General features: G+C 41.4%; 43 protein-coding genes. 27 read left to right on the top strand and 16 right to left on the bottom strand.

Translation table 11 applies throughout. The annotated features are described in order from the left end of the window. Positions 1-88 precede the first annotated feature (88 nt). The 11 genes from cysT (at position 89) to KXV15_RS12690 (ending at position 16,695) form a co-directional block, all read left to right on the top strand. Positions 89-955, top strand: a complete 867-nt coding sequence (cysT, locus tag KXV15_RS12740) for a sulfate ABC transporter permease subunit CysT (protein ID WP_338050456.1) — start codon at positions 89-91, stop codon at positions 953-955. Then, positions 955-1,800, top strand: a complete 846-nt coding sequence (gene cysW, locus KXV15_RS12735) for a sulfate ABC transporter permease subunit CysW (protein ID WP_240008594.1) — start codon at positions 955-957, stop codon at positions 1,798-1,800. Before cysT ends, cysW begins: the two co-directional genes overlap by 1 nt. 22 nt (positions 1,801-1,822) lie before the next feature. Further along, positions 1,823-2,854, top strand: a complete 1,032-nt coding sequence (locus tag KXV15_RS12730; protein WP_240008593.1) for a sulfate/molybdate ABC transporter ATP-binding protein — start codon at positions 1,823-1,825, stop codon at positions 2,852-2,854. Between the two features lie 101 nt (positions 2,855-2,955). After that, a complete protein-coding gene (locus KXV15_RS12725) occupies positions 2,956-5,154 on the top strand; it encodes an alpha-N-acetylglucosaminidase (protein WP_240008592.1) in 2,199 nt (732 codons plus the stop codon). A gap of 10 nt (positions 5,155-5,164) precedes the next feature. Continuing rightward, entirely contained in the window at positions 5,165-6,280 is a 1,116-nt protein-coding gene (locus KXV15_RS12720; RefSeq protein ID WP_240008591.1) for an acyltransferase family protein, read from the top strand. A 105-nt stretch (positions 6,281-6,385) separates the two neighbouring features. Next, positions 6,386-7,456, top strand: coding sequence for a LacI family DNA-binding transcriptional regulator (locus KXV15_RS12715; protein WP_240008590.1), 1,071 nt, complete (start codon positions 6,386-6,388; stop codon positions 7,454-7,456). Between the two features lie 113 nt (positions 7,457-7,569). Continuing rightward, positions 7,570-10,446 (top strand): TonB-dependent receptor, encoded by a 2,877-nt coding sequence (locus KXV15_RS12710; RefSeq protein WP_240008589.1) that lies wholly within the window; start codon positions 7,570-7,572, stop codon positions 10,444-10,446. A 206-nt stretch (positions 10,447-10,652) separates the two neighbouring features. Beyond that, positions 10,653-12,656, top strand: a complete 2,004-nt coding sequence (locus KXV15_RS12705) for a glycoside hydrolase family 3 protein (RefSeq protein ID WP_240008588.1) — start codon at positions 10,653-10,655, stop codon at positions 12,654-12,656. Between the two features lie 35 nt (positions 12,657-12,691). Beyond that, the gene (locus KXV15_RS12700; RefSeq protein ID WP_240008587.1) at positions 12,692-14,080 is read left to right on the top strand and encodes a glycoside hydrolase family 30 protein; all 1,389 of its coding nucleotides are present in this window, start codon (positions 12,692-12,694) and stop codon (positions 14,078-14,080) included. Positions 14,081-14,093: 13 nt separating this feature from the next. Beyond that, positions 14,094-15,452: a sugar MFS transporter gene (locus KXV15_RS12695; protein WP_240008586.1), complete on the top strand. Its 1,359-nt coding sequence runs from the start codon at positions 14,094-14,096 to the stop codon at positions 15,450-15,452. 16 nt (positions 15,453-15,468) lie between these two features. Next, a complete protein-coding gene (locus tag KXV15_RS12690) occupies positions 15,469-16,695 on the top strand; it encodes an MFS transporter (RefSeq protein ID WP_240008585.1) in 1,227 nt (408 codons plus the stop codon). On the opposite strand, the gene KXV15_RS12685 is transcribed toward KXV15_RS12690, so the two are convergent. After that, positions 16,681-17,559: an ROK family protein gene (locus KXV15_RS12685; RefSeq protein WP_240008584.1), complete on the bottom strand. Its 879-nt coding sequence runs from the start codon at positions 17,557-17,559 to the stop codon at positions 16,681-16,683. The genes KXV15_RS12690 and KXV15_RS12685 overlap by 15 nt on opposite strands. Further along, the gene (locus KXV15_RS12680; RefSeq protein WP_240008583.1) at positions 17,556-19,334 is read right to left on the bottom strand and encodes an alpha-amylase family glycosyl hydrolase; all 1,779 of its coding nucleotides are present in this window, start codon (positions 19,332-19,334) and stop codon (positions 17,556-17,558) included. Before KXV15_RS12680 ends, KXV15_RS12685 begins: the two co-directional genes overlap by 4 nt. Positions 19,335-19,661: 327 nt before the next feature. Between KXV15_RS12680 and KXV15_RS12675 the strand changes: the two genes are divergently transcribed. Continuing rightward, positions 19,662-22,082 (top strand): TonB-dependent siderophore receptor, encoded by a 2,421-nt coding sequence (locus KXV15_RS12675; RefSeq protein WP_240008582.1) that lies wholly within the window; start codon positions 19,662-19,664, stop codon positions 22,080-22,082. A 102-nt stretch (positions 22,083-22,184) separates the two neighbouring features. After that, positions 22,185-23,462, top strand: coding sequence for an MFS transporter (locus KXV15_RS12670; RefSeq protein ID WP_240008581.1), 1,278 nt, complete (start codon positions 22,185-22,187; stop codon positions 23,460-23,462). Between the two features lie 47 nt (positions 23,463-23,509). On the opposite strand, the gene KXV15_RS12665 is transcribed toward KXV15_RS12670, so the two are convergent. From KXV15_RS12665 to KXV15_RS12650, 4 genes are all read right to left on the bottom strand, one after another. Further along, the gene (locus KXV15_RS12665; protein ID WP_240008580.1) at positions 23,510-24,511 is read right to left on the bottom strand and encodes a LacI family DNA-binding transcriptional regulator; all 1,002 of its coding nucleotides are present in this window, start codon (positions 24,509-24,511) and stop codon (positions 23,510-23,512) included. 146 nt (positions 24,512-24,657) lie between these two features. Beyond that, entirely contained in the window at positions 24,658-25,242 is a 585-nt protein-coding gene (locus KXV15_RS12660) for a response regulator transcription factor (RefSeq protein WP_240008579.1), read from the bottom strand. A gap of 24 nt (positions 25,243-25,266) precedes the next feature. Then, the gene (locus KXV15_RS12655; protein ID WP_240008578.1) at positions 25,267-26,673 is read right to left on the bottom strand and encodes a coniferyl aldehyde dehydrogenase; all 1,407 of its coding nucleotides are present in this window, start codon (positions 26,671-26,673) and stop codon (positions 25,267-25,269) included. Further along, complete coding sequence (locus KXV15_RS12650) at positions 26,673-28,265, bottom strand: GMC family oxidoreductase (protein WP_240008577.1); 1,593 nt, start codon at positions 28,263-28,265, stop codon at positions 26,673-26,675. Before KXV15_RS12650 ends, KXV15_RS12655 begins: the two co-directional genes overlap by 1 nt. Positions 28,266-28,536: 271 nt before the next feature. Between KXV15_RS12650 and KXV15_RS12645 the strand changes: the two genes are divergently transcribed. Then, entirely contained in the window at positions 28,537-29,928 is a 1,392-nt protein-coding gene (locus tag KXV15_RS12645) for an NAD-dependent succinate-semialdehyde dehydrogenase (RefSeq protein ID WP_240008576.1), read from the top strand. 76 nt (positions 29,929-30,004) lie between these two features. On the opposite strand, the gene KXV15_RS12640 is transcribed toward KXV15_RS12645, so the two are convergent. Both KXV15_RS12640 and KXV15_RS12635 read right to left on the bottom strand, forming a co-directional pair. Beyond that, positions 30,005-31,366: an OmpP1/FadL family transporter gene (locus KXV15_RS12640; protein ID WP_240008575.1), complete on the bottom strand. Its 1,362-nt coding sequence runs from the start codon at positions 31,364-31,366 to the stop codon at positions 30,005-30,007. A 48-nt stretch (positions 31,367-31,414) separates the two neighbouring features. Then, positions 31,415-31,819 (bottom strand): DUF2147 domain-containing protein, encoded by a 405-nt coding sequence (locus KXV15_RS12635; protein ID WP_240008574.1) that lies wholly within the window; start codon positions 31,817-31,819, stop codon positions 31,415-31,417. A 364-nt stretch (positions 31,820-32,183) separates the two neighbouring features. On the opposite strand from KXV15_RS12635, the gene KXV15_RS12630 reads away from it, so the two are divergent. The 7 genes from KXV15_RS12630 (at position 32,184) to KXV15_RS12600 (ending at position 42,357) form a co-directional block, all read left to right on the top strand. Beyond that, on the top strand, positions 32,184-32,972 hold the full coding sequence (locus tag KXV15_RS12630) for a TetR/AcrR family transcriptional regulator (RefSeq protein WP_240008573.1): 789 nt from the start codon (positions 32,184-32,186) through the stop codon (positions 32,970-32,972). 44 nt (positions 32,973-33,016) lie between these two features. Beyond that, positions 33,017-34,306, top strand: a complete 1,290-nt coding sequence (locus tag KXV15_RS12625; RefSeq protein ID WP_240008572.1) for an acetyl-CoA C-acetyltransferase — start codon at positions 33,017-33,019, stop codon at positions 34,304-34,306. Positions 34,307-34,317: 11 nt separating this feature from the next. Beyond that, the gene (locus KXV15_RS12620) at positions 34,318-36,228 is read left to right on the top strand and encodes a 3-hydroxyacyl-CoA dehydrogenase NAD-binding domain-containing protein (protein WP_240008571.1); all 1,911 of its coding nucleotides are present in this window, start codon (positions 34,318-34,320) and stop codon (positions 36,226-36,228) included. Between the two features lie 194 nt (positions 36,229-36,422). Continuing rightward, positions 36,423-38,819: a 3-hydroxyacyl-CoA dehydrogenase/enoyl-CoA hydratase family protein gene (locus tag KXV15_RS12615; RefSeq protein WP_240008570.1), complete on the top strand. Its 2,397-nt coding sequence runs from the start codon at positions 36,423-36,425 to the stop codon at positions 38,817-38,819. Positions 38,820-38,834: 15 nt separating this feature from the next. Beyond that, complete coding sequence (locus KXV15_RS12610) at positions 38,835-40,034, top strand: acetyl-CoA C-acyltransferase (RefSeq protein WP_240008569.1); 1,200 nt, start codon at positions 38,835-38,837, stop codon at positions 40,032-40,034. Beyond that, positions 40,021-40,596: a DUF4442 domain-containing protein gene (locus tag KXV15_RS12605; protein ID WP_240008568.1), complete on the top strand. Its 576-nt coding sequence runs from the start codon at positions 40,021-40,023 to the stop codon at positions 40,594-40,596. Before KXV15_RS12610 ends, KXV15_RS12605 begins: the two co-directional genes overlap by 14 nt. Before the next feature lie 105 nt (positions 40,597-40,701). After that, on the top strand, positions 40,702-42,357 hold the full coding sequence (locus tag KXV15_RS12600; protein ID WP_240008567.1) for a long-chain-fatty-acid--CoA ligase: 1,656 nt from the start codon (positions 40,702-40,704) through the stop codon (positions 42,355-42,357). Positions 42,358-42,364: 7 nt separating this feature from the next. Here the strand turns inward: KXV15_RS12600 and KXV15_RS12595 are convergent, their stop codons facing one another. From KXV15_RS12595 to KXV15_RS12560, 8 genes are all read right to left on the bottom strand, one after another. Next, the gene (locus tag KXV15_RS12595; RefSeq protein ID WP_240008566.1) at positions 42,365-42,574 is read right to left on the bottom strand and encodes a hypothetical protein; all 210 of its coding nucleotides are present in this window, start codon (positions 42,572-42,574) and stop codon (positions 42,365-42,367) included. Positions 42,575-43,018: 444 nt separating this feature from the next. Further along, positions 43,019-44,227 (bottom strand): MFS transporter, encoded by a 1,209-nt coding sequence (locus KXV15_RS12590; protein WP_240008565.1) that lies wholly within the window; start codon positions 44,225-44,227, stop codon positions 43,019-43,021. Between the two features lie 64 nt (positions 44,228-44,291). After that, positions 44,292-45,305: an enoyl-CoA hydratase/isomerase family protein gene (locus KXV15_RS12585; protein WP_240008564.1), complete on the bottom strand. Its 1,014-nt coding sequence runs from the start codon at positions 45,303-45,305 to the stop codon at positions 44,292-44,294. Between the two features lie 8 nt (positions 45,306-45,313). Beyond that, positions 45,314-46,813, bottom strand: coding sequence for a CoA-acylating methylmalonate-semialdehyde dehydrogenase (locus tag KXV15_RS12580; protein WP_240008563.1), 1,500 nt, complete (start codon positions 46,811-46,813; stop codon positions 45,314-45,316). A 62-nt stretch (positions 46,814-46,875) separates the two neighbouring features. Next, entirely contained in the window at positions 46,876-48,294 is a 1,419-nt protein-coding gene (locus KXV15_RS12575) for an efflux transporter outer membrane subunit (protein WP_240008562.1), read from the bottom strand. After that, positions 48,291-51,437 (bottom strand): efflux RND transporter permease subunit, encoded by a 3,147-nt coding sequence (locus KXV15_RS12570; protein ID WP_240008561.1) that lies wholly within the window; start codon positions 51,435-51,437, stop codon positions 48,291-48,293. The genes KXV15_RS12575 and KXV15_RS12570 overlap by 4 nt, the downstream gene beginning before the upstream one ends. Before the next feature lie 2 nt (positions 51,438-51,439). After that, the gene (locus KXV15_RS12565) at positions 51,440-52,606 is read right to left on the bottom strand and encodes an efflux RND transporter periplasmic adaptor subunit (protein WP_240008560.1); all 1,167 of its coding nucleotides are present in this window, start codon (positions 52,604-52,606) and stop codon (positions 51,440-51,442) included. A gap of 155 nt (positions 52,607-52,761) precedes the next feature. Beyond that, complete coding sequence (locus tag KXV15_RS12560; RefSeq protein WP_240008559.1) at positions 52,762-53,475, bottom strand: FCD domain-containing protein; 714 nt, start codon at positions 53,473-53,475, stop codon at positions 52,762-52,764. A gap of 265 nt (positions 53,476-53,740) precedes the next feature. On the opposite strand from KXV15_RS12560, the gene KXV15_RS12555 reads away from it, so the two are divergent. The 6 genes from KXV15_RS12555 to KXV15_RS12530 all read left to right on the top strand — a co-directional run. After that, on the top strand, positions 53,741-54,037 hold the full coding sequence (locus KXV15_RS12555) for a phenol hydroxylase subunit (RefSeq protein WP_240008558.1): 297 nt from the start codon (positions 53,741-53,743) through the stop codon (positions 54,035-54,037). A gap of 38 nt (positions 54,038-54,075) precedes the next feature. Next, entirely contained in the window at positions 54,076-55,050 is a 975-nt protein-coding gene (locus tag KXV15_RS12550) for a ferritin family protein (protein ID WP_240008557.1), read from the top strand. Between the two features lie 4 nt (positions 55,051-55,054). Beyond that, positions 55,055-55,327 carry an MmoB/DmpM family protein gene (locus tag KXV15_RS12545; RefSeq protein WP_240008556.1) on the top strand — a complete coding sequence of 91 codons (273 nt, stop codon included), beginning with the start codon at positions 55,055-55,057 and terminating at the stop codon, positions 55,325-55,327. Between the two features lie 24 nt (positions 55,328-55,351). Beyond that, the gene (locus KXV15_RS12540; RefSeq protein WP_240008555.1) at positions 55,352-56,869 is read left to right on the top strand and encodes an aromatic/alkene/methane monooxygenase hydroxylase/oxygenase subunit alpha; all 1,518 of its coding nucleotides are present in this window, start codon (positions 55,352-55,354) and stop codon (positions 56,867-56,869) included. Positions 56,870-56,941: 72 nt separating this feature from the next. Continuing rightward, positions 56,942-57,310 carry a phenol hydroxylase subunit P4 gene (locus KXV15_RS12535; protein WP_240008554.1) on the top strand — a complete coding sequence of 123 codons (369 nt, stop codon included), beginning with the start codon at positions 56,942-56,944 and terminating at the stop codon, positions 57,308-57,310. A 9-nt stretch (positions 57,311-57,319) separates the two neighbouring features. Then, the coding region (locus KXV15_RS12530) for a 2Fe-2S iron-sulfur cluster-binding protein (protein WP_240008553.1) at positions 57,320-57,671 on the top strand (352 nt) is incomplete at its 3' end.

The raw sequence follows: 57,671 nt of genomic DNA, 5'->3' as shown, positions 1-57,671 counted from the left end.
TTGTATAAAGCAACGGCATGTGTCAAACTGTTGCGAATCTTCTAATTGCCGCCTTTGTGTACGGCAATGGATTAAAGGGATATTTTTGGTGCCAGCTGAGATTAGCAGTCAAGATGGTTTTATTGCCCCAAAGGCGTTTCGTAGAACGCGGGTTATACCCGGTTTTACAATGAGCCTTGGCATTACAATATTCTTCGTTTCTGTGATTGTAATTATACCATTATTAGCGCTTTTGATGCGGCCATGGGAAAATGGATTTTCAGGCTTTATTGATACACTTTTTGATAAACGCGTTTTTGCTGCCCTTAAAATAAGTTTTTTATGTTCGCTATTGGCGGCATTGGTCAATTTATTTGTCGGCGTTTTGATTGCTTGGGTTTTGGTGCGCTATGACTTTCCAGGCAAAAAGTTGGTTGATGCCTTTATTGACATGCCTTTTGCTTTACCGACGGCGGTATCTGGCATTGCTCTTTCAGCAATTTATGCCCCAAATGGTTGGATAGGTGGGTTTTTTGATGATTTTGGAATCAAGATTGCTTATTCACCTATTGGTATTTTCATTGCGCTTGTTTTTATTGGCTTGCCATTCATTGTTCGTTCCGTGCAACCAGTGCTTTCAGAGTTAGAGGCCGAAGTTGAAGAAGCGGCAGAGACCTTGGGTGCAAGCCCACTCCAAACTTTTAATCATGTGATTTTACCTGCAATAATGCCGGCACTTCTTAGCGGTTTTTCATTGGCATTTGCGCGCGGTATGGGTGAATATGGTAGTGTTATTTTCATTGCCGGCAACATTCCATATGTTTCAGAGATTGCGCCTTTGCTTATTGTCGTAAAACTTGAAGAATATGATTATGCTGGTGCGGCAAGCGTTGGGATTGGAATGTTGATGATTTCTTTTGCCATTCTTTTTGCACTTAATCTTACACAACGCTATTTTGCGAAAAAGGGGCTGTGATGCGTAGAAAATCTGCAAAAAGCCCGCAAAATATTGCCGATTATACGCTTATATTGTTTGCGTTTTTTTGGATGGCGTTGATAATTTTCTTACCTCTTGCCAGTGTGTTATTTAATGCATTCAAGGGTGGTGTTTCAAAATATCTTGAAACCTTTGCGGATCCAGATGCAATGGATGCTCTTAAACTAACCTTATTGGTTACGGCGATTGTTTTACCTTTGAATATTGTTTTTGGTATTGCGTCTGCATGGGCGATTACGCGGTTTGAATTTGTCGGTAAAACCATACTTTTAAGCATAATTGATTTACCATTTTCATTATCACCAGTAATTTCTGGTCTGGTTTGGGTTTTGATGTTTGGCGCACAAGGATGGTTTGGTGAATTCTTGCAGGCGCATGACATCGACGTTATTTATGCTTTACCCGGAATTGTTTTGGCAACGCTTTTGGTAACATTGCCGTTTGTTGCGCGCGAATTAATTCCGCTTATGGATGATAATGGCACCGATGAAGAGGTTGCTGCGGTAACGCTTGGTGCTTCTGGTTGGGATGTTTTCTTTCGCATCACATTACCAAACATAAAATGGGCGCTTTTGTATGGTGTATTGCTTTGTATGGCACGTGCAATGGGCGAGTTTGGCGCGGTCTCTGTGGTTTCTGGGCATATTCGCGGCCTTACCAACACTTTGCCGCTTCATATCGAAGTTGCATATAATGAATATAATACAATTGGTGCCTTTGGCGCGGCAACGATTTTGGTTGGTCTTGCCTTTGTGACATTGGCGATTAAAACAATTCTTGAATGGCGTTATGCGGACGAATTATCGGCACAACATAGGCATTAAAAGGCAAATATCAGAGAGAAATATGGCTTTAACAATCAATAATCTTAGCAAACAATTTGCCGGTTTTGCCGCCCTTAATGATATTAGCTTTTCTGTAAAAGAGGGTGAGTTTATCGCACTTTTGGGGCCGTCTGGTTCGGGTAAAACCACGCTTTTGCGAATGTTAGCGGGTCTTGATTACCCTGATAAAGGCACAATTGATTTCAAGGGGCAAAATTATTTATCGCTGCCGGTAAAAGAACGTAAAATCGGGATGGTTTTTCAATCATACGCCTTGTTTAGGCATATGACAGTGGCCAAGAATATTGCCTTTGGTCTTGAGATGCGGGGTAAAAATAAACCCAAACGTGAAGAGATAAATGAAACCATCACACGCCTTTTGAAATTGGTACAGCTTGAAGGTTTTGAAAAACGCTATCCCGCACAACTTTCCGGCGGGCAAAGGCAGCGTGTAGCATTGGCGCGCGCGCTTGCCATTAACCCAAGTTTGTTATTGCTTGATGAGCCATTTGGTGCACTAGATGCCATGGTACGGAAAGAGTTACGTCGCTGGCTGCGCCATATTCATGATGAAACAGGTTTAACAACAATTTTTGTAACCCATGACCAAGAAGAGGCATTGGATCTTGCTGATAGGATTGTTTTATTAGAAGGCGGAAAAATAGCACAATATGATACCGCTGATAAAATTATAAACCATCCAAAAAGCGAATTTGTTTTTGACTTTGTTGGCTCGGGTAATGCGGCAGATGCCGACATAAAAGGCGAAATAGCAAGCATAAATGGTTGCGAATTTCCCGTGGTTAATTTGACGAATTTTTCGGGGCGTCAAAAGGTTAAATTCCGTAATTATGATGCACTTATATCGAATGAAGAAAAGGGCATAAAGGCGCAATTAACAGGGATTTTTGCAAGCACTGGATTCTTGCGTTTTGAAGCAATTGATAATGGTGGGCATCATCTTGAAATCATTATACCTGAGCGTAATTTTGATCATTCTTTAAAGGTTGGTGACCGCGTGGGAATTTTGCCGCAAAAGGCATATTTATTTTAAAGCATGACCTTTCAAACTGGTATGTAAAAAATAAAAAGCTGTAAAACCATTTGACTTAAAAGAAAAAATATAAGTTATTTTGTGCAAAAACGGAGTGGGACATGCACAAAATTACGCGGCGAAGCCTTATCAAAACCTCGGCTGCTTTTGCAGGTGGTGCATTATATTCTCCCGCTTTTGCGGCATCTTTAATGCCTGCGCAAGATTTTTTGAGCCGGCAGATTGGCAATCTGGCAAAATCATTTTCATTTAAAATAAAATCATCAAGCCAACCTTTTTATGAAGTTAGTGTTAGCGGCGGCAATGCAAATATTGTTGCCAGTGATAATGTGGCCCTTTGTAAAGGTGCTTATAAATATTTATCGGATAATGGCATTTTACATACAAGTTGGGAAGGGGATAATAAAAACCTACCCGTAAATTTACCCGATTATCAAAGCGGAAAAGTGCCAACTCCATTTATAAATCGTGCCTATCTGAATGTTTGTGCTTATGGCTATACAATGCCTTATTGGGATTGGGCACGTTGGGAAAAAGAAATCGATTATATGGCGTCGCGTGGAATTAATATGCCGCTTGCGATGGAAGGGCAGGAATATGTTTGGCGCCTACTTTGGCGAGAAGAAGGGCTAAGCGATAACGAGCTTGATTCATATTTTTGTGGCCCGCCATTTTTGCCTTGGGCGCGGATGGGGAATATCGAAAGTTATTATGGGAAAGCCCCGCGTTCTTATCAAATAAAAAAGCGTGATATTCAAAAGAAAATTCTAAAACGTATGCGTGATTTGGGGATGTCGCCAATTTTGCCTGCATTTGCGGGCTATGTTCCAAAAGCTTGGGCGCAAAAATATAAATCTGCGGATGCGATGCAAATGGTGCCGTGGGGAGGCTTTCATGAAACTTGGTGGCTTAACCCCAATGATGAAAATTTTGCCAGACTTTCAAAAAGATTTATTGAACTTTATACAAAAACCTTTGGGGACGGTGAATATTATCTTGCAGATTCATTCAATGAAATGCGCCCGCCTGTGAAAGCGGGCGAGGATAAGAATACGGTTCTTAAGGCCTATGGTAAAAAACTATATGATGCCATTAGCAATGCAAAGCCAAATGCAACCTGGGTTATGCAGGGGTGGCTATTCGAGTTTGAGCCTGACTATTGGACGCCTGATTCTGTTCGCGCATATTTGGAAGCGGTTCCAGATAACAAGGTTATGGTTCTTGATATTGGCAATGACTATACGCGCGATACGTGGCGCAATGACAAAGCCTTTTACGGTAAAAAGTGGATATTTGGTTATATCCATAATTTTGGCGGCAATAATGCATTATTTGGCGATTTTGATCTTTATGAAAAAGATTTAGGTGGCCTTGAAAATGATCCGACCAAAGGAAATCTTGCGGGTTTTGGCGTTTTTCCTGAGGGGCTAAATACCAATTCAATCGCATATGATTATATGTTTGAAATGGCTTGGAAACAGCCATCTGAAACACGTGATAGTTTTTTATCAAAACATTTCCGTGCCCGCTATTCAAAGACGGATGATGCCCTTGAGGCGGCATGGAAAACTTTGATTGGTGCATGCTACCAAACACGGAATTGGAAACGTGCATGGTGGCGCGGTGGTTTTGGTACCTATTTATTCATGAAAAAGCCGCGTGCCGATTTGTGGGATTATGATGGGCCGCAATATGATGTTAATAAAATTAAATATGCGCTAGAAGCTTTTCTGAATGTGTTTGAAAAATACAAACATTCAAAATTATTCATAAATGATGTCGTGAATAGTGTTCGTCATTGGGGGCTTTTGAATATTGATTATGAATTAATCAAAGCGACCAAAGCCGGCAAAGATAAAAATATTACGCAAATTGATACTTCGCTTTTGAAAATAAATGAAATGGCAATTCGCCTTGACGATATTTCCGCCTATGTCGGGCAAAGCCTTGATAATTGGCGTAAAGAGGCGCGCGACTTTGGTGATACAAAATCTGAAAAAGATTATTATGAAAAAAGCGCAATTACCCAGGTTACAGTTTGGGGCGGTGATAATGTGCTTGATGATTATGCTTCAAAAGCATGGCGCGGGTTAATCAAGGATTATTACTTGCCAAGGTGGCAAAAACTATTTGCCCAATTAAAGCAAGATATTGAAACAGGTTCAGAGTTTGACCAGGAAAAATTCAAGGCCGCAATCAATAAGTGGGATCATGAATGGATTGATAACCCGCCAATGATTCAAATGCAAAAATCAGGTCTGGATATTGCTGAATTAAAACAAATTTTGACAATTTTTTAGAGGGCGGTAAATGCGTCTTAAATCGCTTGATGTTTTTCGTGGAATGACAATATTTCTAATGATTATTGTCAATAATATAAATGATTTAGGTGCATCGGCAAAAGCCTTTAGTATCTTTGATCATGCGCCTTGGTTTGGTTTTACTTTTGCCGATATCGTTTTCCCTTCATTCTTGTTTGCGATGGGAACATCTTTTGCGCTTACTAATGCCAATAAATTGAATGATGGGCAATATTTTACCAAACTTATCAAACGCACGCTGGTTTTATATATAATTGGCGTTTTGTTATTCTTGTTTCCATTCTATCATTATGATGAAAATGGTGTTTTGAAAATTTTTGATTTAAGTCATGCAAGGGTTTTGGGCGTTTTACAGCGAATTGCACTTTGTTATTTGCTTGCCGGTATTTTAATTCGATATTTTGATAAAGCCAAGATTTTGATTATTTCCGCAATCATATTGGTTGGCTATTGGTTGATTTTATATTTCGGCGCGCCAAATGGATTGCAATATGATAAATTCCACAATTTTGGTTCAATGGTGGATAATCTTATAATACCTAAAAACCACCTTTATGAATGGGACGAGGGGTTTGAGCCAGAAGGTATTTTAGGAACATTTCCTGCGGTTGTTAATGTGCTTGCTGGTTTTTTATTGGGTGCAACGCTTAAGGAAGCAAATGATTTAAAACCGCTTGTTAAAAAAATTGCGATTATCGGCATTGCTTTGATATTATTTGGAAACCTATGGGGCGTTGTTTTTCCAATTGCCAAAAAACTATGGACATCTAGTTTTGCCATTCTTTGCATCGGCATTGATTTATTGGTCATGTCCGCCTTGGTTTGGCTGATAGAGATAAAAAAGCAAAATCATGGCGGTATATTTTTTGAAATCATTGGGATTAATCCGCTTATGATTTATATATTTTCCGAATTAATGCCCATGGTTCTGAGTAATATAAAACCAAGCAAAGACATAAGCGTTTTTAAATATATAACCGACTTTTTTGTAAATATAGGTTTTATTGGCGGGGTTGGAAGTATTGGCTTTGCGATTATATTTGCATTGTTTTGCTGGGGTTTTGGATATTTATTATACAAAAACAAGATTATTGTTAAAATATAGGCATTGCAAATAAACACGATATGGCGAAAATATATTTGTAAATGAAACTATGCTTGTAATTTTGATAAATTTCGCCCAATAATAGCAAATCGACGGGTGGCAAGTTTGGGAAAAAGTATAGGCAACGGGGCAAATAAAAATCCGACCATTGATGATGTCGCGGCTTTATCAAAAGTTGGGCGAACAACGGTTTCACGTGTCTTAAACAATGGGCCAAATGTTCGTGATGCCGTTCGCAAACGCGTTATGGATGCTGTCAAGCAGCTTAATTATCGTGTAAATGTTCAGGCGCGTTCTTTGGCAAGTGGTAAAAGTCGGCAGATTGCTTTGTTTAATGCGTCTGACTTTGATTCAGAGCCAAACTCATACTATACTTCGGCAATTGAAATTGGGGCGTTGCGAAAATGTGCGGAGCTTGGTTTTCAAGCGTTCTCACACATAGTCAATCAAAACTCACCCTCATATCGCAACCGTATTATTGAGCTTTGCGAAATAAATAATTATCATGGAATAATTCTTACTCCGCCATTTTCCGATGATATTTCCTTGATAAATATCTTACGTGAAAAGAATATTCACGCGGTGGGTATTTCATCTGGAAATAAGGCAAGGAACTTTATTGATTCGGTTGGTATGGACGATGAATTGGCTGGTTATCGTCTCACTGAGTTACTAATCAAAAATGGTCACAAGGGGTTTGCCTTTATCAAAGGTTTGGAGAACCATATGTCTGCCGAACTGCGCTATGAGGGGTTTAAAAAAGCCCTAGCAGATAATGATATAAAACTTGATGAAAACTTTGTGTTTCGTGGTAATTTTACATTCAAGTCTGGTATTGAAAACTCACTAAAAATATTTGAAAACCCGCACCGTCCGAGTGCTTTAATTTGTGCGAATGATGATACTGCGGCCGGTGCTTTATTCAGCGCACATCGCTTGAACATCAGGGTTCCCGAAGAAATTGTAATAGCTGGATTTGATGATACACCAGTGTCGGAAATTGTATGGCCGCCATTAACGACTGTGCATCAACCGCTAAAGAAAATTGCCGCTCGTGCAGTAGAGCGATTAGTATCGATTTTGCAAAATGGAAACTCCGATTCTACACCAAAAAATATGATAATAGATTTCGACATTATGGTGAGACAATCTACCGCAAGTGTTATAGAAGTTTGATAATTGTGTTGACAAACTGAAAAAATTAAATAAAATTTACTGGAAGCGCTTCCAATTGAGGGGGAGGTGCTAAGCATTTTTAGCTAACCGCAAACGGTTATAGGGGGGAAGATATGTTACTTAGTCGCAAGACAAGCATTAGTGCATCTAAAATTTCAAAAAAACGCTTCGGGTTGGAAGCGATTTCAATCGCAGCCTTGATGGTTGCTGCGCCTTGTGTGGCTTTTGCACAAGAGGCTGCAAAACCAGATACGAGTGAGGTTGTTGTTGTAAAAGGTCTTCGCGGATCTTTGCAAAAATCAATCAAGATTAAACGTGCTTCAACTTCGATTGTTGAAGTCGTTTCTGCAGAAGAAATTGGTAAATTGCCTGATTCTTCAATTGCGGAATCATTGTCACGCCTGCCTGGTGTTGCTGGTCAGCGCGTTAATGGCGATGTTCAGGTTCTTAACATTCGTGGTACTTCACCTGATTTCACAGTTACTACACTTAATGGCCGTATGCAGGGTTCTCTTGGCGATGCACGCGGTGTAGAAGTTGACCAATATCCATCGGAATTGATTGAATCTGCAGTTGTGTATAAAACCCCTGATGCTGCAATCATGGGGATGGGGCTTTCTGGTACTGTTGATTTGCGCACACGTCGCCCACTTTCACTTGATAAGAGAGTAATTGCAGTTAACCTTCGTGGCGAAACTTCAACTGGCAAACAGCTAAACCCTGATTTTGGTAAAGAAGGCTGGCGCGGCTCGGTTTCGTATATTGACCAATTTATGGATGGCAAGCTTGGCGTAGCCTTGGGCTATGCTCACATGGACACTACGTCACAAGTTCAACACCAAAAAATCTGGGGTTGGATGACCAATAATACTCCATGGAATATTTATGATGGTGCTTATCAAGCTTATTTACCTGGTGCAACTGGTGCAATGGCTGATGCAAACTATCTATCAGGTTTTGAGCTTCGTGCCGGAAGCGTGAATAAGGTTCGTGATGGTGCGGTTGCGGTTTTTGAATTTAAACCAACCGATAATTGGCACACAACTCTTGATCTTTATTATTCGAAAATGGACCAAAAAGAGGTCATTCGCGACATCGAAACCAACACATTCTGGACCAACGATGTCGGTTATGCAGGGCTTCCAATGGCTGGTGCAGTGCTTGGTGAATTTAATGGAATTCCAACTATCGTTGCAGGCACTTATACTGGAATGACACCAATACAAAATAACCAACTTAACACACGTAAAGATGACGTGCTTTCAGTTGGTTTAAATCACGAAATGCGTGCTGGTATTTGGGATTTAACCTTTGATGCGTCTTATTCAAAATCAGAAGGCAAGCAATCTCAGACTGAAATATTTGCTGGTTATGGTACTGGCGCACGTACATTTGACACAATTAATTTCAGTATCCCTTCAGAAGGATTTATGACAATCACTCCTGGGTTGGATTATTCAAATGCTACCCAAATGAACCTTGGTGATTCAGCGCCTGGCGGCGGATGGGGTGCCGATGGTCATATACGGTTCCCTCATGTTAAAGATTCTTATGCAACATTTAATGTAAGTGGAAAAACCGACCTTAAAGATACTTTTGTTGGAAATGTTTTTGATAGCCTGCAAGTTGGTCTTGGTGGTTGGAGCCATTCTAAGGACAAATCCATTGATGAAAATGATTTATTCTTAAAAGTTCGTCCAGAAAATAAGACAACATTTGATAACCGCCCGGCTGCGCCTGAAACACCTTATGGTGTTGGTCTTACAGACTTAACATGGGCAGGTTGGGGTTATTTATATGCATTTGACATCCCTTCAGCTGTTGCTGGTTCGTACAGAGTTGTACCATATGTAGATGACAACCATTATGCGAAGAACTGGTCGTTAAGTGAAGATGTGTTTAATATTTTCACCAAATTAAACATTGATACAGAGGTATTAAGTCGCCCTCTAAAAGGTAATTTGGGTGTTCAGTATGTAATGACGAATACCGAATCTACTGGTAATTATATCGTAACTGGTGAAAGCACTAGAGCGCCAACTCTTATGACCGTAGAGAATAAATATTCTGATGTTCTTCCTAGTTTGAATCTTAATTATCAATTAACACCAAAACAATATTTACGTGTTGGTATTGCTAAACAAATGGCGCGACCAAGAACGGATGATATGCGTGCGAATGTTGGTGCTTACTTCTCACAAGTTCAAGTATTCCCATCAGGCGTTACACCTCCTGATCCGACAAAAATTTATTACATGCCAGGCGGTAGTGGCGGTAACCCGAAACTGAAGCCGTGGCGTGCAAATGCATATGATATTTCATATGAGAATTACTTTGGTCGCAAATCAATGTTTGCAATTGCCGGATATTATAAGGATGTGAAAACTTATATCTATTCCGATGATATAGACTTTGACTTTACCGGTTTGGCAAACCCAATGAACTATAATGTTATCAGCTGGGTTGGTAACTTAAATACACCGGTTAACGGCAACGGCGGTTATATCAAAGGCATCGAATTACAGGCCAACCTTGATTTCGGTGATTACATAAGCATGCTAGATGGTTTCGGCATAAATGGTAACTACACCAAAAATTGGACTGATATTAAGTCTAATAAAGGTGGCGATACTACAATTCCTGGTTTCTCTGGCGTAACTTATAACTTTGCTGCATATTATGAAAAACATGGCTGGCAGGCACGCGTATCATATTCTTATCGTGACCCTGCGTATTCAGATGTCGCAGGTAACTTTGGAACCCGTGCATATACCACAATTCTTGACAACACACATGTCGATGCACAAATCGGCTATGAGTTCCAAGACGGTCCTTTCAAAAATATGACTGTAACTTTACAGGGTTATAACATTACCGATGAACCATATGTAACTTCTGGCGGCAACCTATTGCAGAAGACAACCTTGCTTCCAGAAACCTATGAAACCTATGGCGCAAAATATTTGCTAGGTGTTTCATATAAATTCTAATGTGGTTTATGCGCCGAATATTCCGGTATGCGGCGCATAGAGCATTCCTCCCGTTGCCTCTTGGGGGATATCCCCAGTGCTTCAAAAAGACATTCAACGAGGTATGTTTTTTTGTGCGATTTCCCAAGAGGCAACACTCCCGGGGCTTTGTTGCCCCTCGATGAAATGGGCTTGCCCAAAATTTCCCCTATAGTCAGGATTATTTTATGTATTCAGGATTAAAAAAACTAAGACAATCTGCACGTCGCAAAAACTATGTTTATGGGATTTGCCTTGGGATTTTTAGTGCTGCAATTGGCGCGCCCGCTTTTGCACAAGATGTTAATAAAGATTGGGAGCATGTAACAAGCTCAATTAAACAAGATGCTGTAACAGAAGCAAAAATAAAAGAAATTCTTGGCTCTATGACTTTGCGTCAAAAAGTTGGGCAAATGACGCAAGCTGAAATTAAAAGCGCCAAACCAGAAGATGTGACTAAATATTATCTTGGTTCCGTACTAAATGGCGGCGGCTCTTGGCCACAAATGAACCAAAAAGCCGCTCTAGCGGATTGGGTGAAACTGTCTGATGACTATTTTAAAGCATCACTTGCAACTGATTTAAAAACACCAATTCCATTAATTTGGGGTATTGATGCGGTTCACGGAAATAATAATATTCATGGTGCAACCCTTTATCCGCATAATATCGGTTTGGGTGCCGCACGCGACCCTGAATTGGTAAAAGAAATTGCTGCGGCAACTGCAAAGGCGGTTCGTGCTGGTGGCATTAATTGGGCATTCGCACCAACCGTTGCGGTTGTACAGAATCCGCGTTGGGGACGCACCTATGAATCCTATTCTTCAAACCCGCAATTAGTTCGCATTTATGCAAAAGCATATACCGAAGGACTTCAGGGTGATTTGAAAGACCCTGCAAATGTAGTTGGTTCGGTGAAACACTTCCTTGGCGATGGCGGCACTTTTAATGGTGTCGATCAGGGTAAGAATTATTCATCTGAGCAAGAGCTTATCAATACATTTGCTCAAGGTTATTATGGCGCGCTATCTGCTGGTATGCAGACCGTTATGATTACTTATAGCGAATGGAATAATGACGATGCCTTAAAGCATCAAAATAGCCCAAAAGGAAAAATCCACGGAAACCAATATCTTATTACCGATGTTCTAAAAGGTAAATTGGGATTTGATGGTTTGGTGGTGTCTGATTATGATGCAATTGGCCAAATACCAGGTTGCACAAAAGATCATTGTGCGCAGGCTGTTAATGCGGGTACAGATTTATTTATGGTGCCAAATGATTGGAAAGCCTTTATCGACAATACAGTAAATGATGTCGAAGAAGGGCGCATTCCTATGTCGCGCATTGATGACGCAGTAGCCCGTATTTTGCGTGTTAAAATGCGCTCTGGTTTATTTAACGAAAATCCTGCGCATAATAAATATGCTGGCGATGTTGATGCCATTTCAAACAAGGCATTAGCGCGCCGTGCAGTAAGCGAATCCTTGGTTTTGCTAAAAAACAATAAACAAACACTACCGCTTGCAACTGATAAAAAAGTATTGGTGGTAGGTAAAAGTGCGGATTCTATGCCTAACCAATCTGGCGGCTGGTCAAAAACTTGGCAGGGTGATGAAGTTGATAATTCTGACTTCCCGAATGGTGAAACCTTACTTGCATCTTTGAAATCACAATATGGCGATAAATTAGTTTATTCTGCCGATGGTAAAGGTGTTAATCCAAAGGATTTTGCGGCAATTATCGCGGTGGTCGGTGAAACTCCATATGCGGAAATGAAAGGCGATATTCTTTTACCGCAACCACTTACAAGTGATGATCGCATGAAAGCAGACAAAGATGCTTTAAAGGCTGTTGCCGGTAAAGGCGTTCCGGTCGTTACAATTCTATATAGCGGTCGCCCACTTTATATAAATGATGTTCTAAACTTTTCAGATTCGGTAGTATCAGCGTGGTTACCGGGTACTGAAGCGGGGGGTATAAGTGATGTCATATTGCGTAATAAGAATGCGCAAAAAGACTTTCGGGGAAGGCTTTCATTTGCATGGCCGTCCGACCCCTGCCCCCCATCGCAAAATGTAGAGCAGGGAAATTATAAGCCTTTATTTAAATATGGCTATGGTTTAAGCTACGGGGACAAAAAAACTGTTGGGCGTCTTGTCGTTAAAACTGGAAATTGCCCAGTTAAATAGTGCAAAATAATATTTGCAAGGAAACAAGGGTCCAGATGAATAATAAATTCTTTTTTGGAATTGCTGGTTATGCTTTGTTGCTGTGCGTAAACGGTTGCGCTACTTCTGTTCAAATAAACCAACCTGCGGATAATTATATCACGACTGGCAATAAGCAGTTTTTACTTGCAAAGCAGGCGCCAATAAGTGCTGAAACTTCCGCACGTGGGGCTGTTATAAAAATCGATAAACGTGTTCGCTATCAAAAGTTTATTGGTGCGGGTGCGGCAATTACCGATGCCACAGCGATAAATTTAAATCGGCTTGACGCCCCAAGCAAAGAAAGAGTTCTAAACGAACTATTCTCACGCGGCGGTTTGGGTTTTTCATTTACCCGTCTTACAATTGGCGGCTCGGATTTTTCGGATAGGCATTATAGCTTCTCTGATAAAAAAGGTGAGTTTTCGCTTTCTACAATAAAGGATACAATTATCCCAATTGCCAAAGAGGCAAAGAGGATAAATCCCGCTTTAACGATAATGGCGACACCATGGAGTGCACCATCATGGATGAAAACTACTGATTCCATGATTGGCGGAACGTTGCGTCGTGAAAATTATGATGATTTTGCGGATTATCTTTTGCGTTATACCGATGAAATGGGCAAGGCGGGCGTTAAAGTTTCAATGCTTACTATTCAAAATGAGCCTGATTTTAGCCCACCTGATTATCCGGGTATGAAGCTTTCACCCCAAGACCGTGCTGACTTTCTTAAAAACCATCTTGGGCCCAAAATGGGAACGCGAAAAGATACCCCAAAAATTCTTGAATGGGATCATAATTGGGATAAGCCAGAACAACCTCTTGCCGTCTTAAATGATGATGGTGCGCGTAAATATCTTACCGGTGTAGCGTGGCATTGCTATGCAGGTAATGTTGCCACGCAAAATGAAATCCACAATGCCCATCCTGAAATGGAAACTTATTTCACCGAATGTTCGGGCGGAGAATGGAATAAGAGCTTTTCCGATAGTTTTGTCTGGCAAATGGATAATTTAATTATCGGTTCAACCAACGCCTGGGCCAAAGGTGTTCTTATGTGGAATTTGGCCTTGGATGAAAATTATGGCCCACATCTAGGTGGCTGTGGTAATTGTTTTGGTGTCATAAGTATCAATAGCAAGACCAAAGAAATTACTCGCGATTCCGAATATTATTCATTCGGCCATTTATCGAAATTTGTTATGCCTGGTGCAGTTAGAATTGGTTCAACACAGGATATTGCAGGGCTAAAAAATGTGGCCTTTCAAAACCCTGATGGTTCGATTGCCTTGTTGGTTCTTAATAAGACTGATTCAAAGCAAGCGTTTTCAGCGCAAATTGCTAGTAAATACTACAATGCTGAATTATTACCGTTTTCTGCAATAACAATCATATTTAAATAATTGGGAGGCGCATTTGACTGATGCCGTTAAAAATACAAAATCTGGTTCCTCAAGTCTGGGGCTAGCGATTACTTATGTAACAATATTGTTCTTTATTTGGGCGCTTATTACCAATCTACTTGACCCATTGTTAAAGGCAATGAAGACGATTTTTACCCTGAATGCAGTCGAAGCGAATTTGACTGGCTTTGCGTTTTTTATTGCTTATGGCGTTATGTCGATGCCGGCAGCTAGCTTTTTGTCAAAAAATGGCTATGTTAAATCGGTAATTGTCGGGCTTGGCGGTATTGTTTTAGGCTGTTTGATTGCGCTTGGCGCGACTATGGTTCATATTTATCCGGTCTTCTTGGTGGCATTGTTCACTATGGCATCTGGTATTACTTTGTTGCAGGTTGCAGCAAACCCGTTAATTGCGGCAATGGGCGACCCAAAAGATTCTGCATTCCGTCTAAATTTATCACAAGCTTTTAACTCTTTGGGGGCGGCATGCGGCGTTTATTTTGGCTCATCTTTCCTTCTAAAAGGTGAAGCATTTAAACCGGACGCGGTTTTGACTGATGCTCTTAAAGCACAAGCATTTGGTGAAGTTGGTGCAGTATATTTAAAAATCGGCATTGCTTTGGCGATATTTATCGGTTTGATTTTTATGGTGCGTAAAATTATTGCTGATAATGCGCCAGAAACTACCGGCGCAGTATCACCGTTAACTGCGCTTCAAGCAAAGTGGGCAAATCTTGGTGCTTTGGCAATTTTCTTTTACGTTGGTGCCGAAGTAGCAATTGGCGCGAATTTAATTTTGTTTATTGAGCAAAAACAAATTCTTGGAATTAACGCTCAATCAGCAGGGCAATTGGCAACTTATTACATGATTTTTGCCATGATTGGCCGTTTTGGTGGTAGTGCGCTCTTGAAATTCGTGAAAGGCTACACTTTGCTAACGGTTGCGACTGTGGGTACGGTTTTATTATGTGCCTTTATTGTGCTTAATAATGGTGTTACCCCATCGGTTGCGACATCGTCATTTGTAATGCCAATTGTTAATGTTGAGGTTCCGGTTGTAAACGGCACAAAATTGGCAATGGCGGCGATTTTTGTTGGCTTGTTCAACTCTATCATGTTCCCAACTATTTTCACCACTACATTAGAACGTTCATCGGCGCCTGCGTCGGCAACATCTGGTCTTTTGTGTGTGGCAATTGTTGGTGGTGCGTTTATTCCGCTATTGTTTGCAAGCGTTCGTGATATGACTGGTTCTTATTCATTGGCGTTTATCATCCCAATGATTTGCTATCTTTATATTATGTGGTTCTCACTTGCGGCACGTAATGCGCCAGTTCATAAAATTGAGGAAGATGTAGCCGGATCACATTAACAGGTTTAAACTTGGCATGAATTCTAAACCCCAGCCAGATAATCAAAGTAAAATTGCCTTTATTGTGCTTATACTTTTGTTTTTTGGCTGGGGTTTTGTCAATTCCAATAATGACCCACTTTTAACAACCCTAAAGGCCGCCTTTCACCTTAGCTGGAGTGCGGCAATCGCCACCCAAATTACAAGCTTTATCGCATGTGGCGTGATTTCAATCCCAGCAGCAATTTTCGTAAGTAAATATGGTTCGGGGCGGGTAATTTTCTTAGCTTTATTGACAATGATTGCCGCGTGTTTTGTCATGCAATTGCTTAGGGTCTGGCAGAATTATTTTATAGTTTTATTTGCGGTATTTATTATGTCGTCTGGGGTGAATAGTCTTCAGGTAGCAGCAAGTCCATTGGTTGCCGGAATGGGCACACCAGACAAAAGCCATTTTCGCCTTACCTTGGCGCAAACCTTGAACTCTCTCGGTGTGGTTATTGGCGTTCATTTTGGCTCAGAGATGTTGTTATCACGGCGTGATATAGCATCGTTACCAGCTTTACAAACTGTTGAATTGGTTGGGCAAGCCTATATTTATATTGCCCTAATAATTGTGGTTTTATTGTTGGCGGTTTTGGCATTTTTAAAGCCATTTGCGAAACATATTACAAGTCAAAATCATAATGCTGAAATTGCAGGGGCATTTAAATCCCGCTGGGCGCTCTTTGGTGCGACGGCACTTGCACTTTATGTTGGTTCAGAGGTTGCCATCGGATCTTTGATGATAAATTTCCTTCATAATGAAAGGGTTCTTGGTCTTGATTTAAAAACCGCAGGCTTCCTGCTTGGTAATTTTTATTGGGGTGGGGCGCTTTTGGGACGATTTATTGGTACTTATGCCTTGCGATTTATCAAGGCGTATAATTTATTGGTAATTGCCGCAATTTGTGCCGCTGCGCTTTGTTTGCTTGTCGTTTTGGGGAGTGGGGCAATAATTGGCTATGCCGCACTTTTGGTTGGCTTTTTCAATTCAATACAATTTCCAACTATTTTCACCCTTACATTAGAGCGTAGCAAGGCAAGCCATGCGGCTACTTCTGGGCTTTTAGTTCTGGCGATTTCATTTGGCGCTGCATTACCGTTAATGGTGGGGCTTATTGCAGATAATTTTGTCCTTAATAGTGCGTTTATAGTGCCATTATTGGCATATGGATTTATTGCTTTTTTTGCATTAAAGGCCCGTCAATCAGTCGTTGAATAGCGCGATTGCCCCCAATACCCCCGCCTTGTCACCGAGTGCTGGATTGCTGATTAAATCGCGAATACCGTCTATATTGCGATAATGTGGCAAATAATTTGCCAATAAATCATGGCAATGTTCGTGCACTTTGGGCAAAAGATTTGGGTTAAGGCCAACCCCGCCGCCAATTATAATTTTTTCAACGGCATTGGTAAGGATTAATGTATTGCATAATTGCCCAATATAATAACCAACAAAATCCCAAATCTCATGATCTTGGTCAAAATTACTGGCTGACTTACCATAACGCGCCATGATTGATGGCCCACATGCCAAACCTTCAAGGCAATCGCCGTGAAAAACACAAAACCCTTTATAATCATCATTGGGATGACGACGAACGATTATATGGCCGGCTTCTGGGTGCATTGTCCCGTGAACGCAGGCATCATTAACGATTAAGCCAACACCAATTCCAGTTCCAATCGTAATGTAGGCAATATTACCATTACCAATACCATTGCCCCAATATTTTTCAGATAGTGCGGCCGCGTTAACATCGCTATCAATTCGTATTGGTAAATCTGGGAAGTTCGCCATCAAATCATTGATAAGCGAAGTGTTTGACCATCCAGGTTTTGGCGTATCAAGTATTTTTCCATAATTTATGGATTTTGGGTTTAGTTCAACCGGACCAAAGCTTGCGATACCAATTCCTTGTATATTCGGGTGTTTTGCAACGAGTTGCTTAACGGCAACATTGATGTTTTCCATTGTTTCAAGTGGGGTGGTGGTTTCAATACGAATAGTTTCACCAAGGTTTTCAGGATTGTTGCCACATGCAATGTTTATTTTTGTACCACCAAGTTCAATGCCAATAATCATGCAATTGTCCCCCGATATAAATTAACCCCATAGGCCGATAATTTTTCTTTATCACCATAAAGCTGGGTCAGGTTTGTAGTTTGTGGCAAATTGATTTCTTCGCAAGTGAAATTTGCAATTAATACAATTTCACCCTTGCCAAAGCCTTGTGTGATTTTTAACGCCTTGCCGTCTTCAATGGTTTCGGCTTTTATATAATCGGCATTATGGGATGGAATATTTTCTTTTACTAATTTCCCAAATTGTTGGAAAAAAACAATAATTTTATTATGATCCGCCGCAAGGTCCCAATCCATTTTAGGGCGATGAAGCCAGCGTATTTCTGCCTTGGTTTCATCATTTTCCAAGAAGCTATAATCATTACCAAGGCCAATTTCATCGCCCATATAAATCATAGGAACGCCTTCGGTCACATATATGATTGCATTTAGCAATTTTAAACGTTCAAGGCCATAATCATCTTTACCAATGCCGCATAATCCCGATGCCATTCCGCAGCTTGACTTTGGCATGTTTTCAGGGGCTTGAAATGCCATTGCGGTCGCGAAGCCTTGGGAATTATTGTAAAAATCTGCCCATCTTTGCATGTCTTCATTTGTTGCAATATCTTTTAGGGCGATCCAGATAATATCATCATGACAACGTATATAATTAAGCCACTTGGCATTGGCTGGCTTTAAACTAGCTTTTGATAATGCTTTTTCGACAATTTGTCCGTTTCCATCGGCAATACCAGCCCACAGTGCGGTCATAAGAACATTATTATAGGCAAGGTCACATTCAGGGGCATCTTTTGAACCAAAAAATGGGATAACTTCGGAAATGCTTTCAATGGCTTCAGCCAGTAGAAAACTCGAAGGCGATAATATTTTCAATAAATTTCGCCAAGCTATAATTATTTTGTGGGTGTTTTTATGATTACGACAGAGAGTGCCCTTGGTTTTCCAAAGAAAAGGTGCTGAATCTAACCTGAAACCGTCCACACCTTTGTTGGTCAGGAATAACAATGCCTCGAGCATTTTTATAAAAACTTTGGGGTTTTTATAGTTTAAGTCCCATTGGAATGGATAGAATGTCGTCCAAATATATTTTCCAATTTCTTCATTATAGCTAAAGCTACCTGGGGCGGTGTCTGGGAATACATCTATTAATCCAGCTTCGTATGCGTCGACCTCAGATTTATCAAAAGCGTAGTAAAAGTCTGCAAATTCAGGATCCCCCTTTAACCATCTTTGTGCCCATTCATTTTCCATTGCAGTATGGTTGCAAACAATATCAATTATAAGGCCAATATCACGCTTATGAAGTTCATTGGCAAGGTTCTCAAACTTTATAATATTGCCAAGCTTGGGGTCTGTATCAAAGAAGTCGGCAATGGCAAAGCCGCCATCACTATCGCCTTCGCGTGGCTTCAAAAGTGGAAGTGTGTGCAATAAACCAACGTTCAAATTTTCTAGGTAATCAAGATGTTGTAATGCTCCATCAAAATCTTGGCCGAATTTATCAATATAACAGCAATAAGCGGGGCGCCCTTTTTGCGCATACCATAATGGAGTTTGTGAACGCTTTTCATCGAGCAATTTTAGTTCGATTTTACGCGATAAAATGTTTTTAGCCAAAATTTTAGAAATTTGTGGCGCAAGCCATTCAATATCATCTTTGCCATATAATTCTTCAAGTGCCGTCATGGCATCTCGCCAATACTTGCTTTGGGTATGCGTTTTTGAGGCAGCGAGAGAATCAATAACGCTGTTAGGCGCATCTTGTAAGGTCAAATCGAATTCCCCTGTAAATATTATTATTGTCTTTATGAGTGCTTTGGCGGCCTCATATTTTATTAATTCTCCAATACAGCACAATGCAAACGATTGCAAGATATAATTGCGAAATTAAAAACATGCTTGCCGTGCGATAATTGTGCTATGTTGCAAAAGCCTTATTTTGCAGGGCTTCAATAGTATTAGTTGATTGGTGCGATTAATAAAAATAACAAATATGTAAAAAAAGACTTGCAAACGATTGCATATTATATTAATAAAAAAACACACGCGCCATAAAGACGCGGAAAAATATTTGGCTTAAACAAGAGCCGGGAGGAAAATATGAAGAATTACGTAAAAGCCACTGCATGGCTTATGGCCGGATGCTCACTATTCGCGATTTCTACTGTGGCGAATGCACAAGATGCCAATAAATCAGACAATGCTAAAGAAGAGGTCGTAGTTGTTACAGGTGTTGCCAAGGGGCAAAATCGTCTTGATACTTCTATTTCAATTTCTTCTCTTGGTAATGCAGAAATTGCCAAGGCGGCACCGCGTTCTGCGGCGGAGATTTTCCGAAATATTCCTGGTTTCCGTTCTGAATCAACTGGCGGAGAGGGTAATGCCAATATTGCTGTACGTGGTTTGCCGGTTGCTGCTGGTGGCGCAAAATTCTTACAGATCCAAGAAGATGGCCTTCCAATTCTTGAATTTGGTGACATTGCATTTGGTAATGCCGATATTTTCCTTCGTACAGATTTAAGTGTTGGTCGTATCGAGGCTGTGCGTGGTGGTACGGCTTCAACATTGGCGTCTAACTCTCCGGGTGGGATTTTAAACATTATTTCAAAAGATGGTTCTGCTGAAGGTGGTGCGGTTCAGATTACTCAAGGTCTCGATTTTGACCAAAGCCGTGTTGAGTTTGATTATGGCGGTGCTTTTTCTGATAATACAAATTTCCATATTGGTGGTTTTTATCGCAAAGGTGAAGGCCCTAGAAAAGCCGGATATGATGCAAATAATGGCGGACAATTTGAAGGTAATTTAACTCGTCACTTTGACAATGGCTTTGTTCGTGTCGGCTTTAAATATCTTAATGACCGCACGATTGGCTATCTGCCGATGCCAATGGCGGTTTCCGGTACAAATGCTGATCCTAAATGGGGTTCAGTACCTGGGCTTGATGCGCAATCAGATACAATCCATTCGGCATATTTCCTTTCAGATGCAGGTCTTGGCTCTAATAATCAAAACCATGTTTCGGATGTGCGTGATGGTATGCACCCTGTTGTAAAAGCGTTCAATGCAGAAGCAAAATTTGACGTTGGTGGCGGTTGGAATCTTGATAACAAATTCCGTTATGCTCAAAATAGTGGTGATTTTGTTTCACTTTTCCCAGAGAGCGTAGGGACAGCGTCTGAAATTGCGGCAAAGCTTGGCGGTACAAGCCTGACAATCGCTAATGGCCCAGGTGCTGGTAGTGCCTATGCCGGTCTTGCGATGCGTGTTCATACCTTCAATGTTTTGCTAAATAATCTTGATAATATGGCAAATGATTTAAAATTATCAAAAACCTTCAATCTTGATAATTCAAAACTTGATGTCACTTTTGGTCTTTATAACTCCCATCAAAATATCAATATGGACTGGGTTTGGAACAGCTATTTGATGGAAGTAAAAGGCGATAATGCCCGTTTGCTAAATGCGTATAATGGCACAACTCTTTTAACTCAAAATGGATTGGCTGCTTATGGTGTTCCGGCATGGGGTAATTGCTGTACCCGTCATTATGATACCCAATATGATATTGTTGCCCCATATTTGGTTGCGACTTATAGCATTGATAAATTATCATTAGAGGCGTCAATTCGCCATGATGGCGGTAAAGCACGTGGGAATTATGCCGGTTCTGTGCAAAAGCCAAACTTTGACGTTAATGGTGATGGAATTATCCAGCCAACAGAAGTTAGTGTATCCGTAATTGATTATGCAAACCCACAATTAGTGAATTATGATTGGAATTATACGTCATATTCATTGGGCGCAAACTACCGTTTGTCTGATAATGTTTCACTTTTTGCACGTACTTCAAAAGGTGGCCGCGCCAACGCCGATCGTTTGTTATTCGGAAAGGTTAAGGCAGATGGTTCAGTTGCAAAACAAGATGCCGTTGATTTTGTTAAACAACATGAAGCTGGTGTGAAATACTCTCAAGGCGGCGTTAAATTATATGCAACTGCATTCTTTGCCACCACAGAAGAGCAAAACTATGAAGCAACTACACAGCGTTTTATAGATCGTGTTTATGAAGCAAAAGGCGTTGAATTTGAAGGTGCTTACCGTGTTGGTAACTTCAAAATTAATGGCGGGGCAACTTATACCAATGCTGAAATTACCAAAGATGCATTAAACCCAACACAAGTAGGCAACACACCACGTCGCCAAGCGAAATGGGTGTTCCAAATGACGCCATCATATAAAATGGATAAATTTGAATTTGGTGCAAACTTTATTGGCACTACAAAATCTTATACTAGTGATGATAATCTTTTGGTTATGCCTGGCTATATTCAAACTAACCTTTTCGCAAACTATCAGTTTACAGAAAAATTATTGGTATCTTTGAATGTAAACAATGCGTTTGATACATTTGGCGTTACAGAAGCCGAAGAAGGTTCAATCACTGCAAATGCAACAAATTATGTTCGCGCCCGTGCCATTAATGGACGCACAACCACACTTTCTCTGAAATACAGCTTCTGATGCCCTCGTAAAGATTCAGAAGTTTTACTTGGCATCGGCTTTTTACCTGTTAATAGCCCTATTTCTCCCCAGTTATGGGCTATATAATAGTGTAACAAGCCGATGCCACACCTTTTTAAAGAGGAAATGGGAATGCCAAATCAAGGGATGAAAAGCGAAAATAAACATAATATGGGTCTTGTATTATTTTTGACCTATTTAATGTTTTTAATGTTTGCCATGACTACGGATGCGGTGGGTGTTATCATCCCAAAAATCATTGAAGAGTTTAAGCTTTCAATGGCCCAAGCTGGTGCATTTCATTATTCGACAATGTCTGGAATTGCACTTTCTGGTTTATTTCTTGGTTCCTTGGCAGATAAATTAGGACGTAAATGGTCAATCGTTGTTGGGCTTATAGCATATGCGGTTGCATGTCTTGCCTTTGCGATTGTTAATCACTTTGTCTTTTTTCTGATTTTATTGTTCATATCTGGTGCTGCAATTGGGGTTTTTAAAACCGCAGCAATTGCACTTATTGGCGACCTTACAAATTCGAGCCAACAACACACCAAAATCATGAATATGGTTGAAGGTTTTTTTGCAATAGGTGCAATTATTGGCCCGTGGCTTGTAACACAATTATTGCTAAATGGCGCGTCATGGAAGTGGCTATATATGTTTGCCGCCTTTATTTGTGTGATTTTGGTTCTTGCGGCATCTCGTGTGGCATATCCAAAATCTATCAAGGCAGATAGCGTCGAAAAAATAAATTTTACCGATGTGATTCCATTATTAAAAGATAAGCACCTCCTGAGTTTTAGTGCATTGATTATGCTTTATGTCGGTGCAGAAAATGCGATTTTCGTTTGGATGCCAAGCTTTTTGAAAACTTATAAAGGTGACTTACAGTTTTTTGCAATTTATGCTTTGCCGATATTTTTTGTTTTGCGAGCTGCTGGGCGCTTCTTAGGATCATGGCTTATGTCACATTTGAAATGGACAGTCGTGCTTAGCCTTTGTTCGGCGTTAATTGCATTGTGCTTTATTGGGGCGGTAATTGGTGGGCAAGGGGTTGCCGTTTTATTATTACCGTTATCGGGCCTGTTTATGTCAGTTATATATCCAACCCTAAATTCAAAAGGTATAAGTGGGTTTCAAAAATCGCAACACGGTACAATTGGCGGAATAATTCTATTCTTTACTTGCCTTAGTGCGGTCATCGCTCCACTTTTGATGGGCATAGTTTCCGATCATTTTGGTGATGCCAAGTTTGGATTTTATGTTGCAACAGTTTTTGCCATTATTTTGTTTGTAGCCTTGTTGTTGAACCATTTGTTCAACGCATCCGACAACCGTTTAAGCGAGGTTGACAACGAATTGGGGCAGGTTCAGGGCTAATTAACGGCGCGGAAACCGGGGCCTGCCTCATAACTTATAAATTAACTTTATGTGCTTTGCCGCGTAATTAATCGTGCTGGCATAATCGCCGATGAAGTTTGATCGCCATTAAGCCGTTGGAAAAGCAAATCCACCATAAATTTTGCGCCCAGTGATAAATCCTGATGTATCGTGGTAAGAGGCGGATTAAGGCTTTTGGCAATTGAAACATCATCATAACCGCAAACCGCAACTTTATCAGGTATTGCAATGTTATCTTCAGTTAAAACCGACATGGCGCCTTGGGCAATAACGTCTGAAGCGCAGAAAATTGCATCGAATTTTTGTTTTGACTTTATAAGGTTTTGTACGGCTTCACGCGCATCATTAAACCCAAAATGTGAATCAATACGCATTGGTTTCTTGCCCGCTTTTTTCATCGCAGATGAATAGCCATTATAACGACTTTCAGCCTCCGGAACATTAGGGGGGCCAAGGAATAATATTTTGCTTCGGCCACGTGATAATAAATGCTCGGTTGCTAATTGACCGCCAATGAAATTATCAACGCCAACCGTGCAATAATGTTGCCCTTTCATATTTTCACCCCAAACCACCATTGGGGCATATGAGGTTGCAATCTGGTTTAGTGCATCGTGTTGATCAGATTGACCGATGACTAGAAGCCCGTCAAACCTTTGCGAAGCAATTAGCCGTTTTAACCAACCTTCTTTTGGGTGTGGGTTTTTTGATAGAAGTAGGTCATACCCTTTGTTAAAGACTTCATCGGCAAGGCAACCAATCATCTCAAGTAAGAAAGGGTCGGTGATTTTTTGGTTTTCTTCGTGGCCTAATGGCAAAACTAGGCCAATTGTTTTTGTGGTTTGCAGGCGTAAATTACGGGCAGCAGCATTGACGACGTAGCCATTTTCTTCTGCAATTTCACGAATTTTTTGCTTTAGTTGTTCTGGTATCAATGAAGAATCTGAAAGGGCACGCGAAACTGTTGAAACCGAAACGCCTGAAAGACGTGCGACATCAGACATCTTTATTCTTGAAGTCTTGTTCATTGATAAACCCTAAGCAAAAGATTTTTTTCTATTGGTTAGCAAAAAAATTAAAATAAATAAAGACTTATCTATACTTTAGTTAGGGGGAGATATATTTTGTATAAATGTTTATAATTCTTTGCACAAAATTATACAAGATATTTCATTCAAGAAGTCTGTTTTCGTCCACGATTTAGGATGCGGGCAAGTGTTCGCCTGTGCATTCCCAATTGGCGTGCGGTTTCAGAAATGTTGAAATCATTTTGTGAAAGGGCACTATTTATCAATTCCCATTTGTCAATTTTTAATTTTGCATTTTGCTTGTCGCCAATATCAACTTCAAAATTTCCCTTGGTACGGTCAAATGCGGTTATAATATCAATAGTGCCAGACGGTTTTAATAAATAATGGCATGCGCCGAGACGAATTGCAGAAACTGCTGTCGATATAGAGCCGTAACCAGTTAAAACAACAATTCTTATGTCGTTATTTATCTCTTTAAGTTTTTCAACAATTTTAAGGCCGTTTGAATGCCATAGCTTTAAATCAACAACCGCCAATTCAGGCATTTCTTTTTGCGCAAGTTGAATAGCATTATCTTCACTGTTTGACATAAATGATAAAAACCCACGTTTGCGGAATGAATTGGCAAGCGTAGTTGCAAACGGCGTGTCGTCATCAACAATCAGAATTTTTTGTGGTTGTTCGGCATCTCTCATGCGGCAAATATAAACGCCTTGGGTGACTTTCATCACTTAGACAAATTGCCCAAGTTTTTATTTTATCCCTGCAAACAATTTTCCTGCAAGTTTGCTTAAGGCGCCCCACGGAGGACCAAGCATTTCAAACGCATTAATAAAACCAATTTTATGGATTGAACGTGCATGACTAAAACGCTTAAAACCTTCGAAGCCATGATATGCACCGGTTCCACTCGGGCCAATGCCACCAAAAGGTAAGGCGCTTTGGGCAACATGCATTAATGTGCCGTTGATTGTAACACCGCCAGAAATTGCGCCTTTCAAAATTGTCTCCTGAAAATCATTACTATTTGAGAATATATAAAGCGCCAGTGGGCGAGGGCGTTCACGAACGAATGCCAATGCATCCTCGATAATTGTATAGGGAACAACGGGCAAAATTGGCCCAAAAATTTCTTCACGCATAATTAGGCAATTATTAGGCGCACCAAGGATTACGGTTGGGGTTATTTTTGCGCCCTCTGTGGTTTCTGCTTTGTGGTTGTAAACTTTTGCCCCTGCTGCCCGTGCTTCTTCGATGGCGCCCCAAAGGCGGGTACGGTGTCTTTCGCCGCATATTGCAGAATATTGTTCATTGCTTGTGGGTTTTTTATATGACTGATTGGCGCGTTTTATAACTTTTTTGCAAAATTCTTCTGCCTTAGCAGCGGGGACAAGAACATAGTCGGGTGCAATACATGTTTGACCAGCATTTAGGAACTTGCCAAAGGCGACAGAATTTGCTGCCTTTTCAATTTCGTAATCATCATCAATAATAACCGGTGATTTTCCACCTAGCTCAAGAGTAACTGGCGTAAGGTTATTTGCCGCCGCCTTCATAACTTCTCTTCCAACATTGGTTGAGCCGGTAAATATTATATGATCAAACGGTAATTCTGAGAATGCGCGTGCTACATCGACACCACCATTAATTACGGATACTTCAAGCGGGTCAAACGTCTTATCAATTAATTTTGCAAAAAGTTCAGAAAATACTGGGGTTTGTTCCGAAGGTTTTATCATGGCACGATTTCCCGCAGCCAAAGCATCGGTTAATGGGCCAACTAAAAGAAATAACGGATAATTCCACGGTGAAATAATGCCGATTACGCCCAATGGTTCGTAACGAATTTGCGATGACGCCGGCTGAAACATTAAATCAACTGCACGCCTTTGTGGCTTCATCCAGTTTTTTAGTTTGCCCATTGTGTATTTGATGCCATGAATAGATGGCAGAATTTCTAATAATTCGGTTTCAGCACGTGCGCGCCCACCAAAGTCATCGGAAATTGCCTTTGCAATTGCCTCGGCATTATCCAAAACCATATTTTTAAGTTTTTCAAGTAAGCTAAGCCTAGTTGCTAAATCTGGTGCGACCTGATTACGCGATGCCAAAAATTGCGCTTCAAATATGTTTTGCATTATGTCATCTGAATTTGTCATCATAAATCCTCTAAAATAAGGTCGGATGCTTTTTCGCCAATCATTGCCGAGGGGGCTTGTGTATTGCCACTTATGAGGGTCGGCATAATAGAAGCGTCAGCAACTCTTAGGCCATCAATACCGCGAACCCGTAATTGTGGATCAACTACTGAAGCGTCATCTGAACCCATACGGCATGTCCCGACAGGGTGATATATGGTATCGGCGTGGGCGGCAATTAATTGTTTTAATTCATCATCGCTTGCATCAATGCTACCATAAATCATCTTGCCATCATAGCGTTTGAACGCTGGGGCGGATAAGATTTTATGAACAATTCTTGCCCCCTTCAGAAGGGTTTGTTTGTCATAGTCAGATTTCAAATAATTAGGGTCGATAATTGGCGCATTAAGTGGGTTATTAGAAGCCAGTTTTAATTCGCCACGACTTTGCGGCCTTAAAACGCATACATGCAAAGCAATGCCAGGCAAAAAGTGCATTTTGCGGGCATGATCGTCGACATTAGAAACACAGAAGTGCAATTGTAAATCTGGTCGTTCAACTTCCGGTGAAGATTTTATAAAACCACCAGCTTCGGCGGCATTGGTGGTAAGTGGGCCTTTGCCTTTGGTGAGAAATGGAATTATCCCTTTCATTGCTGCTTTCAGGCCGCCAAGACCAAAATCAATTAACCCATCCGCTTTAACGCGCATATTGGCGGTATAATCGAGGTGATCTTGTAAATTTTGCCCAACTTGTTTTGCATCATGAACAACTTCAATGCCCATTTCGTTTAGATGCACTGCTGGGCCTATTCCAGAAAGCATAAGTAATTGCGGGGTATTGATCGCCCCCGCAGAAATCACAATTTCTTTATTTGCAAATAGCGTGGTTTCGCTTGCTTTGGTTTTTATAATAACGCCAGTTGCTTTTTTATTTTCAATCAAAATTTTTGTGGCTGTGGCATTGGAAATTATTTTTAAATTGGGATGGTTTTTAAGATTACCAAGATATGCTGTTCCGGCATCATAGCGGCGACCTTCGTGTTGAAAAACTTGATAAAGTCCAACACCTTCTTGTGAAATGCCGTTAAAGTCTTGATTTATTGGATATTGGCATTCGTTTGCGGCTTTTATAAAATCGTAACTAGCAGGATTTGGACTTGCAAGATTAGAGACTTTTAATGGGCCATCATTGCCATGAATGTTGTCGTGAAATACAGCATTGTTTTCAGAACGTTTGAATAATGGTAGAACTTCATCCCAACCCCAACCGGTGCATCCCGTACTTTTCCATTCGTCATAGTCTTCTCTTTGTCCACGAATGTAAATCATCGCATTAATCAAGCTTGAACCACCAACGCCGCGGCCACGTGGCACAAAGCCAATGCGGTTATTAAGTTCCACTTGGGGTGTGGTTTGAAATCCGTAATTATAAGCCCCTTTGGCGCGTACCAATAGTGCAAGGCCGGCAGGCATAATATTTAAGATTGATGGTTTCGGGCGGCCAGCTTCTATTAAAATTACTTTCGGCGATTTTGATGAATTAACAAGCCGCGATGCCAGCGCGCAGCCAGCAGGACCCGCGCCAATAATTATATAATCGGCAGTCATTATTTCCTCTCTTTATTGTTTTGTTTTATTGATTGGATGATACTCATGGTTTACGTTAACGTCAAATAAATAATAAAATTGCTATTAACATATCTGCATAATTTTCTCTTCTTAAATGTCTCAATGTTAGGAATTATGGTCAAATGTTAATGTTTGAATACTTGAGAATAAGCCTTTCAAATCTTATATTACAAATTATAAATCAATACGATATCATATATTATAATGCATTGTTTATATTGATTTATTTTTATCGAAAGGAGCCCGAGAGATGGCTTATGCAACTACTAACCCCTTCACAAATGAAACAATAAAAACCTTCCCAAATGCAACAAATGAAGAGGTTAAGGCGGCGCTTGATACTGCTAATGATGCATTTCTTGCATGGCGTGAAACAAATTTTGAAGTTCGAGGTAAAATTCTTCAAAAGGCGGCTGATTTATTGCGCAAGAATTCTGATGAATATGCAAAATTACTTACCCTTGAAATGGGAAAATTATTTACTGAAGCAAAGGCCGAGGTAGAGCTTTCCGCGAAAATTCTTGAATATTATGTCCGTAATGCCGAAGAATTGTTAAAACCTGAGAAGCTTCCGGTTTTGGATCCTGCTGAAGGTAACGCAATTTTGGTTTGTGAACCATTAGGAATTATTTTGGCGATTGAACCTTGGAACTTTCCTTATTATCAAATTGCACGGATTTTGGCGCCGCAATTATCTGCGGGTAATGTTTTGATTTTGAAACATGCATCTAATGTTCCGCAATCTGCCGCTGCGTTTGAGAAACTTATGCTTGATGCGGGCTTACCAAAAGGCTGCTTCACCAATCTTTATGCGACCCGTGAACAGGTGGAAATGATTATTAACGACCAGCGTGTTCATGGGGTGGCGTTAACAGGTTCTGAGGCTGCTGGTGCAATTGTTGCGGCACAGGCAGGAAGCGCATTGAAAAAGTCAACTATGGAATTGGGCGGTGCGGATGCCTTTGTCGTTCTAAAAGATGCTGATTTGGAGAAAACAGTAAAATGGGCAGTTTTTGGACGGCATTGGAATGGTGGACAAGTTTGTGTTTCATCCAAACGAATGATTATTGTTGATGAAGTTTATGATAAATTTCTTGAATTATATCGTAAAGGCGTAGCCGAACTTGTTGCAGGTGATCCATTTGATGTCAAAACAACACTTGCGCCATTATCGTCACAATCTGCTGCAGCCGATATTAAAGCAAATATTGCTAAAGCCATTGAACATGGTGCAAAAGCTGAAGAAGTTGGGCCACCTGTCCCAACTAAAGGTGCATTTGTGCAGCCAACAATTTTAACCGAAGTTGGTGAGGATAATCCTGCGCGTTATTGGGAGTTTTTTGGACCTGTTTCAATGCTCTTCCGTGCCAAAGATGAGGAAGATGCAATCCGCATTGCGAATGATTCACCATTTGGTTTGGGTGGTTCAGTCTTTACACAAGACACTAAACACGGTGCAGAAGTTGCCGCCAAAATTTCAACTGGCATGGTCTTTGTAAATCATCCAACTAAGGTTGAGGCTGATTTGCCGTTTGGCGGCGTACGTCGTTCAGGTTACGGACGTGAACTTTTGGGTCTTGGTCTAAAAGAATTTGTGAACCATAAACTTATTGACGTGGTTGATATAGACGCACATTTCTAAGAAAATGTTGCATTATAAATAAAAATGGCGGTGGATATTACCACCGCCATTAATTTGTTATATGATATTCAAATTATTAAAATGTCATACGTGCGCTTACGCCAAAGGTTACTGCTTTTGCATTGTCCAATACGCCACTAGTAGTAATAACTGTTTGTAGTGGTGTACCCGCATAAGCGGCAGTCTTCTTATCAATATTAACTTTGTCAAAGCTAGTTAAAGAAAGCGCAGTATTGATAGAAAGATTGTCTTTAAGTTGATATGTTGCACCAGCAGCAACAGTTATACGGTCGCTGTCAGGAACGCGTGGGTCACGGTGACCATCTGCAATTGGGCTGCTGTCTGATTGCAAGCCACCACGTAATGTAAGCTTGTCGTTGAATTTATAATCAAGACCAACACCAACAGCAGTTGAATCTTTGTAACCAAATGGAAGGCTCTGGTTGCCTGTTGATCCCATATTAGTTAATTCGATTGTGTCAAACTCACTCCAGCCAAAGCGTGTGTATTGCAAATTAACGGTCAATTTATCGGTTGCATGATAACGACCGCCAACATTGATTTGCCATGGTGTTGAGAATGTTGCTTTTGCACCATCAACTGTTTTGTTAAGGCCGTATGCTACTGCGATAGGATCGGTTAGGCCTGCGATTGTAACACTACCGTCTAATTTATGCTTGACCGCAGATTTGTAGCTTAGGCCAAGGTCAAATTTTTCATTGTGGTATTGTGCGCCCAATGAATAACCAACATTCCAGCCATCTCCACGAAGCTCTTGGTGACCATCAGTACCAGTTGGAAGCGCAGAAGGAATATAGTTGCTTAAAGTTGCTTCAACATATTCAACGTTTAAACCTAAACCAAGGCTAAGATTTGCAACTGGATTTAAGGCAACCATTGGCTGGATGTCAAAGGTGCGAAGATAAGTTTCGTCTGCACTATAACGTGTCCAGCTGGTTGGATCGTAATCGCTGGTCATGCTGAAAGGTGATGACAAAAGTAGACCAATAGCAACTTTATCATTCAATTTTTTTGCAATACCACCAGTTGGAAGTACGCCCTGTTCTACTGGGTTATTATGACTTTGAACGCCGCCAACTGGTAAGTTAGTAGTTGGAATAACTGTAGTGCCAACAAGTAGGGTAGGGCGAATAATACGAGTGTTAATATTGTTAACTTTTGCAGTTGGTGCAATCAAAGTAGCGCCCATGAATGCTTCTGTACCAGAGATACCACCGATAGAAGCAGGGTTCCACCATGCTTGTTCGATACCAGCCTCTGAAACTTCACCAGACCACGCGCGACCGTTTGCTTTTACTGATTGTTCTTGAAGATAAAATGCGCCTGCATTGGCTTCAGCAGCAAAAAACAGACCAGCTGTAACTGCAAGAATGCTTGTTGTAACAAGACGTTTCGTTTTGTTTGAATTAAATTTCATTTGTGTTCCCCTCTAAAAAACTATTTAATATGGAAATTGACCAAGGCGTTATTTTACGCGGGTCCATGTTTGAGTTTTGCACAAAGGTGCAACAACGCACCCTGTTAGTTTGATATGATCTTTATCAACGATTGTTATTGAACCTGAATATGTATTGCCTTCGTCGGCCTTATATACCCAACCATCAACCCATTGATTGCCTTTTTGCTTAAAACCCCAAATCATTGTAATGCCTTTTAGTGGGCGGTTTCGTAATTCAGGCTTTTTGTTTTTTTCATCTTTTTTGCCAGGGTCTTTGGCGATGTCATCAGATGATAATAATGTGCCGCATAATGAATTGCCACAAGCGGAAATTCGCACAATTGCGTTTTTAGTCGGTGAACGCCATTCGCCAATTGCTGTATCAGCGGTAAAAGCGCCAGCCATTGCGGTGGCGGCAAGAAATGCCAACATATATTCACTCCCTCAAAAGTAAAATAATTGTATTTAAAATACTGATATTGTTGCTATCAGTGTTTGTTTATATAAATTGGATATTGCACAGGTTTACGCGTTCGTCAATGAAATGATGACGTTACCTGTCTGTTGTATAGTGCGACAGATTATTACTTTATCTGTCTATTTGCTTCCTCCCTTTTCTAGACCGTTTCCTCTTTTGTCGATTAATCGACATATTTTTATTTATTGTCCGAATTAAAACTTACTTATCTTGTTATAGTCGGATATATTGTTTGCGGCTGCGATTTATATTTTGCCATTTAGCTATTGTTTGATATGTTTAAAACGAACGTATGAATTGTCAAGAGGAAAAATAATAATGTCTGACATCGGGGTGAGTGAAACAAATTTTGAGGTCAAATCAAATGATGCAAAATCAGTTGATGGCAAGGCAAATGAATCCCGTGCTAACGAAACCCGCGAGAAAATTTTAAACGCGGCAGAACGTTTGTTCATGGAGTTCGGTTATGATGCCACCTCTATGCGCCATATTACTAGTGAGGCAGAGGTTAATCTTGCCGCAGTTAATTATCATTTCGGTTCGAAAGAGGCGCTTATTCAAGAAGTATTTCGTCGTCGCTTGGATTGGTTGAATGATGAACGTTTGCGGGTGCTTGATGAAATGGAGGCCGAGGTAAATGGTGGTCCATTAAAACCTTCGCAAATTGTTGACGCAATGTTTGGCACGCTTTTGCGAATGGCAAATGATGAAAGCGTCGGTGGAAGCACTTTTGTAAGGCTTTTGGGGCGTACATTGACCGACCCTTCAAAATTCATCAATACTTTCTTGGCACGTGAGCATGCTTATGTGATGGATAGGTTTAAAAATGCCTTGTTCAAGGCGCTGCCTGATGTGCCAAAGTCTGAAATTATTTGGCGTTTTCATTTTATGCTGGGCGCAACATCTTACGCGATTACTGGCGCTGACGCTCTTACTGGTGTCACGGATTGGCAGCTTTCACCATCTGATAAAGATGAGCGCCCAGATTTATTATTGCCACGTCTAATGTCGTTTTTATTGGGCGGTCTTCGTGCGCCGCTTCCACAATTGCCGATATTCCCGCAATCGGGAAATGCGTCACAAGGCGCACACGATAGTATCTACTAAAATTACTCAACAGATTAAGGTTACCCAAATAGATTGAGGTTACAATGGGATTTGACAAGAAAATATATATTGTTGATGGTGCTCGTTCACCATTTTTAAAGGCGCAAAAAGGCCCAGGGCCATTTTCTGCGTCCGATATGGCAACCCAAGCGGGTCGTGCCTTATTGCTCCGCCAAAAGTTTGCACCAACAGATTTAGATGAAGTTATTCTTGGATGTGCGGGTGCATCAGCTGATGAAACCAATATTGGGCGTATGGTTGCATTACGCATGGGGTGTGGCGAAAAAGTTCCAGGTTGGACCGTGATGCGCAATTGTGCATCGGGTATGCAGGCGCTTGATTCTGCAATCGCTAATATTCTTACTGGTCGTTCGGATTTGGTTATGGCGGGTGGGGTTGATGCTTTGTCGCGCGCACCACTTATGTATAACGACAAGATGGTTGGTTGGTTTGCATCTCTTATGGGCGCAAAAACCCCAATGGAAAAGGCAGCGGTCTTCGCAAAATTAAAGGTTCCAGAGGTTTTGAATCCTGTGATTGGCCTTATGAAGGGTTTAACTGATCCTGTGGTTGGTTTATTGATGGGGCAAACCGCAGAAAATCTGGCTTGGAAATTTAATATTAGCCGCAAAGAAATGGATGAATATTCGGTGCGTAGCCACCAAAGGGTTTTGGCGGCACAGCAAAGCGGGCATTTCGAGGAAATAGTTCCAATCATTGATGGCGATGGTAAGGTTTATGCCGCTGACGATGGGGTCAGGCCTGATGCCTCAATGGCGGGCATGGCAAAATTAAAACCATTCTTTGACAAAAAATACGGCAATATTACCGCCGCCAATTCATCACAAATTACTGATGGTGCGGCATGGCTTATATTGGCATCAGAAGAAGCGGTTAAAAAACATAAATTAAAGCCAATTGGCGTAATTTCAGATAGTGAATGGGCTGGGCTTGATCCTGCTATTATGGGTCTTGGGCCAGTTCATGCCACAACACCATTGATGCAGCGCAATAATCTTAAGATTGAAGATATTGATGCTTGGGAATTAAACGAAGCATTTGCAGCACAAGTAATTGGTTGCCTACGCGCTTGGGAATCTGACGAATATTGCAAAGGCCAGCTTGGTCTTTCTAGTGCGTTCGGCAAGATTGACGAAGAAAAGCTTAATATTGATGGTGGCGCGGTGGCTCTTGGTCATCCAGTTGGGGCGTCTGGCGCGCGTATCGTGCTTCATGTTTTACAGATTTTGCGCCGTACAGGCGGCAAGAAAGGGATTGCCACAATTTGTATTGGTGGCGGTCTTGGCGGTTCGATGCTGGTTGAAACTATTTAAAGAGAATAAAAATGACTGAATTAAATCTCAAAAACTGGCGGTTAGAAAATGATGAACAAGGGATCATAACCGCAATCTTGGACAAAGCTGGCGAAAATGCCAACACATTATCCAAAGAAATCATGGATGAATTGGCAATATTGCTTGATGAATTCGACAAAACCCAACCCAAAGCCGTTATTTTCCGTTCTGGAAAATCAGCTGGCTTTATTGCCGGTGCTGATATTAATGAGTTTACAAAACTCGATAGCAAAGAAAAAGGAATTGAAATAATTTCCCGTGGTTGGAATTTATTTAATCGCCTTGGTGATGTGAAATATCCAACATTAGCATTGGTACGCGGGCATTGTTTGGGTGGCGGGCTAGAGCTTGCATTGGCATGTAAATACTTGCTTGTGGTAGATGAACCGTCAACCAAAATGGGCTTGCCCGAAGTAATGCTTGGTATTTTCCCTGGTTGGGGTGGTATGAAACGTCTCCCTGAAAGAATTGGCGCACCGCAAGCGCTTGATATGATGCTTTCTGGTAAAACTATTGATGCCAAAAAGGCAAAAAAACTTGGTCTTGCTGATGATTGTGTGCCACCTCGTGTTATGGAAATGGCCGCCAAGCAATTGGTGCTTTCTGGTGATCATCATAAAAAACTTGGTTTAGTTTCACAGGTGCTAAGTGGTCCGTTAAAGACAGTAACCGCCAAAAAGGCACGTGAAGAACTTGTCAAAAAGGCGCGTCCCGAACATTACCCCGCACCATATGCAATTCTTGATATTTGGGAAAAACATGATGGTAATGCACTAGCTGACCCTAATTTAATTGATAATATCATAAATTCAAAAACTGCTCGTAATTTGGTGCGGGTATTTTTCCTTCAGGAAAGATTGAAAAAGTTTGGCTCACAAAGCGACTTTAAGGCTAGCCATGTTCACGTTGTTGGTGCTGGCATTATGGGTGGCGATATTGCGGCATGGTGTGCATTACGCGGTTTAAAAGTCACTTTACAGGATACATCTGTCGATAGGATTGCACCGGCAATTGGGCGCGCTAAAAAATTGTTTGATCGCCGTATAAAAGACCCGCTTTTGGCACGCGATGCGTTTGATCGCCTCGTTCCCGATGTTGCGGGTGACGGCGTAAAGGATGCCGATGTTGTCATTGAGGCAATTTTTGAAAATCTTGATGCCAAACATAGCTTGCTTTCATCTTTAGAAAAGAAAATGAAAGCCAGTGCAATTCTAGCCACCAATACCTCTAGCCTGAAACTAGAAGATTTAGCTATTGTTTTGAAAAATCCAGCACGTCTTGTTGGGATCCATTTCTTTAATCCAGTCGCACAGATGCCACTTGTAGAGGTTATCAACGCCGAAATTAGCGATGAAAAAACCGTCAAAAAGGCTTTGTCATTTGTTAAACAAATCGATAAATTACCGCTTCCGGTAAAGTCTGCCCCTGGGTTTTTGGTCAATGCAGTGCTTACACCCTATATGCTTGAGGCAATGCGTGCTGTTGACGAGGGGATTAGTCCTGAAACTGTTGACGAGGCTATGCTTGCTTTTGGTATGCCTATCGGCCCAATTGAACTTGTTGACACCGTTGGTCTTGATATTGCCATGGCCGCAGGCAGCCAAATTGCCGATGCTGATGAGGCGCCAAAATGTTTGCTTGAAAAAATCGAAAAAGGCAATTTGGGCAAAAAAACCGGAAGTGGTTTTTATAATTGGGTTGATGGTAAGGCGCAAAAAGGCAAAGCTGGCGAAATACCTGCTGGTCTTGCCGAGCGCCTGATTGCGCCATTGCTTCAGCGAACACAAAAGCTGGTTGACGAGGGTATTGTTGGCGATGCCGACCTTGCAGATGCCGGTGTTATTTTTGGAACTGGGTTTGCGCCATTCACGGGCGGACCATTAAATTATAGCATTGGCTAAATGACTGATTTTCCTTTCCCCATAAGGGGAAAGGAGTATTCATTTGGTCAAAGTTTTATCTAATCACCTTATTTTCGCCATTAGTATATTTTATAAATTTAGGGCTTGACGAGCCAGTGTTTGACCATATATTAAAACGGTCGTTTAAAATGGACGTATAGTTCAGAAATTAATTAAGCTTGAGGGAGTGTTTTTTGACAAAACTATCGATTAAAAAAGCCGCCGTATTGGGCGCTGGCGTGATGGGCGCGCAAATTGCGGCGCATCTAGCCAATGCAAATATTCCCGTTTTATTGTTTGATTTACCTGCCAAAGAAGGCCCAAAGAACGCAATTGTTCAAAAAGCGCTTGATGGCATGAAAAAATTGCAACCGGCGCCATTCGCATCAAAGTCGGTAATGAAATATATTGATGCTGCAAATTACGATGACGATTTAGAGGCGTTAAAAGATTGTGATTTAATTATTGAAGCAATCGCCGAGCGTATGGATTGGAAAAGCGACTTATATGCGAAAATTAGTCCATTTTTGAACGAAAATGCGGTTGTGGCGTCTAACACTTCTGGCCTTTCAATTAATGAATTGTCACATGCCTTGCCGGAAAATATACGCCATAATTTCTGCGGCATACACTTTTTCAACCCGCCACGTTATATGAATTTGGTGGAAATCATTCCAACCAAAACCACGAGCACAAAAGTAGTTGATGCACTTGAATCATGGCTTGTAAGCCGTCTTGGCAAAGGTGTTGTTCGCGCATTTGATACACCAAATTTTGTTGCCAACCGTATTGGGGTTTTCTCAATGCTTGCGGTTATGCACCACACACAAGCTTTTGATTTAGGTTTTGACGTGGTTGATGCCTTGACTGGTCCAAGTATTGGTCGCCCAAAAAGTGCGACTTATCGTACGGCCGATATTGTTGGTCTTGACGTTATGGCGCATGCCACAAAAACCATGCGTGACACCTTGCCAAATGACCCTTGGCACAAGCATTTTAACCCGCCTGTTTGGATTGAAAAACTAATTGAAATGGGCGCTTTGGGACAAAAAACCAAAGTTGGCATTTTCAAAAAAGTTGGCAAAGATATCATGGTGCTTGATCTTAAAGCCCAAGATTATCGTCCTTCAAATGCGGTGGTTGCCGATGAAGTTGCGGCAATTTTAAAAATTAAAAATCCATCTGAAAAGTTTGCCGCACTACGTGCCTCCAATCATCCGCACGCGCAATTCCTATGGGCTATTTTCCGCGATGTGTTCCATTATGCAGCGGTTCAGCTTGAAAACATTGCTGATAATGCACGTGATCTTGATTTCGCAATTCGTTGGGGTTTTGGTTGGGTGCAAGGTCCATTTGAAATTTGGCAATCTGCGGGATGGAAGGCAATTGCGCAGGCTATTAGCGAAGATATTGCTACCGGTAAAACCTTGTCAGATACACCTTTGCCAGCATGGGTAAATGATGGACGTGACGGTGTTCATACGCCAGAGGGGTCATGGTCGGCACATTCTAATAGTTATGTCCCACGTTCTTCATTGGATGTTTATAAACGTCAAATTTTCAAAGAGCCTTTATTGGGTGAAAATGCAAAAACCCCAGAGGCAAGCGGCGAAACCCTTTATGAAAATGAAGGTGTGCGCCTTTGGAGATTGCCAGAAGTCGATAATGGCATTGGCATCATTTCCATTAAAACTAAAATGCACGCAATTGGTGATGAAGTTCTTGACGGTGTTATCGAGGCGGTCAAATTTGCTGAAGCTAATCTTGACGGCGTAGTAATGTGGCACGAAGCGCCATTTGCGGTCGGTGCAAACCTTAAAAAAGTTACTGAAGCGATTGAACAAAACCGTTTTGATATTCTTGCCGCAATGGTTGAAAAATTCCAACGTGCATCACAGGCTTTAAAATATTCTCAAGTGCCTGTGGTTACTGCGGTACAAGGTATGGCATTGGGCGGCGGTTGTGAATTTGTTATGCATGCCACAAAACGCGTTATTGCCCTTGAAAGCTATATTGGTCTTGTGGAGGCTGGTGTTGGCCTTATTCCTGCCGGTGGCGGTTGTAAGGAATTTGCAATTCGCGCAGCGGATTGGGCGGCAAAATCGGCAACCCCGGGTGAGTTGATGAATTTCATCCAGCCAGTATTTACCAATATTGCGATGGCAAAAGTTTCAACCTCTGCACTAGAGGCAATTGAGATGGGCTTTGCAAAAGATACCGATACAATTTTGTTTAACGCACATGAAACATTGCATGTCGCCATCAAAGAAGCGCGTGCAATTGCCGATGCGAACTATATACCGCCATTAAAAGCACGTGGAATTGTTGTTGCTGGTCGTGGCGGCGTGGCATCTTTGGAAATGATTCTTATGAACATGCTAAAAGGCGGTATGATTTCCGAACATGATTACCGTGTTGCCAAATACGCGGCAATTGCCCTTTGCGGTGGCGATATTGAAGGCGGCTCTTTGGTTGATGAAGAATGGCTACTTATTCAAGAACGCACACTTTTCGTTGAACTACTTAAAAACCCGTTGACCCAAGCGCGCATTAAACACACGCTTGAAACTGGAAAACCACTAAGAAACTAAGGGCAGGAGATATAAATGACAAAACAAATTCAGGATGCATATATTGTTTCTGCTACGCGTCTTCCGGTGGCGAAAAAAGGCGGAATGTTTAAACACGTTCGTCCAGATGATATGTTGGCATTTGCTATTAAAAAGGCATGGGAACAAGCGGGCGACATCGATCCGCATTTAATTGGCGATGTTGTAACTGGTTGCGCAATGCCAGAAGCAGAGCAAGGGATGAACGTTTCACGTATCGGTCTTTTGCTTGCCGGTCTTCCAGACACTGTGCCAGGGATTACAATCAATCGTTTCTGCTCTTCTGGTATCAATGCGGTCGCTGATGCAGCCAACCAAATCATGCTTGGCAATGCCGATGTTATGATTGGCGCAGGCACAGAATCTATGACCATAATGCCGCAAATGATGGGTAATAAAATTGCTATGAACCCGGCGGTTTTTGAAAAAGAAGAAAATTACGCAATCGCTTACGGTATGGGTTTAACAGCCGAAGAAGTTGCGAAAAAATGGAACGTAAGCCGCGAAGACCAAGACGCATTTGCATTGGCTTCACACCAAAAGGCAATTGCTGCAATTGCTGCGGGTCATTTTAAAGCCGAAATTTCACCGTTTGCATATCAAGAGCATCACCCTGATTTAAAAACTGGACAGGTAAAAATTGTCGATCGTCTTGCCGAAAATGATGAAGGTCCACGCGCCAATTCTTCAATAGAAGGTTTGGCAAAACTTCGACCAGTATTTAATGTTCGTGGCTCTGTTACTGCGGGCAATTCATCGCAAATGTCTGATGGCGCGGCGGCAGTTGTATTGGTTTCAGAAAAGATTTTGAAACAATATAACCTTACACCTATGGCACGTTTTGTTAGTTTTGCGGTGGCTGGTGTGCCACCAGAAATTATGGGTATTGGTCCTATTGCGGCAATTCCAAAAGCTTTGGACCGTGCAGGTATCAAAAAAGAAGATTTGGATTGGATTGAGCTTAATGAGGCATTTGCCGCGCAGTCACTTGCGGTTATGCGTGAACTTGACCTTGACCCAACCAAAGTGAACCCACTTGGTGGCGCAATTGCACTTGGTCACCCACTTGGTGCAACTGGTGCAATTCGTGCGGCAACCGTTGTTCATAACTTGAAGCGTACTGGCGGCAAATACGGCATGGTAACCATGTGTATCGGCACAGGCATGGGGGCAGCGGGTATCATTGAGCGTCTCTAAGGCAAATATCTGTGATGAAAATGTGCTTGCAGCAGATGTAAGGCCGCGCTGGCTTAGGAAAATTCCGCCATCTTTACGAACTTTTGCCGTAAAGTTGGGTTTTAATTTTCATCCAGCGTTTTTGGGGGCAGGAGGTCATGTTGATTATGTGTCAGAAGATTTGTCACAAATTAGGATGCGCCTGCCGTTAAATTGGCGAACCAAAAATATGGTTGGCTCATTATTTGGTGGTTCGTTATTTGCAATTACCGATGGCGTTCATATGGCAATGCTAAGTCTTAAATTGGGTCGTGAATATATAATTTGGGATAGGTCGGCAAAAATACGTTTTTTAAAGCCGGGGTTTTGCGATTTATATGCAGAATTTACTATTTCAAAAGATGAAATATCTAGTATTCGTGCAGAGGTTGTGCAAAATGGTGAAATTAAGAGAAACTATTTAGTTGAACTAAAAGACAAAAGCGGAAGCGTTTATGCAATAGTGGAGAGGGAAATTTATATTGCGAATAAAGAATTTCACAAAAACAAGCAAAATCTAAAAAAAGCCACAAATTTGATATAGATTATCAATAAGCAAGGCGGAAAGATATTGCGCAATATAAACAATATTAAAGCATAAATAAAACAGAATGATTGAAGACTATGCGATTACAAAAGGGGAGATGAAATGGAAAGAATATGGGTTAAAAATTACCCCGAAGGGGTTGCAGCAGACATAGACATATCAAAATATCCGTCTTTACCTCATTTGTTTGCGGACATATTCAATAAATATTCCTCTCGTACTGCATTCATAAGTATGGATAAGGCGATTAGCTTTAATGAGCTTGAAGTTTTAAGTAATCATTTTGGCGGTTGGTTGCAAAGTCTAGGTCTTAAAAAAGGTGCAAGGGTGGCGATTATGATGCCAAATATCTTGCAATATCCAATTGCTATTGCGGGTGTTCTGCGCGCTGGTTGTGTGGTCGTAAATTGTAATCCGCTTTATACACCGCGTGAACTTCTGCATCAATTAAATGATTCCGAAGCTGATGCTATCATCGTACTTGAGAATTTTGCCCATACATTGGCAGAAGTAATTGATAACACCAAAGTTAAGCATGTTATTGTAACCTCTATCGGTGAGGTTTTGGGCGGTATCAAAGGACTGCTTACCAATTTTGTGGTTAGAAATATCAAAAAAATGGTTCCTGCATGGTCGATAAATGGGGCAATTGATTTAAAAACCGCGCTCGCAATTGGTAAGAAACGCGGCTTTAAATTAGCTGACGACTTAACCCACGAAGATATTGCATTTTTGCAATACACCGGCGGCACGACAGGCGTTTCAAAGGGAGCAATGCTTACCCATAAAAACATCATTGCCAACGCGATGCAGGCACATGAATGGGTTAAACCGCTTGCCAAGGATTGTGATAATTTTGGTTTAACTGCATTGCCACTTTACCATATTTTCGCATTAACCGCCAATTGCATGCTTAATATGATGCTTGGTTCGCCGAATTTATTGATTGCAAACCCGCGTGATATCGAAGGTCTTGTTAAAGATTGGGCGAAATACCCAGTTACTTCTATGACTGGTGTTAATACGCTATTTAATGCGCTTTTGCACAATGAAAAATTCAAAGCAATGGATTTTTCGAAACTACGTATTTCATTAGGCGGTGGTATGGCTGTGCAGTCAGTGGTTGCTGAAAATTGGAAAGAAGTAACCGGAACAACGCTTATTCAAGCATATGGACTTACAGAAACCTCACCCGCTGCAACCATTAACCCATTCACTATGAAAGAATTTAATGGTTCGATTGGCCTGCCTATTTCTTCAACTGAAATTGCAATTCGTGATGATGCCGGCAATGACATGCCAATTGGTCAAAGTGGGGAAATCTGTGTTCGTGGCCCGCAGGTAATGAAGGGGTATTGGCAACGCCCACAAGAAACCGAACAAGTTATGTTTAAAGATGGTTTCTTGCGAACTGGCGACGTTGGTTTTATGGACAAGGACGGATTTGTTTATCTGGTTGATCGTAAAAAAGATACAATTATCGTATCCGGATTTAACGTTTACCCAAATGAAATCGAAGAAGCTGTTTCGCGCATTCCTGGTGTGGTAATGGTTGCCGCGGTTGGTGTTCCTGACGAACGTTCAGGTGAAGCGGTAAAGGTTTTTGTGGTTAAAAACAAACCAGAACTTACCGAAAAAGATATCATTCAACACTGCCGCGAAGAACTAACCGGTTATAAGGTACCGCGCCACGTGGAATTCCGTGATGATTTGCCTAAATCAGATGTTGGTAAAGTATTGCGCCGCGCATTAAAATAACAAAATATTATTTTGTTATTCTTTTGCTGCGCAATCTAGTGATGATTTCTTTCAATGAGTTTTTGGATACCTGATAGGATTCCATTATCTGTGCAGACATAGAATCATTAAGCAATTCATCGATTGAAATAAAATCATTCAGATGGGGATTTTGTGCATTTACAAAATCTTCCCAAATATCATGATTATCCAATATTTTTTCAATAGCCTCAGACATTTTAAAAGTTCACTTTACCCTTGCTTATGGTTTAATCTGCTGGTTCTAGCCTTTCAAACCTATATGCTGCATGAATGCCGCCTTATTAGGTGAGTAAAGTGTCAGAAAAATGAAAGCAAAATTAAACTATTGTAGTTTTAATTTTTGCTCCCGATAATGTGGGTTGCAAATCAATGCAATGTTTCAACATGTCTCACCCCAAAAATACAATAAACAAGACAAGGTGCGATGCACCTTGCCCGTCTATTAGGGGGGTTAATAGTTGAAATTCAAAAAAGCCGGACTGTTTACAAAGCGATGGAGCAAACAGTCCGGTTAAGTGGAATGCTGAACTTCCTGTTTACGGGGTATTGCCATAAACAAGATTTACAATAATGCAAATGAGAATTAATTGCAATAGTGTAAATTGTCATAGGCTGTAAAATTAAATATTATGGTTTTGGTTTAAACAAAAATGGTTTTTTGATTGCGACATGCAAATAGTGCCAAAACTGCTGCTATAAGGCACAATATTCCGGCAATCAAAAAAGCATAAAGATATGTTTCATACGCGGTTCTTACCCATCCGGCGAAAAATGCGATTGTTGCAGCACCGATTTGGTGCCCTGCAAACACCCAGCCATAAACCACAGGCCCCTTTTCAAGACCAAATTGTTGGTTCGCAAGTCTAACTGTTGGTGGGACGGTCGCAATCCAATCAAGGCCATAGAACACCGCAAATGGCATTAGGCCTGTTGTTGAAAAATCGGCATGGGGAAGGAAAAGAAGGCTTATTCCACGAAAAAAATAATAGGCAAATAATAAATATCTTGCATCAAATCTATCAGTTAGCCAGCCAGAGCCGATGGTTCCAAATAGGTTGAATATACCCATCATCGCCAAAACGGATGCAGATGCAACTGCGGTCATGCCAAAATCGCCACAGAATGAAACAAAATGAGTTTGCACAAGGCCATTGGTTGATGCACCACAAACAAAAAAGGTGAAAAATAACACCCAAAAAGTTGGAACTTTAACTGCATCAAAAAGGACAAAAAGTGGATTGATTGTCTTTTTGCGTGGTGGTGTTTTTTTAATGATACCATCTTGCCCGTATGGGCTTTGATTGACATCAGATGGCTGTTCAACAAGGAATAGATTTACAATTATAAACGCCACAAACAACAAGGCGCAAACTAGCAATAATGCGCTTCGCCAACCATAATTTTGCATCAAACTTGCTAATAATGGTAAAAACGCCAATTGCCCGGCGGCGTTACTTGCCGCCAATATGCCCATCACAAGACCACGTTTTTCAGAAAACCAGCGATTGGTTATGGTTGATGCCAATACCATTGCGGTAAGACCGGCCCCACAGCCAACAATAACGCCCCAAAATAAAACAAACTGCCAAATTTGTTTGGCAAATAATGATAATGTTAAACCACAAGCAATCATAAAGATTGCGGTTCGGATTATGTTTTTTACGCCAAACCTTATCATCATGCTTGCCGCGAATGGTGCAACCAGCCCAAAAAGCAAAAGTGTAACTGCGAATGATGATGAAATCGCCACCATCTTCCAGCTAAATTCACCCGCTATGGCCTTCATCAAAACACCTGGTGCGGCCATTGAAAAAGATGTTGAAATAAGAGTTATAAAAGTAACCGCCATTATGGCCCATGCATAATGGATATTATGTTTTAATAAAAATTTTGCGGCTATTTTGGCAAGCATATTATTTTATAAATTCTAAAACCTTGTCGGTCTTTTCAATTATTCTAGTTACATCGTCTTGGGTAAAATTTTTCATCCATTGTGGATTGCGATCTTTATCAATTAATTGTGCCCTAATCCCTTCGTGAAAATCAGGAGTGGACAAGAAAGATAATGACCAATTTAATTCATTATTCATTGCAGTTTTAAAATCGGAAATCATACCAATTTTCATTGCCGCAAAAGTAAAATTAAGGGCAAAAAGAGATTTCGTTTTCAATATTTTTAATTGTGTCTTTGCCCAATCACTTTTGCTATTTTCAAGTGCGTTAAATATTTTTTCAAGGCTTTCTTGGGCAAATAGATTTATTTCAACTGGCAAATCATCACAGGTTGGAATAGTGGCAAATTGTAATATTGTGTTTTCGATATCGCCCGGATTTTCAACAAGCGCATCAAGTAAAATAGCATAATTTTCGCTTTTGACAAAATGGGTTGCAACACCAATTTTTAATGCCATCGCCCCATCAAGACGTGCACCACATAGGCCCATCCAGTTGCCAATTGCTGTCCCCAAGCGTGGCAAAAAATAAGTTCCGCCAACATCGGGGAAATAGCCAATTCCGGTTTCAGGCATAGCAAACAAGGTTTTATCACCGGCAATGCGATATTTTCCATGCACAGAAAGCCCAACGCCTCCACCCATTGTAATACCGTCAATCAGTGCAATATATGGTTTTTGATAGGTTTTGATTAATTCATTAAGTGCGTATTCAGTGCGCCAAAAAGTTTCGGCACGCTTGTCACCAGCCTTACCGCTTTCCGACATCATTATAACATCGCCACCAGCGCAAAATGCACGACCTGTTTCATCGGATTTTATTATAACCGCTTTTATATTGTTATCATGTCGCCATTTAATTAACGCATCAGTTATTGCCTCGCACATTGGCGTGTTAAGCGCGTTTAAGGCTTGGGGGCGATTAATGGTAATAATTCCGATTTGCCCGCGGACTTCACTTAAAATTTCTGACATTAAAATCTCTAAAAAGTAGGGATTACAAAGGCATTTCCACCATGATTTTCATCATCTTCATACCATCGTTGCGTGATGGTTTTTGTGCGGGTGTAAAAGCGCACGCCTTCCATACCATATTGATTTATATCTCCAAAAGCAGATCGTTTCCAGCCACCAAAGGTATGATATGCAACGGGGACCGGGATTGGAACATTTATGCCAACCATTCCAACTTCTACTCTTGCCGCAAATTCGCGTGCTGCCCGTCCATTGGCAGTAAAGATTGCCGTGCCATTACCATATTGGTGTGATGATGGCAGTTTTATTGCATCTTCAAGGTTGTTAACCCGCATAATTTGAAGCACAGGGCCAAATATTTCTTCATGATAAGTAGTCATTTCAGGGGTAACATTGTCCAATAAAGTTGGACCAAGGAAGAAGCCATTCTCATAACCAGAAAGCTTCAAACCACGACCATCAATTAATAATTTCGCACCTTCTTCAATTGCTTTATCAATCATTGATGAAACTTTTGCCTTGTGGACGGCGGTTACCAAAGGGCCGTAATCGGCGTCTTTATCAGTTGAAATGCCAACCTTTAGGTTTTCTATCATTGGCGTGATTTTTTCGATAAATCTTTCTGCTGTTCCTTCACCAACGCAGACCACAACTGGCAATGCCATGCAGCGTTCACCTGCAGAGCCATATGCCGCGCCCAAAATATCCTTTGCTGCCGTGTCCATATTTGCATCTGGCAAAATAATGCCGTGATTTTTTGCGCCGCCCATACATTGCGCGCGTTTCCCATATTTTGCAGCACCAGCATAAACATAATGGGCAATGTCAGACGAACCGACAAAGCTTATGGCCTTGATGTCCTTGTGTTCAAGCAAGGCGTCAACAATTTCTTTATCGCCATTTATGATATTGAAAAGCCCTTTTGGTCCGCCGGCTTCAATAAATAACTCGGCAAGGCGAATTGGAACGGATGGATCTTTTTCAGAAGGTTTAAGGATGAAGGCATTACCCGTTGCCAAGGCGGGGGCGCACATCCAAAGTGGTATCATTGCGGGAAAGTTAAACGGGGTAATCCCTGCTACCACACCCAATGGCGCACGAACTGAATAAACATCAATGCCTTGTCCGGCGCCAAATGTATGCTCCCCCTTTTGATTATGGGGAATGCCACATACAAATTCTACTACCTCAAGACCGCGTGTTATATCACCCCGACTATCAGCAATAGTTTTGCCATGCTCATTCGAAAGCATTAATGCCAATTCATCCATATTGGCTTCAATTTTAGACTTGAATTCAAACATAATGCGCGCGCGGCGTTGTGGGTTTACGTGTTCCCACTCTTTTTGGGCTTTGATTGCACTTTGGACTATTTCCTCTAGTTCGTCGGCGCTTGAAAGGGATACTTTGCCCTGTATTTCACCGGTGTTTGGGTTATAAATATCGCCGTGGCGGGTTGAATTGCTTTTGATTTCTTTGCCATCAATAAAGTTGCCGACTATGCGCATTTTTATCTCCCATTTGTTATAACAATATACATGGGAGGGAGGCACAGTAAAGAGGAAAGAAATTAATTTTTTTCATTCAATCCATCAGCACCAATCGCGCGGTAAAGCGCAATCTGATTGCTGAGGCGGGCTTTTTTCGTCGTGATACGGGTTTTTTCTGCGTTATAATTCGTCCGTTCAGCGTCAAGCACAGAAAGGAAAGATGTTAAGCCTGATTTATAACGAATATTATTAAGCCTTAATGATTCTGCTGCTGCGGACACCAAATCATTTTGTGCCTTTAATTGATCATCAATCGTTGCAAAGCGCGCCAAGGCATCTGCCACCTCTCTGAAAGCAGTCTGCACGGCTTTTTCATAAGTTGCCAAAAGCTTTTCACGCTGTGCTTCGGAATAGGCAAGATTATATTTATTCGCGCCACCGTAAATATTTTGGGTTAATGACAATGTATTGCTAAAAGCAAAGGCATTGCTTTTTAAAAGTGCATCCAATGCATCACTTGCCAAACCAAGTGCAGAATTAAGCGTTATTTTAGGAAACATTGCCGCGCGTGCAGCATCAATATTGGCTTCAGACGCCAATAAATCATGTTCAGCAGAAATAACATCTGGTCTTGCAAGGAGAATTTCTGACGAAAGACCTACCGGAACTTTACCAATATTTTTAGAAAGTTCATCAAGTGAAATTGGATTCCATGCTTCTTGATATGGCGCACCAATCAAAAGTGCCAGCGCATTTTTATCTTGCTCAATCGCTGTTAAACTTGCCGCAATATCAGATCTGGTTGACGCAAGAGTTGTTTCCGCCTGCCGCACATCAACGCGGCTGATAAGACCAGCCTTAAATTTTGCTTGGGTTAATTCGAGGGTACGGATATTTGCAGCCTCAGTCTTTTTTGCAAGGTTTAAAGTATCAATATCGCCTGCCAATGTGATGTAGGCATTGGCAATTTCGGCAATTAAACTGATACGAAATGACTGCCAGTCATAACGACTTGCGACATAATTTTCATATTGCGCATTTGTAAGCGATTTTACACGCCCAAATAAATCAAGTTCATAAGCGCTAAAACCAAGACTTGCGGAATAATTTGTTCCGTCTTTATTTTCAGAACCAGAAATGTTTGCCGCCGAAACCCCGCCGTTAATTGTTGGCATTTGATTCGATTTTTGTGCCAAATAAAGGTTTCTTGCCATTTCTACATTGGCAATTGACGCCCGCAAATCGCGGTTATTGGATTGCGCCTTAACAATAATTTCCGATAATTTTGGATCTGTTATTAATTTATCCCATTTTAGACCGCTTTGGGCAATTTGTGGCAATGGTGCATATGCCCCGCCAGATGGAAATTGAGCAGGAATAACCGCCGCCTGTTTGGCCGATGGATTATATTGTTTTGGTTTTTTGATTTCATCAATGGTTGAACAACCACCGAAAACAAGCGCCGCCAAACAAGGTAAAATAATCATTTTATTTTTCATGATGTTTGCCCCTGTTTGAGTTCAGCAAGGTCGATTTTGCCATGTTTGAAAAGGGCGGCAATCACAACATAGAACATTGGTACAAAGAATATTGCAAGGAATGTCGCGGTTAATGTACCGCCCAAAACTGCCGTACCGATTGCAATCCTGCTATTAGCGCCTGCGCCTGTTGCAATCGCAAGCGGAAGTACACCCATGATGAATGCAAAGCTGGTCATAATAATTGGACGCAGCCTTAAACGTGCTGCTTCTAATGCCGCCGCCACAAGACCTTTGCCAGATTTTAAAGCGCTTTCCGCGAATTCAACAATCAAAATCGCATTTTTCGCTGATAGACCAATGGTTGTTAAAAGGCCAACTTGGAAATAAACGTTATTTTCAAGCCCGCGGAAAGTAACCGCCAAAACTGCGCCAATCACGCCAAGCGGAATAACCATTAGGACCGCCAATGGGATAGACCAACTTTCATAAAGTGCCGCCAAGGCAAGGAATACCACCAATATTGACATAAGATAAAGGATTGGCGCTTGCCCACCTGAAAGGTTCTCTTGGTATGAAATTCCGCTCCAGGCATAAGAAAGATTAGGGGCGATTTTTTGTTGAATTTCGACCATACGCTTCATGGCTTCGCCAGAGCTTACACCCGCAGCAGGTTCCCCTTGAATTTCATATGATGAAATACCGTTAAAGCGTGAAAGGTTTGATGGTGCTTTGGTCCATTCAAAGTTTGAGAAAGATGAAAATGGCGTCATGGTTCCATCATTGTTTCTGACATGCCATTGATATAAATCATCTGGGCCAGAGCGGAATGGTGCATCTGCCTGAATATAAACCCTTTGCACCCGTCCTTTATTAACAAAGTCATTAACATAAGAACCACCCCAAGCATAAGACAATGTGTTGTTTACATTGGCTTCGGATAGACCAAGGGCGGCAAGTTTTTCATCATCAATATTGATTTTTAACTTTGGTGAATCAGGAAGTGTTGAACCACGAACGTTATTAAGCTCTTTATCTTTTGATGCCTCATCGACAATTTGATCTTTAATTCTTGAAAACTCTTCGTCAGATATGCCCGCACCGTTCAAAAGTTCAAATGTAAAACCATTACTTTGGCCAAGGCCTTGGATGGTTGGTGGCGTCATGGCAATAATTTTGGCATCACGCATTTTTGACATTGCCTTGGTAATACGTCCGGTAATTGCCTGCGCAGAATGTGCCTTGCCGTGGCGTTCATCCCACGGTTTTAAGGCGGCAAATGATTGCCCGGTGTTTTGCCCCTGACCCATGAATGAAAAGCCAATAATGGCAAAGAATTTATCAACATCAGGTTCTTTTGCCAAAAGGTATTTGACCAATTCTTGGCGTACAACTTCGGTTCTTTCAACGGTTGCACCTGCCGGCAATGAATACCCAATCATAACCTGACCTTGGTCTTCATTTGGTAAGAAGCTTGTAGGGATGCGCACAAACAGCAGCCCAAGAACACCAACAATTGCAAAATAAACTAAAAAGAATACTTTGCGGCGTCCAATAACTTTCGATGCGGCATTTACATATTTACGTGTGGTGCGATTGAAAAAGTCATTAAATTTATCAAATGTTTTTGCGCCCCATCCTTTTGGCTTTCCGTCCATTTCGTGTGGATTATGTAAAAGCGTTGCGCATAGTGCAGGGGTAAATATCAAAGCTACCAAAACCGACAATAACATTGCCGAAACGATGGTTACCGAAAACTGGCGGTAAATTACGCCGGTTGAACCACCCATAAATGCCATTGGCAATAAAACCGCCGACAATACAACGGCGATGCCAACCAATGCGCCGCTGATTTCAGACATGGATTTGATGGTTGCTTCTTTAGGCGGAAGGTTTTCTTCTTCCATAACGCGGTCAACGTTTTCAACCACAACAATTGCGTCATCCACCAAAAGGCCGATTGCAAGCACCATGGCAAACATGGTCAAGGTATTGATTGAATATCCCAAGACCGCAAGACAACCAAATGTGCCAAGCAACACAACGGGAACTGCAAGTGCGGGAATAAGTGTTGCACGCCAGTTTTGTAAAAACACGAACATCACCAAAACCACGAGTGCGATTGCCTCGATAAGGGTTTTTACAACTTCTTCAACCGAAATTTTAATAAATGTTGTTGAATCGCGTGGGAAGGCGACCTTATAACCTGCTGGCATTGATTTTTGCAATTCAGCGACTTTTGCCTTTACCCGCTCACCAGTTTTTAGGGCGTCTGCACCAGGGGCAAGTTGTAATGCAATACCACTTGCAGGATTGCCGTTTAAAAGAGCCGATGTGCCATAGTTTTCTTGCCCTAATTCAACGCGCGCCACGTCTGATAATTTTACAATCGCGCCACCAGAGTTTGATGATACGATAATATTTTTAAAATCATCAACCGTGGAAAGCTTTGATTTTGCTTTTACTGTTGCAAAAAGTCTCTGTCCTTCAACAGATGGTAAATCCCCCAAGGATCCAGCCGAAACTTCAACATTTTGTGCCTTTATGGCATTGGCAACATCAGACGGCATTAGATTAAAAGTAGTCAGTTTATTAGGGTCAAGCCAGATACGCATCGCATAGCCCGAACCAAACACACGTGATGAACCAACCCCATCAATCCGTGATAAAGGGTCTTGGATATTTCTTGCTAAATAATCAGAAATCTCAGTACGATTTGAACGTCCGCTTTCATCATAAATTGCCACAATCATCAAAAAATCGTTATTCGCTTTTTGAACTTTTACACCTTGGTCTTGTACAGATTGTGGAAGGCGGGAAATCGCTTGCTGAATTTGGTTCTGTACCTGTACCTGTGCGGTATCAGGGTTTGTACCTTTTTCAAAAGTCGCACTGATATTTGCTTGCCCGCGGTCATTTGATGATGATGAGAAATATAAAAGCCCATCAATCCCCGTTAGCTGCTGCTCCAAAACCTGCGTAACGCTATTTTGAATAGTTTCAGCGGTTGCACCAGGATATGATGCCGAAATACTGACATTGGGCGGCGCTATGTCTGGGTATTGTGCAATTGGTAATGATTTAATTGCCAATACACCCATTAACATAACACCAATAGCGATAACCCATGCAAATATCGGACGACCAATGAAAAATTTGCTCATGGCTAATTACCGTTTGCGCTTTGTGAAAGGTCATTAGATGTTGGTATAGTAACCGCAACGGGTTTTACATCACCACCTGGTTTTACTTTGTCACGGCCTTCAACAATGATTTTTTCACCAGCTTTTAGGCCTGAAGTAATAAGCCATTGATTGCCAATTGCCTGCCCAATTGTGACATCACGTTTTTCGGCTTTGTTCTGTGCATTAATTACATATACAGAACCCTTGTTTCCGCTTCCGATAGCAAGGCCTTGTTGTGGAATTAATAAGGCATCAGGTATTTCATATTGCGGAACTTGAACTTTTACAAACATGCCCGGTAATAAATAGCCTTCAGGGTTTGGTACTTTGGCTCGTAAAGTTACTGCACCAGTTGCTGCATCTACCATGCGATCCGAGAATTGTAATATACCTTGATGCGGATGCGTGGAGCCATCTTCGGTAATAATTGTAACCGGTGCGGTAGTAATTACTTTTCCTTGTGATGCCATCGCTTTGCGCATTTTTAAAATATCTGCGGCAGATTGTTGGACATCAACATAAATCGGGTCAAGCGCACGAATTGTTGCAAGTGGCGCTGCTTGTGAAGCAGTTACCAATGCGCCGACCGTAAAGTTTGATGCACTAATATAGCCACTGATTGGTGCGCGAACAGTTGTATAACGCAAATCGATTTGGCTTGAACGTAAATTCGCTTGCGCAAGCTTTACCGCCGCCGCAGCCGCGCGTTCTGTTGCAAAAGCATCGTCACGATCTTGTAGGCTTATGGCGTCTGTATCTGAAATGGAGCGGTAACGATTTGCTTTGATATGTGCCGCGTCAAGATTTGCCTGCGCGCTCAACAGGCTTGCTTGGCGCTGTTCTAGGCTTGCTGAATAAGTTGACGAATCAATTTGATATAGCGGCTGCCCTGCTTTTACATATGATCCTTCTGTAAACAGCATTGCTTTTATAAGCCCCGAAGCCTGTGGGCGAACCTCTGAGGTTAATGTGGCAACGACGCGCCCAGATAATTCGGACTTAATGGTCGATGGTTGTTGGGTAACTTGAATAAAGCCTACTTCAGGCGTTTTTGGTGGGCCATCACCTTTTGCATTTTTATTGTCTGATTTACACGCGGACAAAACCGCAAAAGATGCCAAAAGGCACGAAATGATTTTTCTTTTCATAGCCAACACTAATTGTTACTCAAGCCTGATTTATTATTTATACGTCAGGGTTATAACATTTGGTCGCCAATGCAATGTATTTTTTGCAATATTATTATGATTCTGATGAATTATTTATTTTTCATATAAACTTTGACAGAATGCTATTAAAAAATTCAATCCTGAACTTCGGCAAGCGTTACTACTAGGTGGCTCAATACCTCTAAAGTTTTTTCAATGTGTTCTTCTTCTAATTTGCGGGCACGGTCAGCATCACGTGCAAGTGCCGCCTCAACGATTGCTTTATGTTCTGAATGAACATCACGCGGCATGCCACGACTATTCAATGATATGCGGCGATAACGTTCCGACTGCCCGAACAAAATTCCTTGAAATTGCATCAACCAGCGTGATGGGCAGGCACCAATTAATGCGCGGTGGAATTCGCGGTTTCTTACCTCAAATTCATCGGTATATAGTGCAATGTTTTCAGGGGTTCGTGCTTGTTCAACTTTGGAAAGGCGATGGAAGGCAGCGACCAGATTTGCTTCCCATTCCTCGTCCCCATGAATGATAGATTGTACTAATGCCTCGGCTTCGATAAGTTTACGCGTCCGTGTTAAATCTGCAAAATCTTGTAAAGAAATTCCGGCAACTCTAAAGCCGCGTTGCTCTTCAGAAGTTACTAGAGCATCACCAACAAGGCGTGTTAAGGCTTCACGTAATGTGCTTGCGCCAACTTCATAGCGATCCTTTAAAACCTCAACCCGCAATCGTTCACCTGGTGCCAAAACGCCATTTAAAATATCTGCGCGAATAAGACCATATGCCGCCTCTACCATAGAGCGCGCATTCTTTGCTTCGGTTAAATTTAATAAAGAATTATTCATCAGTTTCCTTGCCCAATTAATATTAAGCAATGTTTTGCACGAAAATACAATTGCCCGTGGGTGACTTTACGGTATCTTTGCTGCAAGATTTTCCTAATATATTGAAAATATAACATAAAAAAATTATTTTCACAAATAATAAAAAATCTCGAAATTTTTGTTGACACTCTGAAATTTTTACAATATCAATTCTTCATGCACCAAAGAGTGCAACGCAAATTGGCAAACTTAAAAAATATAATGCCAAGGCAAAAGGGAAGAAGTAATGACACGTCAGTCCGTCAATGGCAGGTTTCAAAAGAATACCAATGGTAACAAAAACGCACTTGGCAACGCATTCGTTCGCGTTATCGGGGAGCGTTTGGGCCGTTTCATCGAATTTGAATATTGCCTTAATGATGAAGATTTGACTGTTGAATTAGTTCTTCCAATCCGCGCTTTTGAGGAATTTTGTATCGCTCAAAATGCCAGCATTATCACAAATACCAACGACACTAATGCCGAAGAGATTTTGTGGCGCTTAAAAAATCCTGGACTTTTGAAAAGGGTAAATCGCCACTGAGTAACTAGCTTTAACACCGAATCTGGGGAGGAAACAGAATGACGGTAGAGATAAAGACAATAGATTTTGAACCGAAGCGACAAACATTCGGACATGTTGCACGTCGGATAGGCGAGGGGAAGCCAGCAACAAGATATCAAGAAGCGGTTCTTGATGTTCAGGCAACGGCTAACTTTCACTATAAACCATTATGGGAACCTGAATTCTGGCAATATGACGAAGGTAAAACCAAAGTGGTTATGGAAGATTGGTACAAGCCATTAGATCCACGTCAATTCTATTACGCGACATATAATATTTCGCGCGCAAACATGAACCAATCCAATGAAAGAAACTTTACTTTTGTTGAAGATAAAGGGCTTTTGGAAAAACTTCCACAAGAAACCAAAGATGTTTTGATTAACCGCCTTATTCCGGTTCGCCATCTGCATTGGGGTGCGAACATGAATATGAGCGAGATTTGCCAACGTGGTTACGGCACTGCTGTAACTTCGCCGTGCATCTTTTCGGCGGGTGATCATTTGGGTATGGCGCAAATTATCGGTCGTATCGGTCTTGAGCTTGATGGCCAAACCGGTGATGGACTTGAAACTGCAAAAACCGCATGGATGAATGATGCATCTTGGCAAGGCATCCGCAAACTTATCGAAGACACGTTGGTTCTTAAAGACTGGTTTGAGCTTTTTGTGGCGCAAACACTTGGCGTGAACGCCATTGTCTTTGATTATATTTATAATGGTCAAGACGATGCATTTGGTGCGGCGTCACTTCCTATTTCAATGCTAACCGAATTTGTATCAGACTGGTCAAAAGACGAAGTCAAATGGTCTGATAATGTTATCAAAGTAGTTGCCGCCGAAAGTGCAGGAAACAAAGCGACCGTATCTGAATGGGCAAAAAAATGGATTGCTGCGGCTCAAGATGCCCTTACCCCATTTGCTGGCGCAGATGCCGCAAAAGCACAAGCCGATAAAGTTCGCGACAAAGCCAAAAAACTTGGATTGGAGATATAATCAGATGGCACAAATAGCATCAATAACCTTGTACCAGAATGATGAAGCCCGCCCAGTGATGGAGGCTATTTTGCAAGACAATCCGACGGCTCGCGTATTGAATATGCCGGGTGCAGTTAAAATCGACGTTGATGATGAATTGGTTATCAATCGTGCGACCGTGGAGGAAAAATTGGGTTCTGAATGGGACCCGCAACAAATCCACATGGTTTTGATTTCGATGGCGGGCAATCTTGATGAAGATGATGACCGCATCACACTTTCTTGGAAACACTAAAACATAAATACAAGGGATAAAACAATGGCTGTAAAAAAAATGGGGCTAAAACAAAAATATGCCCACCTTACACGCGGTCTTGATTGGGAAACCAGCTATCAGAAGATGGATGATGTGTTTCCGTATGATCAATTCGAAGGCATAAAAATTACTGATTGGTCAAAATGGGAAGATCCATTCCGTTTGACAATGGATGCATATTGGAAATTCCAGGCCGAAAAAGAACGTAAACTTTATGCGGTTATTGATGCGTTCGCACAAAATAACGGGCAATTAAATGTTTCTGATGCGCGCTATATCAACGTATTGAAACTGTTTTTAACCGGCGTTTCACCGCTTGAATATCAAGCGCACCGTGGTTTTGCCTTCACTGGTCGTCATATGCGTGGTGTGGGCCCACGCATCGCTGCACAGATGCAATCATTAGACGAGCTTCGTCACTTCCAGACCCAAGCGCATACAATTTCGCACTATAATAAATTCTTTGACGGTATTGCGGAATTCCAACACATGCATGACCGTGTATGGTATCTATCAGTTCCAAAATCATTCTTTGATGATGCGCGCGCTGCCGGTCCATTTGAATTTATGATTGCGATTGGTTTTGCGTTTGAATATGTTTTGACCAACCTTCTTTTCGTTCCGTTCATGTCGGGTGCCGCATATAACGGCGATATGTCAACTGTAACCTTTGGCTTCTCTGCGCAATCAGATGAAAGTCGCCACATGACATTAGGCATCGAAGTTATCAAATTCTTGCTTGAACAGCATCCAGATAACCTTCCGATTGTTCAAAAATGGGTTGATAAATGGTTCTGGCGTGGTTTCAAAGTTCTTGGCCTTGTTGCTATGATGATGGATTACATGCTTCCGAAAAAAGTTATGTCTTGGAAAGAAGCGTGGGAAATCTATTTCACTGAAGCTGGTGGTTCATTATTCACAGACCTTGAGCGTTATGGCCTTAAAGTTCCAAAATATGCTGATGTTGCGACTGAAATGGCGGAGCATATCTCACACCAAAACTGGGCTGTATTCTATCAATATACCCATGCGGCAGCATTCCACACATGGACACCGGATAAAGAGCATTTGGATTGGTTGAGTGAAAAATATCCAAATACTTTCGATAAATATTATCGTCCTCGTTGGGAAATGTGGGCAAAAATGGATGAAGAAGGCAAGCGTTTCTATAATATGGCACTACCGCAACTTTGCCAAACTTGCCAAATTCCAATGGCATATACAGAGCCAGGCGATCCAACCCAAATCGCATTCCGTTGTACTGAATGGAATGGTGAAATGTATCACTTCTGCTCTGATGGCTGCAAAGACATATTTGATGATGAGCCTGAAAAATATGCTCAAAGCTGGCTGCCAGTTCACCAAATTTTCCAAGGCAATTGTGGCGGTCCAACCGTTCCAGATGTTTTGAATTGGTATCGTTTAAATGTTGGTGCCGACAATATGGATTATGTCGGCTCACCTGATGAGCAAGTTTGGAATTCTTGGAAGGGTAAAGCCCCTGCTGAGGCTGCGGAATAACTTTTGGTGGGTGTGTCCATTCCCCTTTCAAAAGGCACACCCTACCATTTTTACAGAATTAAAGAGGTTAAAATGCCTGTTATTGCACTTGATAAAGATTATGCAAAAAAAGTTGAATTTCGTGACAACGTTAATAATTTTCACGGTAATCAGCTAACTTACGTTCATTGGGAAGAGCATAACATGTTCTGCTCTGCCATTGCGTTCCCACTGCCGCCTGCCATGCCATTTGGTGCATTAGTTTCAGAAGTAATTGCACCGCATTATGCGGCGCATCCAGATGCTGCCAAAATTGATTGGTCAAAAGTTGAATGGATGATTGACGGCAAAAAAGTTACTCCAGACTTTGATAAATCTCTTGCCGAAAATGGCATGAAACACAAAAGCCTAGTTCGTTTTTGGACACCAGGACTAAATGGCTACAAAGGCACTTATTCATAAGAGATAATCATGACCTATACCTTGACGATAGAGCCATTGGGCGAAGAGATAGAAGTAGAAGAAGGCCAGACAGTGTTGGATGCGGCATTGCGTGCGGGAATATATTTACCGCATGCATGCGGCCATGGATTGTGTGGAACCTGCAAGGTTGATGTTCTCGATGGGGAAGTTGACCATGGTGCTGCTTCACCTTTTGCTTTGATGGATTTTGAAAGGGATGAGGGTAAGACACTTGCTTGTGAATGCCGCCTACAATCGGATGTAACGATTGAAGCGGACATTGACGAGGATGATGATGCAAGAAGGATTGCGGTGAAAGACTTTGATTGTGAAGTCACCGCAATCACTAATCTAACCCATG

The sequence above is a fragment of the Pseudaquidulcibacter saccharophilus genome (genome assembly GCF_019455445.1).
In the GTDB taxonomy this organism is placed as follows: domain Bacteria; phylum Pseudomonadota; class Alphaproteobacteria; order Caulobacterales; family Aquidulcibacteraceae; genus Pseudaquidulcibacter; species Pseudaquidulcibacter saccharophilus.
This window is presented reverse-complemented; position numbering and strand designations above follow the sequence as displayed.

Coding starts and splice junctions, on each gene's coding strand:
- KXV15_RS12640 (WP_240008575.1), bottom strand. CDS start 31,366: ATGAAATTTAATTCAAACAAAACGAAACGTCTTGTTACAACAAGCATT.
- KXV15_RS12540 (WP_240008555.1), top strand. CDS start 55,352: ATGGCTGTAAAAAAAATGGGGCTAAAACAAAAATATGCCCACCTTACA.
- KXV15_RS12535 (WP_240008554.1), top strand. CDS start 56,942: ATGCCTGTTATTGCACTTGATAAAGATTATGCAAAAAAAGTTGAATTT.
- KXV15_RS12730 (WP_240008593.1), top strand. CDS start 1,823: ATGGCTTTAACAATCAATAATCTTAGCAAACAATTTGCCGGTTTTGCC.
- KXV15_RS12620 (WP_240008571.1), top strand. CDS start 34,318: ATGACTGAATTAAATCTCAAAAACTGGCGGTTAGAAAATGATGAACAA.
- KXV15_RS12585 (WP_240008564.1), bottom strand. CDS start 45,305: ATGTCAGAAATTTTAAGTGAAGTCCGCGGGCAAATCGGAATTATTACC.
- KXV15_RS12675 (WP_240008582.1), top strand. CDS start 19,662: ATGAAGAATTACGTAAAAGCCACTGCATGGCTTATGGCCGGATGCTCA.
- KXV15_RS12655 (WP_240008578.1), bottom strand. CDS start 26,673: ATGACAAATTCAGATGACATAATGCAAAACATATTTGAAGCGCAATTT.
- KXV15_RS12700 (WP_240008587.1), top strand. CDS start 12,692: ATGAATAATAAATTCTTTTTTGGAATTGCTGGTTATGCTTTGTTGCTG.
- KXV15_RS12555 (WP_240008558.1), top strand. CDS start 53,741: ATGACACGTCAGTCCGTCAATGGCAGGTTTCAAAAGAATACCAATGGT.
- KXV15_RS12560 (WP_240008559.1), bottom strand. CDS start 53,475: ATGAATAATTCTTTATTAAATTTAACCGAAGCAAAGAATGCGCGCTCT.
- KXV15_RS12545 (WP_240008556.1), top strand. CDS start 55,055: ATGGCACAAATAGCATCAATAACCTTGTACCAGAATGATGAAGCCCGC.
- KXV15_RS12710 (WP_240008589.1), top strand. CDS start 7,570: ATGTTACTTAGTCGCAAGACAAGCATTAGTGCATCTAAAATTTCAAAA.
- KXV15_RS12630 (WP_240008573.1), top strand. CDS start 32,184: ATGTCTGACATCGGGGTGAGTGAAACAAATTTTGAGGTCAAATCAAAT.
- KXV15_RS12635 (WP_240008574.1), bottom strand. CDS start 31,819: ATGTTGGCATTTCTTGCCGCCACCGCAATGGCTGGCGCTTTTACCGCT.
- KXV15_RS12705 (WP_240008588.1), top strand. CDS start 10,653: ATGTATTCAGGATTAAAAAAACTAAGACAATCTGCACGTCGCAAAAAC.
- KXV15_RS12575 (WP_240008562.1), bottom strand. CDS start 48,294: ATGAAAAATAAAATGATTATTTTACCTTGTTTGGCGGCGCTTGTTTTC.
- KXV15_RS12565 (WP_240008560.1), bottom strand. CDS start 52,606: ATGAAAAGAAAAATCATTTCGTGCCTTTTGGCATCTTTTGCGGTTTTG.
- KXV15_RS12660 (WP_240008579.1), bottom strand. CDS start 25,242: ATGAAAGTCACCCAAGGCGTTTATATTTGCCGCATGAGAGATGCCGAA.
- KXV15_RS12550 (WP_240008557.1), top strand. CDS start 54,076: ATGACGGTAGAGATAAAGACAATAGATTTTGAACCGAAGCGACAAACA.
- KXV15_RS12610 (WP_240008569.1), top strand. CDS start 38,835: ATGACAAAACAAATTCAGGATGCATATATTGTTTCTGCTACGCGTCTT.
- KXV15_RS12650 (WP_240008577.1), bottom strand. CDS start 28,265: ATGACTGCCGATTATATAATTATTGGCGCGGGTCCTGCTGGCTGCGCG.
- KXV15_RS12665 (WP_240008580.1), bottom strand. CDS start 24,511: ATGAACAAGACTTCAAGAATAAAGATGTCTGATGTCGCACGTCTTTCA.
- KXV15_RS12670 (WP_240008581.1), top strand. CDS start 22,185: ATGCCACACCTTTTTAAAGAGGAAATGGGAATGCCAAATCAAGGGATG.
- KXV15_RS12725 (WP_240008592.1), top strand. CDS start 2,956: ATGCACAAAATTACGCGGCGAAGCCTTATCAAAACCTCGGCTGCTTTT.
- KXV15_RS12625 (WP_240008572.1), top strand. CDS start 33,017: ATGGGATTTGACAAGAAAATATATATTGTTGATGGTGCTCGTTCACCA.
- cysW (WP_240008594.1), top strand. CDS start 955: ATGCGTAGAAAATCTGCAAAAAGCCCGCAAAATATTGCCGATTATACG.
- KXV15_RS12720 (WP_240008591.1), top strand. CDS start 5,165: ATGCGTCTTAAATCGCTTGATGTTTTTCGTGGAATGACAATATTTCTA.
- KXV15_RS12570 (WP_240008561.1), bottom strand. CDS start 51,437: ATGAGCAAATTTTTCATTGGTCGTCCGATATTTGCATGGGTTATCGCT.
- KXV15_RS12690 (WP_240008585.1), top strand. CDS start 15,469: ATGAATTCTAAACCCCAGCCAGATAATCAAAGTAAAATTGCCTTTATT.
- KXV15_RS12645 (WP_240008576.1), top strand. CDS start 28,537: ATGGCTTATGCAACTACTAACCCCTTCACAAATGAAACAATAAAAACC.
- KXV15_RS12590 (WP_240008565.1), bottom strand. CDS start 44,227: ATGGCGGTTACTTTTATAACTCTTATTTCAACATCTTTTTCAATGGCC.
- KXV15_RS12595 (WP_240008566.1), bottom strand. CDS start 42,574: ATGTCTGAGGCTATTGAAAAAATATTGGATAATCATGATATTTGGGAA.
- KXV15_RS12600 (WP_240008567.1), top strand. CDS start 40,702: ATGGAAAGAATATGGGTTAAAAATTACCCCGAAGGGGTTGCAGCAGAC.
- KXV15_RS12580 (WP_240008563.1), bottom strand. CDS start 46,813: ATGCGCATAGTCGGCAACTTTATTGATGGCAAAGAAATCAAAAGCAAT.
- KXV15_RS12685 (WP_240008584.1), bottom strand. CDS start 17,559: ATGATTATTGGCATTGAACTTGGTGGTACAAAAATAAACATTGCATGT.